The following is a 57,452-nucleotide window of genomic DNA, read 5'->3' as shown; positions in this document are numbered from 1 at the left end:
CGTGTCCGCCGCCTACGCCTACTGCTTGGCCGCCCTGAAGGGGGACGATCTGACCAAAGCCAGGGAGGATCTGGCGGCCAGCCGCCCCACGGCGGTCAACCTGTTCTGGGCCCTGGACCGCATGGCGCGTAAGGCCTCCGACTGCGGCGGCGACCCGGCGGCCCTCCTGGCCGAGGCCGAGGTCATCCACCGGGAGGACGTGGCCATGTGCAGGGCCATGGGGGCCAACGGGGCCGCGTTGGTACCGGAGCATGCCCGCATCCTCACCCACTGCAACGCCGGGGCCCTGGCCACCGGCGGCTACGGCACTGCCCTGGGGGTCATCCGTGCCGCCCATGAGCAGGGTAAAGTGGATATGGTTTATGCCGATGAGACCCGTCCCCTGCTCCAGGGCGCCCGCCTCACTGCCTACGAGCTGGTGAGCGACCATATCCCCGCCACCCTGATTACCGACGGCATGGCCGCCAGCCTCATGGCCCAGGGGAAGATCGACCTGGTGGTGGTGGGCTGCGACCGCATGGCAGCCAACGGCGACTTCGCCAACAAGATCGGCACCTACTCCGTGGCGGTCAACGCCCACTTCCACGGGGTGCCCTTCTACACTGCCCTGCCCTGTTCCACCATCGACCTGTCCATTCCGGACGGCGCCCACATCCCCATCGAGCAGCGCGCCAAGGAGGAGGTTCGCACCCTTTCCGGCGTCCAGACCGCCCCCAAGGACGTGGACGTGTACAACCCCTCCTTCGATGTGACGCCCCACACCCTGCTCACCGGCATCATCACGGAGAGGGGCGTCCTGTATCCGCCCTTCCGGGAAAATCTCGCAAAGCTGTTTGGATAAACCGGCACACGGCCGCCGGGTCTCCCGAAAGGGCGGCCCGGGGCCGTTTTTTGCTGCGCAGAGGCACCACAAAATGTCCTGCGCGGAAAGGTTTATGCCTCTTTGGTGATGGACTTGAGATAGTCCACCAACTCCTCAAAGGCCATCCCCCGGGAGGCCTTGACCAGGATGGTGGCGTTGGGGCGCACCACGCCATCCAGTATGGCGTGGGCCTCCTCCTTTGTGGCGCAGAGGTGGCAGTCGGGCACGCCGGCCTCCCGGGCGGCATCATAGATATGCCTGGCCAACTCCCCAACGGCCACCAGGCAGTCGACCCCCGCCTTGCCTAGATACTCCCCTACGCCGGCGTGGAGCGCGGGGGCCAGGGGCCCCAGCTCGAACATGTCCCCCAGGACCGCGATCTTATACTCCCCTTTTGCGCCGGAGAGCACCTCCACCGCCGCCCGCATGGACTGGGGGTTGGCGTTGTAGGTATCGTTGAGAATGGTAATGCCGCCCTGCCGGGGCAGGATATTCATGCGCATCTTGGTGGGCGCGAAGTGGAGCACGCCGGAGGCGATCTGCTCCGCCGTCAGGCCGAAGTGCTCCCCCACCGCGGCCGCCATCAGGGTGGGGTAGATCATGTGCTCCCCCAAGGCGGGGATCTCCACCTGGAAGCTCCCCTTGGGCGTGGTCAGGCGGCAGGTCATGCCGCTCTTGCCGTCGCTCTCTAAGCCGGCGGCCCGGTAGTCCATATCCGCCCCCGCGCCGCACAGGGCCACATCCCGGTAGGGCAGGCGCCCTGCCAGCCCCCGCAGCAGGGGATCGTCCCCGTTGAGCACCACAAAGGCGTCCGGCTTTGCGTGGTGGAAAATCTCGCTCTTGGCCTCCAGAATCTTCTCCCGGGAGCCGAAAAATTCAATGTGGGAGTCGCCGATGTTGGTCATCAGCACCACGTCCGGCTCCACAAGGGCGGAGAGGTAGTCAATCTCCCCGGCGTGGTTCATTCCCAGCTCCAGCACGGCGACCTGGTGCTCCCGGTTCAGCCGCAGCAGGGTCAGGGGCACGCCGATCTCATTGTTGAGGTTGCCCTCGGTCTTGAGCACCGAATACCGCTCCCCCAGCACGGCCGCCACCATGTCCTTGGTGGTGGTTTTCCCCACCGAGCCGGTCAGGGCCACCACGGGCGCGGGGAATTTGCTCTTGTAGTATTTGGCCAAGTCCCGCAGCGCCTTCTGGGTGGAGTCCACTTTGATGTAGCACTTGCCCGGCAGATAGCTCTCCCGCTCCCGCTGGGTGAAGCAGGCGGCGGCGCCCCCCTCCAGGGCGGCGTTGATATAGGCGTGGCCGTCAAAGCGCTCCCCCACCAGCGGTACGAACAGGGAGCCGGGATGGATGGTACGGCTGTCTGTCTCCACCCGCGCGACTTCCCGGGTCAGGTTGGCAAACTCCCCCAGAATACGGCCGCCCACAGCCTGCATGATCTCCCGGATGGTCATGGGTTCCATAGCGGAAACCTCCCTTATCTTCCTTCTTTTCTGGCTTTCAGCGACTCGTTGACAATGCGCTCCACCAGCTGGTCATAGTCAATCCCCACGGCGGCCGCCTCCTGCGGGAGCAGGCTGGTGGGTGTCATGCCGGGCAGGGTGTTGATCTCCAGGAACCAGACCTCCCCATCCGGAGCTAGAATGAAGTCTGCCCGGGAGTACACGCTCAGCCCTAAGGCGCGGTACACCTCCAGGGCCGCCTGCTGGACCCGGTCCGTCTCTGCCGGGGTGAGCTCCGCCGGGCAGACCTCCAGCGCCGCGCCGGGCTGGTATTTGTTCTCATAGTCGTAGAACCCCTGCTTGGGGATGATCTCAATGGGCGGCAACGCCCGGTCCTCCAGAATGCCCACCTGAATTTCCCGGCCCGCTACGTACTGCTCCAGCACGGTGCGCCCGCCCAGGCGCACGCCGTCTGTCAGTGCCCTGCGGAGCTCCTCCTCCGTATGGGCGATGGATACGCCGATGGAGGAGCCGCTGGCCACCGGCTTGACCACCAGTGGCAGGCGTGCGGAGGCCGCCAGGCCGTCGATGTCGGCGGCGGTGTACTCCACCGTCTTCCAGCCCGGCGTGCTCACCCGCTCCGACACCAGGCGCTTGGTCAGATCCTTATCCATGGCGATGGCGCTGCCCAGGTAGCCCGCCCCTGTAAAGGGGATCCCCAGCAGGTCCAGGGCGGCCTGCACCTTGCCGTCCTCCCCGCAGGTTCCGTGGAGCGCCAGGAACACCAGGTCAGCCTGTCTGCACAGCTCCAGCACATTCTCCCCGAACATGCTACCGCTCTGATCTCGGCGGGCCGCCTTTACCTGCGCCAAATCCGGGGCCTGGGCGCTGATCTTTTTAGCCGCGTCTGAGATGGGGGCGTCAAACACCTCCTCCAGCGGGCCGCAGCTCTCCTCCAGCCCTAAAAACAGATCCACCAGGGCAGCCCGATGGCCCAGACGGCGCAGCGCCTGCGTCACCATGGTTCCCGTGGAGAGGGACACATTCCGCTCCGGCGAAAGCCCTCCCGCCAATACCACTATTTTCATAACACACCTCATATTTATGTGAGATATTCTATTGTACGCGCTAATGGGATATTATAACACATTGCGCCAGTATACTCAACCGCTTTCCCGGGAAAACCCGTTGGAATCCTGGGAGGAAAACGGAGTTGACAGGCGCTCCTCCCTGGAGTAATATTGAGATACAAACAATTTGTATCTCAATTATAAAGGGGCAGATTTTTTGGATGCCAGTTTTCATTATCTGCTGATGGCCGCCCACGCGCTGTTTCAGAAGCAGGTGTTCCTTCGCCTGTCCGGATCCGGCCTGACCTCTGGGCAGCCAAAGGTTCTGGACTATCTGGGGCTGCACGACGGCAGCCGCCAGCGGGAGATCGCCGCCGGATGCATGATGGATCCAGCCACCGTCACCGGTGTGATCGGCCGCATGGAAGAACACGGTCTGGTGGAGCGGCGTGTAAAGCCTGGGGACAGGCGCTCCAGCTATGTGTATCTGACCCCTTTGGGCCGTGAGAAATTGGCCCAGGTAAAGAACGTGTTTGTGCAGCTGGAGCACGAGCTGCTGCGTAACCTGCCCGCCGGGCAGCCGGAGGCGCTGTGCGCCGGCCTGCTCGCTCTGTGCGGAGAAATGGTGGATTGGGAGGAATTACAGTGAAGCGCACCGAGCTGGTCAGGCGGTATCTCTTTTTGCTGGTTGGACTTTTTATCAATTCCTTCGGCGTGGCCTTTATTACCAAGGCGAATTTGGGCACCTCGCCCATCTCCAGCATCCCCTACACCCTAAGCCTTGGATTTCCCCCCACGATCGGCGCCTTCACCCTGTATATGAGCCTGGTTCTGATTGCCCTGCAGCTGCTGCTCCTCCGCCGAAATTTTCCCAAACGCTACTGGCTTCAGCTGCCCGTGTCCTTCCTTTTCTCCTGGTTCATTGATGTGAGCATGGCCCTGCTCGCCCCGCTGAATCCACAGTCCTACCCACTCCAGCTGGTCTCCCTTTTGATCGGTTGTCTCATTCTGGGTATTGGTATTTATACCGAGATGGCCGCCGATGTGGTCATGCTGCCGGGCGAGGCCTTTGTCCGCGCCGTGTCGGTCACCTTTCATACAGATTTTGGCTACACAAAGGTAGCTTTTGACTGTACCGTGGCAGCGCTGGCCGCCGTCATCGGCCTTGTGCTCTACGGCAGGCTGGCCGGGGTGCGGGAGGGCACTGCAATCGCCGCAGTCCTGGTGGGCACATTTGCCCGATTCTTAAAGCGCCGGGCCGCCTTTGTGGACCGCTGGCTGGCCGGCGGGGCGGCCTCTCCCATTTCGGAGGCAAACGAATAAAATGGGCGCCGCGGCCGCGGCGCCCATCGCAATTTCCAGCTCTGTTTTACGTTTTCACCACACAGCCCAGCAGGAACCGGCTTCCCCGTTGGAGATAAGCCTCCCGGTCCAGGCCGGAGAGCGCTTTAATGTGGCCGGTCCGGCTGCTGGAGGCGCGCACAATCCCTCCCAGGGCCGCCCAAAACAGCAGCACAGTCTCCATGGGCGGCAGATCGGGCCGCACCACACCAGAGGCAGTCCCCCGCTCCAGAAAAGCGGCCAGCTCCTCGTCAATTTCCTTGCTCACCCGCAGGATCTCGGTTACGCCTTTGGCATCCTCTTCCTCCAGGCAAATGCCGCCGGTGGCCGCGTCAAAGGCGGTGGGGTTATCGTCGTAAAACCGGATAATCGCGGCACACACGGCGTCGTAGGCCGGCAGCCAGTCGGGCTGGCTCTCAATCGCCTCATGTATCTTTTTCTTCAGCAGCACCATCCCGCTGAGCAGGATGGCGTTGATGATCTCCACCTTGCTCTGGAAATACACATACAGGGTGGCCTTGCTGTATTCAGCCTCTCTGGCAATATCGTCCCTCGTCGTCCGCTCAGTACCCTTTTCCGCGAAAAGCCGCTCCGCCGCCGCCAAAATGGAACCCCGATGAAACTCCGTCAGCGCCTGCTTTTTACTCATGCCAGCCACCCTTTCCAATTGTTTTTAAACCAGGTGTTTAATAAATGATACTACATTCTAGTTTTAAATGCAATTGAATTTCTGTGTTTTTTGCAGAAAAAAGAAGGCCGCTTTCCTCTTGCCAAACGTGGAAACCTGTGCTATACTTTATCAAGTCACCACCTGCAGGTGTAGTTCAATGGCAGAATGTCAGCTTCCCAAGCTGAACACGGGGGTTCGATTCCCCTCACCTGCTCCATAAGAAAAGGACACGGTTTCCGCCGTGTCCTTTTCTTATGGGCTCCGACACATCAGAGGCCGCCGCTCTGAGGCGAGTTTTCTGCGCCCGGCATTCTTCGTAAACAGAAAGGACATCCATAAGGATGTCCTTTCTTTGGCAGAGATAAGCGGGATCAGACTGCTGCTGTTTGTATGCCCGAAAGTTTCTTTGCACCTGAGCAAAGAAACGCCCCGAAATCTTACGATTTCGAGGCTTTTGGTGGAGATAAGCGGGATCGAACCGCTGACCTCTTGAATGCCATTCAAGCGCTCTCCCAGCTGAGCTATACCCCCATTTGAACTTCATACCCGTATTAGGCGAAGATTATATTAACAAAATCACTTCCTTTTGTCAACCCTGTTTTCGAAGAAATTTTGCATGATCCCCGGCGGAGCTCCCGGTAAGGCGTTCCGCCGGGAATCAGTTTTTTCAACAGGGCATAGAATCAGCGCACAAAGGGCTTGATCCCCAAAATCTCACGGGCCTCGGCGGGCGTAGCCACATCGTTGCCAAAGTCCTTGACCGCGCGCACCGCGCGCTCCACCAGCATCACGTTGGTGGCCATGATCTTCTCGCCGTTTTCGTCCTTACCGTAAACCACATTATCCTCCAGGCCCACGCGGATATGGCCGCCCAGAGCCAAGGCAGTATACATAATGGGCATATGGCCGGCACCGATGCCGAAGGCGGACCAGAGAGAGCCCTCGGGGATGTGCTGCACCAAGTTCAGCAGGTTTTCCGGGGTGGCCTCCAGACCACCCAGCACGCCCAGCACGAACTGATAGTACACAGGGGTCTTGACCAGACCCTTTTTCACATAATAGTTCACATTGCCCAGCATGCCGCGGTCGAAGATCTCCATCTCCGGCTTCACGTCATTGCGGAGATAGCAGTCGCACAGCTTCTCCAGGAAGCGGGGGGAATTTTCAAAGACATAGGCGCAACCCCAGTTCATGGAACCGGCGTCAAAGGAACCCATCTCGATCTCGGGCAGGGTCTCAAAGTGCTGAATACGGCCCTCATCCGGCGGCATCTTCACAGCGCCAGAGGAGGTGCAGTTAATGACCACGTCACAGTCCTCATGCGCACGAATCAGGCGAACCGTTTCAGCAAACTTTTCGCGGTCCATGGTGCCCAATCCCTCATCGTCACGCATATGCAGGTGGACTACTGCTGCGCCCGCCTTCCAGCAGGCATAGGCGTCCGCAGCAATCTGCTCAGGGGTCTCAGGAATCTTGTAGCCCCTTGGGGTCAGCGCGCCGGTGAGGGCGGCAGTGATGATTGTTTTCTTTGCCATAATAAAAAGACCTCCTCATGTTATGTTGAAAAAGTGTTGATTCCGCCGAGAGGACAGCCGAAGCTGCCCTCTCGGTTTGCCATGGGATGTGGGGGCTTTGGGGGCTTTATGGGGAATCTTGCTTTAATATACGCCGAGGAAGAAGATGGAGCAGACAATCAGCGCACCGACACAAATGACCAGGGTGTACGGCAGCAGCTTTTTGAAGTCGATGTGACACAGGGTCAGGTAGGGCAGCGCCCAGAAGGGCTGGATGATGTTGGTGGTCTGGTCGCCATAGGTGTAGGCGCACAGCAGCTTGGGCACATCCACATTCAGCTTGGCGGCCACGTCCAGCAGGTAGGGCGCCTCAATGACGAACTTGGAGCCGCCGGAAGGCACGGCCATGTTCAGCACCGCAGAGTAGAGGTAGGCAACCTCGGGGAAGGTCTTGGTGGTAGAAATGGCCATGAACGCATTGGAAATCACGGCGGCCAGACCGGTGTTGGCGATAATGCCGAAGATGCCGGCGTACAGGGGGAACTGAATGATAACGCCCCAGACAGAGCCGACGGAAGCGATACAGGCCTTGGAGAAGCGCTCCGGCGTGCCGCAGAGCACGATGCCCAGCATCATCATGGTGAAGTTGAAGTTATTGATGGTCAGGCCGTTAAAGCCCTGCTTGGCATAAAGCATCACGCACCAGATCAGGCCGAAGATACCGATAATCATGGAGAACACAGGGGTGTTGTTCATGAAGCCGGCAGGAGTGGAGCGGTCAGCGGGGCCTTCGTACATGGTCTGGGTGTGCTTCACGTCGTTGTACAGTTCGTCAGAGCAGCCTTCCATCTTCAGCTTGTTCTTGGGCATGATCAGGTAGCCCACGATAAAGACCATAATGAAGAGCACCAGGCACTGCAGCAGGTTCCACCAGGTCAGCACACTTTCGGACAGGGGATAAGCCTCTGCTACGTAGTTGGCGGCAATCTCAGTGGTGCACATGCTCTTCAGGAAGCCGGGAGTGGCGCCCTGGAGGGGTGCAGCCTGGGAGATGCCCACGGCGGGGATAGCTGTGCAGTAGGCGCAGGCGATCAGGGCGGGCGCATGGATGGAATAACCCTTGTCGCGGGCGGCAACCAGGGTGTTGCGCAGCAGCGCGATACACACCATCATGCCGATGCCCCAGTGGATGTACATCAGGATCCAAGAGATGACAAGGACCATGGCATAGGCCTGGAACCAGTTGTTGGGCATCATGGCCAGCTTGCGGATAAGCTTCTGAACCGGGGGAGAGATAGCAATCACGTTGCCGGTAATCATGATCAAGCTCATCTGCATGCCGAAGGTCAGCAGGCTCCAGAAGCCGGCTACCCAGCTGTTCATCAGGCTCATCTGCCCCTCTGCAGAATCCATGATGATGGGACAGCCGGTAAAGATAATCGCAAGGATTGCAACGATAATGGTCAGAATGATGGCAAAGACCATTGCATTGGGTGTCCAACGATCAAAGAATCGAATAAAATGATCGTTAAACGTCTTTTTTGTGGTAGTTTCGTTGTTACTCACAATAATTCTCCTCTCCATTTTTACAGCTTTTCCAAACCACTGGTTAAGGAGCCCCCATTCCCCCAACCAGCGGGTGCTGCCGGATTACAGGAAGGACCAGAGCATCAGGGCGGCGCCGGCCACAAGGGCAATAGCGCCCAGAACCCGCACCGCGCGCACCGCCAGATTAGAGGGCTCCCGCTCGGTCTCCAGAATGCTGGCGTCGAATTCAACCCGATCTTTTTTGCGGCGGTGGGACTGCTCCCGTTTATGTTCCCGTTCCTGGATGTCGGGGTCGTTCTTGTGCCATTTTGCCGTCTGGTAGGGCTTTGCCACACAAAGCAGCCCCATAACCACCAGCAGAAGCCCCAGTTGGGTTGCGATCCCCACCTGCCAGGTTCCGATATTCATACCGCACATCCTTCCCGGCGGGACTATGGCACGCCCGCCTGTCTTTGTATCAGCAGGCGCTTTCCTACGCCTGGCTGCACATCTCAAAAATACCCGCCGCGCCCTGGCCGCCGCCAATACACATGGTGACCATAAAATAGCGGCCGCCGCATCGCTTCATGTGGGAAATGGCCTTGCACAGCAGCATCACTCCGGAGGCGCCCAGCGGATGGCCCAGGGCCATGGCGCCGCCCTCTGGATTGAGCTTCTGCGTATCCAGGCCCAAGGTCCGGATACAGGCCAGCGCCTGGGACGCAAAGGCCTCATTGAGCTCGATATCATCCATATCCCCCAGCGTCAGGCCGGTCAGCCTGAGCACTTTCGGAATCGCCTGAATGGGGCCGATCCCCATGACCCGGGCGGGCACGCCGTCCACGGCAAAGCCCACGAACCTGGCCAGAGGCTTGAGTCCCAGCTCCCGCAGCTTCTCCCCGGACATCAGCACCACAAAGCCGGCGCCATCGGTCATCTGGGAGGAGGTGGCTGCGGTCACCACACCATCCGGCTTGAAGCAGGGCTTCAGACCGGCTAGGCTCTCCATCGTGGTACCGGGACGGATTCCCTCGTCCCGGGTAAGCACCACTGGATTTCCATCGGCGTCCAGTCCGTCCACCGGGACGATCTGGTCCTCAAACCAGCCGGCGGCCTGGGCCGCCGCCGCCTTGGCATGGCTCTCGCAGGCCATCTTTTCCATGTCCTCACGGGAGATGTTGTAATCGGCCGCCACGTTTTCCGCGGTCATTCCCATGCTGATGTAGTTGTCCACCGCGTGCTTGGCCAGGTAGGGCTCCATGATGCTGGGATCGGTCGCCATGGAGACCATGGACATGGTCTCCACACCGCCAGCCACAAGGACCTCCGCTTGTCCGCACATAATGGCGTTTGCGGCAGTCGCCACCGTCTGCAGGCCGGAAGAGCAGAAGCGGTTGATGGTCATGCCGGTCACCTTGTCCGGCAGGCCGGCCCGCTGGGCCACCAGACGGGCCAGGTTAAAGTCCTGGACGCCCTTCGGCATGGCACAGCCCACAATCACGTCGTCGATCTCCATGGGGTCCAGCTGGGGAACGCGCTTGAGTACACCCGCCAGTGTCTGGCCCCCATACTGCACCGGATGGACCTTGGACAGCCCGCCCTTAAACGCTTTACAGTAGGGGCTGCGGCCAAAGGCCACGATATACGCGTCTCTCACTTCCATCTGTCTCTTCCTTTCTTACCGCACGCAGCAGTCCTTTGTGATCAATAGAGATACATTCCGCCGTTGACCGCCAGGGTTTGTCCGTTGACAAAGGAGGCGTCCTCCGAGGCCAGGAACAGGATGGCCGAGGCGATCTCTCTGGGCTCAGCCCCCCGCTTCATGGGGATCTTCTTTACCATCTGCTCAATGATCGGCTCCGGGATGGCCCTAGTCATCTCCGAAAATGTGAATCCCGGGGCCACCGCGTTGACCCGGATGCCCTTGCCCGCGTACTCCAGGCAGAGATTTCGGGTCAACGCCTGGACGCCGGCCTTGGAGGCAGCATAGTTGCTCTGCCCCACATTGCCCATCTGCCCGGTAATGGAAGCCACGTTGACTATGGCCCCCTTTCCCTTGGGCAGCATCTGCTTCAGCGCCGCCTGAATGGTGAAGAACATCGACTTCAGGTTCACATTCATCACCAGGTCCCACTGCTCCTCCGTCATCTTGTGGAACAGTGCGTCCCGGGTAATACCCGCGTTGTTGACCAGCACGTCGATGCCGCCGAAGGCGGACACGGCCTCTTCAAACATGCGCTCCACATCGCCCTGGTCCGATACGCTTCCCTGCACGGCAATGACCTGCGCAAATCCCTCAGCCAGGAGCTTGTCCCGCGCCTGGACACAGTCAGCGCTCACATCGGCGAGCACGACCCTGGCCCCCTCCGCTGCAAATCTGCGGGCCGTTGCAAATCCAATTCCCCGGGCGGCGCCGGTCACCAGTACCACCTGATCGGCAAATCTCATCCGCTTATCTCACTCACTTTCCGAAAAATATCGCGATGCTGATAAATTAAGCAAAAAACGTGCCAAAATCAAGAAAGCCCCCAACCCCTCTCCAGCGCTGCATTTCGTTTTTTTATGTCCCACCAGATAAGTCTTTTTTGACTTATTTTCTTTTTTAGCAAGTCTAAATTGACTTATTTTTTGGTTTTATCGTCACTCTTGACAAAATACTTGTGCTTTTCTCCGCCGTATGTTAGTATAATTATTATAAGGATCGCTGTGTCAGATGATTGATAAACAGAGGCGGAGGTCGTAATCTTGGACAAAGCTTACAGACAGGTGAAATTTCTGGAAACCATTCTGGACAACATGCAGGAGCCCATTTATGTGCTGGACAAGCACGGGAAATTCATCTACGTTAATCGAGCCCTGATTGATCTGTCTGGTTCCACCAAGGAAGTCCTGCTGACCTACACCATGTACCGCATGGCGGAGGAAGGTATTATTGAGCGCGCTGTCTCCGAAGATGTGCTCAAGTACAAGCGCGCTTTTTCCTTTTTTCAGGATGTGGTCAATTTCCGCGGTCAGCGGCACAGGCAGCTGAACATGACCAGCCCCATTTTTGACAGCAACGGCAATGTGGAGTTTATCGTAGCGGTGCTCCTCCCCCTGAACCTGCTCACCCAGCAGATACACTCGGCCAATTCCGGCTCCAGGCACAACACGCTGGACCCCAGCCGTATGCGGGTAGACAACCGGGAGGTCATCGCCGAGAGTCCCGCCATGAGGCAGGTGCTGGAGCTGGCCCGGGCGTTGTCCGATGTGGACACCGCCGTCCTGGTCACGGGCGAGACGGGCTGCGGCAAGGATGTGGTGGCCCATCTCATCCATAGTTTGGGCCACAGGAGCAAGGGTCGTTTTGTCTCCATCAACTGCGCCTCCCTGCCGGAAACGTTGCTGGAGGCAGAGCTCTTCGGGTATGCTAAAGGTGCTTTTACCGGCGCCTCCAGCGCCGGTAAAAGGGGCCTCTTCGAAGAGGCCGACGGCGGTACCCTATTCTTGGATGAGATCAACTCCATGCCGCTGGCGCTTCAGGGCAAGCTTCTCCAGGCCATTGAGACCAAGCGCTTTACCAAAGTAGGGTCGGTGAAAAGCACCACAGTGGACTTCCGTGTGCTGGCCGCCAGCAATCAGGACCTAGCCGCCTGTGTCCAAAACGGCAGCTTCCGCCAGGATTTGTACTACCGCCTCAACGTTATGCCGGTCTACATTCCGCCTTTGCGGGAACGCCAGGAGGACATTGAGCCGTTGGCCAACTATTTTCTCCGCCACTACGGAGACAAATATGGCCGTCCCCGCTATCTGTCCGCCAAGGCCATGCTTCAGCTCAAATCCCACAGCTGGCCCGGCAACGTGCGGGAACTAAAAAACCTCATTGAGCGCATGATCATCACCAGCTCCGGCGAGGTGATTGAGATCTCCGAAATTCCGGGCAGCTCGTTGAATCCCAGCCTGCCGGAGGAGAGCCACCCGGCACAGGCCAGCTATTTTCTTCCTCCCTCTCTCCTGCTGGACGACGTACCGGAGGACTTTTCCCTGAATTTCTATATGGAACAATGTGAGCGCGCTTTGCTGCAGCAGGTCCTGAAGCGCTGCGGAAGCACCTATAAAGCCGCCCAATATCTCAAAACCAGCCAGTCCGCCATCGCCCGGCGCAAGGCAAAATATAACCTGTGAGGAAAGTCCCCCATGGTTAAGTCAATTTTGATTTAGCCATGGGGGCTTCTCACTGGCCTGCCCCCTCCATTCCGTCTTGCCGGGGCCTGTTTTTCTGGGTCTGCGACCAGATCCCCCCAATCCCCCGCTTAAAAACCTGGCATCAAACTTGCATGTTATCTGTCCAGGTCAGTGGAAACACAACAAGCAGGAGGTAACATCATGTATCAACAGGAATACCAACGCAAGCGCATCTCTATGGACCAGCTGCTGGAGCTGTTCCAATCCGATCTTTTCATAGTATTGGGCTCCGGTCCCCAATCTCCGGTTGGATTGCTCAGCCGCCTGCATGAGCTGCAGGGTCGGGCTTCCCATATCCGGCTCAGCACCGCTCTGCCCCTCAAGCCCTATCCGGTCATGACCGATCCCCAATACAGGGGAATCCTGGAGCAGGAGAGCTTCTTTTACAGCCCGGTCCAGCGCATTTCCGACCGGTTGGGCGAGTGTACCCATCTCCCCTCTCATCTGCGCGCCGCACCTTCCGTGGTGCTGCGCGGCCGTGCAGACCCGGATCTGCTGGTCACCTCCGTCTCCCCCATGGATGAGCACGGCTATTTTTCCATCTGCGCCGGCTGTCTGGTGGAGCCCGAGGTGCTTAAGCGCGCCAAGCGCGTGGTGGTGGAGGTGTGCGCCAAGGCCCCTCGCACCTTCGGGGACACCACGCTGCACATCAGCCGGGTGGATCACATCGTAGAGTGCGACCGTGGCTTGGTGGAAATGCCGCCCGCCCCCATCGGCGAGGCCGACCTGGCCATCGGCCGGTATGTGGCCGACCTGGTGGAGGACGGCTCCACCATCCAGCTGGGCATCGGCTCCATCCCCAACGCGGTGGCCCAGTCGCTGATGCACAAAAGAGATCTGGGCATGCATACTGAGATGCTGGTGGACAGCACGGTGGATTTGGTGGAGGCCGGCGTGCTCACCGGCCGGTGCAAGACCCTTCACCCCAACCAGATTGTGACGGTCTTTACCATGGGCACCCAGCGGCTGTATGACTTTATCGACAACAACCCGGGCGTACTTCACCGGGCCGCCCCCTACACCAACGACCCCTATGTCATCGCCCAGAACTACAAGATGACCTCCATCAACACCACGCTGCAGGTAGACCTGTTCGGCCAGTGCGCCTCCGAGTCGGTGGCTGGCTCCCAGATCAGCGGAATCGGCGGCCAGGCGGAGACCTGCATGGGCGCCCAGATGTCTCCCGGTGGAAAATCGATCATGACCCTGCACTCCACCGGCACGGTACGCCAAAAGGACGGCAGCACCAAACTGGCGTCGAAAATTGTGCCCGGCCTGACACCCGGCACCGTGGTGTCCACCGCCCGCTCCGATGTGGAATACGTGGTCACCGAGTTCGGCGTGGCGGAGCTCAAGGGAAAGACCGTGCGGGATCGGGCCAAGGCTCTGATTTCCATCGCCCACCCCGATTTTCAGGCCGAGCTCACTGAGGCTGCCGAGCGCTTCCACATTCTCTGAGCAGGAGGAAGCCCTTATTTCTTCAATACACAAAAGGACCCGCCGCGCCCAAAGGCGCGGCGGGTCCTTTTTACATTCTGTATGACGCCTCATCCGCCCAGCCAACATAGCCTTGTCAGCCGCGGCAGTTCATAGTATACTATTCCGCGTGTGCATTGGTTCATTGGGAGGAGATTATATGGAAAAAAAGCAAAATCGCGGCAGTTTTACCGGCTCTTTGGGATTTGTTTTATCCGCTGCCGGCAGTGCCGTAGGACTGGGAAATATATGGCGTTTTCCCTATTTAGCCGCAAAGGACGGCGGCGGCGTGTTTCTGCTGGTTTACCTGATTTTAGCGCTTACCTTTGGCTTTACCCTGCTGACCACGGAAATCGCCATCGGCCGCCGGACAGGCCAGAGCCCCTTGACCGCCTACCGCGTGCTTTACCCCAAAATGGGCTGGCTGGGCCTTCTGGCCTGCGTGATCCCCATGCTGATCCTGCCCTATTACAGCGCCATCGGCGGCTGGGTGCTGAAGTATCTGGCCGCCTACTTGACCGGCGGCGCACAGGCCGCTGTGGACAGCCAGTACTTTACCAGCTTCATTACCTCTACCTGGAGCCCTATCCTCTGGTTCCTGCTTTTTCTGGGCGCGACCGTGTTTGTTGTGTACAGCGGCGTCGACTCCGGGATCGAGCGGATGTCAAAGATTCTGATGCCGGTCCTGCTGGTGCTTATGCTGTGTATCGCCTGCTTCTCTCTGACGCTGTCCCATACGGACGAAGAGGGCGTCACCCGCACCGGGCTGCAGGGTCTGCTTGTATACGTGGTGCCGAACTTTGAGGGAATGACCCTGCGCAAATTCCTTATGGTGCTGACCGACGCCATGGGACAGCTCTTCTATTCCATCAGCGTGGCCATGGGCATCATGATCACTTACGGCTCTTATGTGAAAAAGGAGACCAACCTAGTGAAATCCGTCAACCAGATTGAGCTGTTTGACACTGTTGTGGCCTTCCTAGCCGGTATGATGATTATCCCCGCCGTCTTCGTCTTTTCAGGCGCGCAGGGCATGTCAGACGGACCCACCCTGATGTTCCGCTCCCTCCCCAAGGTATTCGGCGCCATGGGCGGCGTGGGGGTTGTGGTCGGCGTCGTATTCTTTCTGGCCGTGGCCTTTGCCGCCCTCACCTCCTCCGTCTCCATTATGGAGGCCATCGTATCCAGCGCTATGGACCAATTCCATATCAGCCGCAAAAAGGCCTGTATTGCGGTGGCGCTGATCGCTTTGGCTGGCGGTCTGGTAGTCTGTCTGGGCTACAATCTATTCTACTTTGAATGGATCCTGCCCAATACCCCTGCCGGCAAAAATGCGCAAATCCTGGACATCCTGGACTATATCAGCAACTATGTGATGATGCCTGTGCTCTCCATCGGCACCTGCATTCTGATTGGATGGATTGTGAAGCCCAAGACGATTATTGAGGAAGTTACGCTTGGGGGCCGCAGGTTTCGCCGGGAAAAGCTCTATGTCATCATGGTGAAGGTGGTAACTCCCCTGCTGCTGTTCTTCCTGCTGCTGCAGTCTCTGGGGATCATTCGTTTTTAAAGAGAAAAACGGCAGAGCGCCTGTGTCCAGGCCGCGCTGCCGTTTTCTTTTATGTCCGAACAAAGAAAAAAATCCCGAAACCGTAAGATTTTGGGATTTTTGGCGGAGAGAAGCGGAACCGAACCGCTGTTGTTTGTGTGCCTGAAGGCCTCTTTGCATCCGAACAAAGAAGAACCCGAAATCTTAAGATTTCGGGTTCTTGGTGGAGATAAGCGGGATCGAACCGCTGACCTCTTGAATGCCATTCAAGCGCTCTCCCAGCTGAGCTATACCCCCATTGAGCTTGTCCGAACTGACGGAACGAATGTTATTTTAGCAGGTCATTTCCCTTTTGTCAACCAATTTTTTCGGATTTTATCCGTGCTGTCAAAGGAAACTCCTCTTTGCCTCCGTTCAGCGTCCGTGCTATAATCACTGCAAAGCAGCTGCTGTACAATACCCGAGGGGGAAATTGGGAGGAAATTAAGCTTGGATATTGTCATTTTGGACGGCCACACCACAAATCCCGGTGATCTGAATTGGGATCCCATCGCCAGCCAAGGAGCGCTGACGGTCTATGACCGCACCGCGCCGGAGCAGATCATCCCCCGCATCGGAAAGGCCCAGGCGATCTTTACCAACAAAACACCTCTGGACCGCTCGGTATTCGATGCCTGCCCGGACATTCAGTTTGTCGGCGTACTGGCCACCGGCTACAATATCGTGGATCTGGACGCGGCCCGTGACCGCCGCGTCACCGTGTGCAATGTACCGGGCTACAGCACGCCCTCTGTGGCTCAGATGACCTTTGCGCTTTTGCTGGAGCTCTGCCACCGGGCCGGCCGCCACAGCGACACGGTGCACAGCGGGCGCTGGAGGACCTGCCCGGACTTTACCTATTGGGACTTTCCCCTGGTGGAACTGGCGGGCAAGACCATGGGGATCGTAGGCTACGGCGACATCGGGCAGCAGGTCGCCAGGTTGGCCCGCGCCTTCGGCATGGAGGTGCTCGCCTGCGGCGGGCGCCGTCCGGTGGTCTCCGACGGCGTCGTCGCCGGTACCGGGCTGGAGGAGGTGTTCACACGCTCGGACGTGATCTCCCTCCACTGTCCTCTCACGGAAGCCAGCCGCGGCATGATCAACCGGGACAGCATCGCCCGGATGAAGGACGGGGTGCTGCTGCTCAATACCGCTCGGGGGCCCCTGATCGTGGAGTCCGACCTGCGGGCCGCGCTGGATAGTGGAAAGGTGGGCGGCGCGGGGCTGGACGTGCTTTGCCAGGAGCCGCCCCGGGATGGCTCCCCCCTTCTGGGCGCCACCAACTGCATCCTTACCCCGCATATCGCCTGGGCTCCCCGGGAGGCCCGGCAGCGACTAGTGGACACGGCTGCCGAAAATCTGGCGGCCTGGAGGGCCGGCAGGCCAATTCATGTGGTGACCTGAAGCAAATCGGGTCCGGACGTCAAACCGTCCGGACCCGATTTCTTATGCATTCAGAATCCTTCCGTCTACCGAGATGGTGACCACCTGCCAGGGGATGAATTTCCCGCTGTTTTTCAGGGCAGTGACCGCCGCCCGCTCGATCCCGCCGCAGCAGGGCACTTCCATGCGCACCACTGTGAGGGCCTTGATCTCATTGCCGCGGATAATTTCTGTGAGCTTTTCCGTATAGTCCCCCTCGTCCAGCTTGGGACAGCCCACCAGCGTGACCTTTCCTCTCATAAAATCCTGGTGGAAGCTGCCGTAGGCATAGGCAGTGCAGTCCGCGGCCACCAGGAGATGGGCCCCGTCAAAGTAGGGCGCGTTCACCGGCACCAGCTTGATCTGCACCGGCCACTGGCGCAGCTGGGAGGCCGCGGGCGCCGTGCAGGCCGCCTGCGCTTCCTCCTCCGGATGCTGGATCCGCCGGGACTGGCTGCCCGGACAGCCGCAGGGCAGGGGCGCGTCCTGTCCGCTGCGCTTGGCCTGCTGATTGGCCATCACTGCGGCGTGGTCATAGGCCGCCGCCTCCCGCTCCACAAAGGTGATGGCCCCGGTGGGACAGGCGGGCAGACAATCCCCCAGGCCGTCGCAGTAGTCGTCGCGCAGCAGCTGAGCCCTGCCGTCCACCATACCGATGGCCCCCTCGTGGCAGGCCTGAACGCAAAGCCCGCAGCCATTACATTTGTCCCGGTCGATCTGGATAATTTTACGGATCATAAAAGATCCCTCCGTTCTTGACTTATTGTCCTCAGTATATTAGAATTGGTACAACGAGTCTGTTGTTTTTCCAACGAATTGAGGATTTTTATGGACTTTCTGTTTCTCACCAACACACCGCTTTTCCGGGGAACCACTCCGGAGGAGGCAGCCAAGATGGTGACCTGCCTGAGCGCGGAGGAGCGCTTTTTTCCAAAGGACGCCTTCCTCTACCGCACCGGGGACACAGTGCGCGCCATGGGCCTGGTGCTCTCCGGACGGGTGCGCATTGAAAGCGATGATATCTGGGGCAACCGGACCATTCTGGACCAGTTGGAGCCGGGCCAGGTCTTTGCCGAGACCTACGCCTGTGTGCCCGACGAACCGCTGATGGTCAATGTGGTGGCGGGCACAGACGTGCGGGTGCTTTTCCTGGACGCGGCCCGGGCGCTGCGGACCTGCCCGGACGCCTGCGCCCACCACGCCAAACTAGTGCGCAATCTGCTGGCCGTCTCCGCACAGAAGAACCTCACCCTCTCCCGGCGGATGTTTCACATCTCCGCCAAGACCATCCGGGGCCGCCTACTCTCCTATCTGTCCTATCAGGCCAGGCGCCAGGGCAGCTACGCCTTCTCCATCCCCTTTGACCGGCAGCAGCTGGCCGACTACCTGGGCGTGGACCGCAGCGCCCTGTCCGCCGAGCTGGGTAAGATGCGCCGGGAGGGGCTGCTCACCTTTGAGCGCAGCCGCTTTGAACTGATCCGCGCTCATTCTTATTTCGAATAAAATACTTTACCGCCCTATGATTTTACCGGTTGTAAAAAAGGTCGATTTGTAATATTATATAGGGTACGATTAAAAAAGGATTTAAGGTGAATCTATGAGCCTTCGCATCGGAATCGACATCGGCTCCACCACCGTCAAGGTCGTGGTGCTGGACGAGCAGAACAAGCTTCTCTTCCGCTCTTACGAGCGGCACTATTCCAAAGCCCGGGAGCGGGCGGCCGAAACCCTGCGCTCCATCAGCGATCTTCTCGCCGGCAGGCAGGTACGCATGGTCATCACCGGCTCGGCCGGTCTGGGCGTGGCCAAGGCCGCGGGGATCGACTTCGTGCAGGAGGTATACGCCACCGCCGCCGCGGTCAACCAGTACATACCGGACACCGACGCGGTGATCGAGCTGGGCGGCGAGGATGCCAAGATCATTTTCTTCGGCGGCGCGCTGGAGGAGCGGATGAACGGCTCCTGTGCCGGCGGCACCGGGGCCTTTATCGACCAGATGGCTACCCTGATGAACGTCAGCGTCACCGAGCTGGACGAGCTGAGCCTGAAGCACGAAAAGATCTACCCCATCGCCTCCCGCTGCGGCGTGTTCGCCAAGAGCGACATTCAGCCCATCCTCAACCAGGGCGGGCGCAAGGAGGATGTGGCCGCCTCCATTTTCCAGGCCGTGGTGGACCAGACGGTGGCCGGGCTCACCCAGGGCCGGGAGCTGAAGGGGAAGATCGTCTTTCTGGGCGGGCCGCTGCACTTCCTCATGGGTCTGCGGCAGCGCTTTGTGGAGACCCTGAAGCTGGACGGGGAGCACGCCGTTTTCCCGGAGGACGGGGACTGCTTCGCGGGCATCGGCGCGGCCCTGTGCGCCTGCGACTATGCCGAGCACCCCTTTGATGAACTGCTGAAGAAGTTGGAGGAGAGCGTGGGCGACGTGGGCCTGGTGGACACCATGCCCCCCCTGTTCACCAGCCAGGAGGAGTACGACGGCTTCACCGCCCGGCACAACGCCATGCACCCCCCGGAGGTGGACGCAGGCACCTACACCGGCCCCGCCTGGTTGGGCATCGACGCCGGCTCCACCACCACCAAGATGGCCCTCATTACCGCCGACGGCGGGCTGCTCTACACCTATTACCACTCCAACCTGGGCAATCCGGTGGCCATTGTGCTGGAGCAGCTGAAGGAGATCTACCGGCTGTGCGGGGACCGGATCACCATCCAGGGGGCTGCCGTCACCGGCTACGGCGAGGACCTGATTAAAAACGCCTTCTCCTGCGATGCGGGTCTGGTGGAGACCGTGGCCCACTACAACGCTGCCCGCCACTTCAACCCGGATGTGGACTTCATCATTGACATCGGCGGCCAGGACATGAAGTGCTTTAAGATCCGCAACGGGGCCGTGGACTCCATCCTGCTCAACGAGGCCTGCTCCTCCGGCTGCGGCTCCTTTATCGAGACCTTCGCCAAAGCCCTGGGGTACAGCATCGCCGACTTTGCCAGGCTGGGCCTGCTGGCCCCCCACCCGGTGAACCTGGGCTCCCGCTGCACGGTGTTTATGAACTCCAGCGTAAAGCAGGCTCAGAAAGACGGTGCCAGCGTGGAGGACATCTCCGCCGGCCTGTCCATCTCCATTGTGAAAAACGCGGTATACAAGGTCATCCGGGCCGCCAACGCCGACGATCTGGGCCGGCACATCGTGGTCCAGGGAGGCACCTTCCTCAATGACGCGGTGCTGCGCGCCTTCGAGCAGGAGCTGGGCCGGGACGTGACCCGCCCCACCATCGCCGGGCTGATGGGCGCGTTCGGCGCGGCCCTGGCCGCCCGGGACCTGCACCTGGACCGGAGCGCCCTGCTGACCAGGGCGGCGCTGGAGACCTTCTTCCACACCGCCAAGCCCGCCACCTGCGGTCTTTGCACCAACCACTGCTCTCTCACAGTCAACACCTTTGACGGAGGCCGGAAATTCATCTCGGGCAATCGCTGTTCCCGCCCCTTGGGCAAGGAGAAGGCGGAAAATCCCGACCTGATGGTCTACAAATACCGCAAGCTCCGCGCCCTGAAGGGCAAGGGAGCCGGCACCGGCGTGCGGGGGACCATGGGCATCCCCTTCGGCCTGAATATGTATGAGAACCTGCCCTTCTGGTTTGAATTCTTCACCCGCCTCAATTTTGAGGTAGTCCTCTCCCCCGAGTCCTCCCGCAAGCTGTACCTGAAGGGCCAGCACACCATCCCCTCGGATACGGTGTGCTACCCCGCCAAGCTGCTCCACGGCCATGTGGAGGCCCTGGTGGAGGCGGGGGTGGACGCCATTTGGTACCCCTGCATGTCTTACAACAACAACGAGGGCATCGGGGACAACCACTACAACTGCCCGGTGGTGGCCTACTATCCGGAGCTTCTGGCTGCCAACGTGCCAGCCCTGAAGCAGACCAAATACTTGGACCCCTATGTGGGCCTGTGGCGGCACAAGGATTTTGAAAAGCGCATCGCTCAGCTGATGTACGACCAGTTCGACGTGCCCAAAAAGGAGACCGCGGCCGCGGTAAAGGCGGCCTACGCCGCCTATGAGGCCTATGTCCACGACGTGCGGGAGACCGGGAAGCAGTACATCCAGTACGCCCGGGAGCGCCACATGCCCATTCTGGTGGCCTGCGGGCGGCCCTACCATATCGACCCGGAGATCAATCACGGCATCAACGACCTGATCACCGGCTTCGGCTTCGTGCTGGTGACCGAGGACGCCCTGAGCTATCTGGAGGGCTACGCCCCCCGCAAGGTGCTCAATCAGTGGACCTTCCAGTCCCGCATGTACAACGCCGCCCGCTATGTGTGCACCCAGCCGGACATGCAGGTGGTGCAGCTGGTCTCCTTCGGCTGCGGCACGGACGCCATCACCACCGACGAGCTGCGCGCCATCCTGGAGGAGGGCGGCAAGCTGTACACCCAGCTGAAAATTGACGACATCAGCAACCTGGGGGCGGTGAAGATCCGCGTGCGCTCCCTGATGGCGGCCATGGACGCGCGGGCGGAGTAAGCTTCCGTCCGCTCTGCCGGGGCCGCACGGGGCCCCCATTTTTCCGATTGAAAGGAACCAAAAGCTTATGGCAGAATTGATCTACGACAAGACCGGGCGGCTTCTGTTTACCGAGGAGATGAAAAAGGAGTACACCATTCTCTTCCCCACCATGCTGCCGGTCCACTTCGGCCTGATGGCCCGCATTCTGGAAAATGACGGCTTCCATGTGGAGATGCTCACCACCAACCACCGCAATATTGTGGACGAGGGGCTCAAGTACGTTCACAACGACACCTGCTACCCCGCTCTGCTGGTCATCGGCCAGCTGATCGACGCGGTGAAGAGCGGCAAATACGACATGCATAAGGTGGCCCTGCTCATCACCCAGACCGGCGGCGGCTGCCGGGCCTCCAACTACATCCACCTGCTGCGCAAGGCCCTGGAAAAGGCTGGGCTGAGCTACATCCCCGTGGTGTCCCTGAACCTGTCCGGGCTGGAGCCCAATCCCGGCTTCAAGCTAGGCCTGGGCATGCTGCGCAAGGCGGTATTCGCCATGATGTACGGGGACATCATTGTCCAGTGCGCCAACCAGGTGCGCCCCTACGAGGTGAACGCCGGGGAGACCGACCGGGTCATCGGCGAGGTGGAGAATTGGCTGCTGGACGGCATGAACCAGGGCAAGGGGCTGTCCTTCAAGAGCATGACGGCCAACTTCGACCGCATCACCGCCGCCTTCAAGGCTGTCCCTACAGCCGGGGAGCCCAAGGTACGCGTGGGCGTGGTGGGCGAGATCTACATCAAATACTCTCCCTTGGGCAACAACAATCTGGAGCAGTTCCTGCTCTCCGAGGGGGCCGAGCCGGTGGTGCCCGGCCTGACCGACTTCATCATCTTCAAGATCTACAACCGCGAGGTGGACGTCAATATCTACGGCGGAAAGTGGATCAAGAAAAAAGCCTGCCAGGTACTCAAAGGCTATGTGGAGAAATGCCAGCGGGCCATGATTGCAGCCATGGAGCGGGGCGGCTTCCGCGCCCCGGGCACCTTCGAGGATCTGCGGCGGCTGATCCAGGGCTACCTAGGCGAGGGCAACAAGATGGGCGAGGGCTGGCTGCTCACCGCCGAGATGCTGGAGCTTATCCACTCCGGCACCAGTAACATCGTGTGCACCCAGCCCTTCGGCTGCCTACCCAACCACATTGTGGGCAAAGGCATGATCCGCAAGCTCAAGGACGACTACCCCTATTCCAACATTGTGGCCATCGACTACGACCCCGGCGCCACCAAGATCAACCAGGAAAACCGCATCAAACTGATGCTGGCCAACGCCCGGGCCCTGGCCAATCAGGAGCACGGCCAGGCGTGCGGGTCGGCGCAGGCGCCGGAGACGGCTGGAGTGGTCTGAGGGCACAGTGGGCCGCTGCTTTGCTGTGCACACACATCCATCAAACTGAGCAGCGGGCTCCCCCACCGGGAGCCCGTTGTTTGACCGGAGGGACCCTTTTGAACGAGAATCCGAATATCATGGCCGCGCTTCCGGTGCGGCCGCTGCTGATCCGCATGTCCTGGCCTATGATGCTCTCCATGCTCATTCAGGCTCTGTACAATCTGGTAGACAGCCTGTTTGTAGCCCGCCTGGGCGGACAGGCCTTTGAAGCGCTCTCCCTGGTCTACCCCATTCAGATGCTGATGGTCTCCGTCTGTGTGGGCACCGGCGTTGGGGTCAACTCTATGCTCTCCCGGCGTCTGGGCGAGGGCCGGACCGACCGCGCCAACGCAGTTGCAGCCAACGGATATTTCCTTTATTTTCTCACCTGGGCGGCCTTTGCCCTGGTAAGTCTCTTTGGCTTGCGGGGTTATATGTGGGCCTTTACGGACGATCCGGTCACTGCCATCTATGGGCTGGACTACCTGACCATCGTCACTGTGGGCTCCCTGGGCATGTGCTTTCAATTTGCCGGGGAACGGGTGCTCCAGGCCTCGGGCAATGCCGTCGGCCACCTGGTGATCCAGGGCGTGGGGGCTGTTGCAAACCTGATTTTGGACCCGCTGTTCATCTTCGGCATCGGGCCCTTTCCGGAACTGAAGGTGGCCGGGGCCGCCCTGGCTACCATCATCGGCCAGTTTATCGGCATGGCCGTTGGCCTCTGGCTGGTAAGCAGGAGCAAAACCATCCTCGTCCAGTTCAGGGGATTTCGCCCTGACCGTCAGGCCATTGGGGAGATCTACCGCATCGCTCTTCCCGCCATTGTCATGCAGTCCCTGAGCACGGTCATGACCATGGGCATGAACAAAATTCTGGGCCTGCTCACCGACACCGGGGTATTCATTCTGGGTGCCTATTTTAAGCTGCAGTCCTTTATCTTTATGCCGGTCTATGGCCTGAGCAACGGTCTGGTTCCTCCGGTAAGCTTTAATTACGGCGCCAAAAGCCGCAGCCGGGTGGAGGGGCTGATTTACTTCGCCATGGCCATCGCGGTTGGCATTATGGCGGCGGGAACCCTGCTGCTTCTGCTGGCCCCGGGGCCGCTGCTCCGCCTCTTTGACGCGGACACCGCCGTGCTCTCCGATGGAATACCCGCCCTGCGTGTGATCGCCCTTTCCTTTGTCTTTGCCGGCGTCTCCATTATCCTCTGCTCCGCTTTCCAGGCTATGAGTTCCCCCACCCTGAGCCTGATCGTATCCCTGCTGCGGCAGGTGGTGCTCCTCCTCCCCGCCGCGCTGGTGCTGGGGCACATGCGGCCCTCTCTGATCTGGCTTTGCTTCCCGCTGGCGGAAGTGGCCTCGTGTCTGATCTGCCTGATCTTTTATTGGCGGGTACGCCGGCTGAACCTGCTTTCCCTGGAGGGATGACGTTATGAAAAAGCTGCTTGCGCCCCTGCTGGCACTGGGACTGCTTCTCTCCTCCTGCTCCCATGGGCAGGCCCCCTCCACACCGCTTCCCTCCTCCACTCCCACCCCTGTTCCTGTGGCCTCCCCCTCTTCCGCGCCCCTTTGGTGGGAGCGCCCCGACCTATCTCTGCTGCCCCAGTCACTGGAGGAATCTGCCCTCCTCGGCGGCGTGCCCTGCTGGCTGATGGGTACGGCGGAGGATGTGCAGCTCTACTGCGGCGTAGATGTGAACGAGGGCGGCTGGCTGCTGCGTCGGGGGGATGCGGTACAGTATTTTCCCGCGCCCATGGCCCGGCGCCCTGAGACGGCGCCCAAACTGCAGTGGGGCGACTTTGACGCGGACGGGCAGGAGGAGCTTCTGATTCTCTATTACACAACCCCCCAGTCTGCGGACCTGCACATCTACGAGTGGGCGGAGGGCTGGACCGACCGCCATTTTGGGCCGGAGGTCTACAACCCGCTTCTGCTGGACGCCATCGAATACCATTACGAGCCCCGTACGGCCACTGTTGCCTGCGGCGGGAACACAGTCTCCTACACTTTGGGACCGGAAGAGGCCGGCCGTGTGGGGCTCTGGGATTCCTTCGGCGACCTGCTCTTTTACCGGGTAGAGGACACTTCTCTTACCGCTGTATTCGGCATCGGCCTGAACATTAACGGCCAGGCGCGCTACTTCGCCAATGTCACCGCGCAGCTCTGCTACGATGGGGCGTCTTTTTCCCTTTTAAATTTTCAACTGCTGGAAACCGGCGGTGTATAAGGAAACAATACCGGAGGCTAAACCCTCCGGTATTGTTATATTAGGTCGAAAATTTGTGCGTTTTCTCTTGACACTCCTCCGCTATGACCTATAATAATAGATGAGCTATTGTATTAAGGGGGTATTTAAGTGCCAAAAACGGCAAAAAGCATTGTCAAAGCCGCCGCTAAGACGTCTACCCGCATGTCCAAGAAGAACCCTCTCTCCGCAGACCTGCTGCGCCGGATCGACGCCTACTGGCGGGCGGCCAACTACCTGGCCGCGGCCCAGATCTATCTGCTGGACAATCCCCTGCTGCGGGAGCCACTGCGGCAGGAGCATCTGAAGAAAAAATTTGTGGGTCACTGGGGGACCGTCCCCGGCCAGACCTTCATCTATACCCACCTCAACCGTGTCATTACCAAATACGACCTGAACATCATCTATCTCTCCGGCCCCGGCCACGGGGGCAACGCATTGGTGGCCCAGACCTATCTGGAGGGCTCCTTTAGCGAAATTTATCCCAATGCCAGCCAGGATGAGGAGGGCATGAAGCACCTGTTCCACCAGTTCTCCTTCCCCGGCGGCATTCCCATCCACTGTGGTCCCCAGACCCCTGGCTCCATCAGCGAAGGGGGCGAGTTAGGCTACTCCCTGGCCCACGCCTTCGGCGCGGTGATGGACAATCCCGCCCTCATCGCCGCCTGTGTGGTGGGCGACGGAGAGGCGGAGTCCGGCCCCCTGGCGGCGGCCTGGCACTCCAATAAGTTTATCAACCCGGTTACCGACGGCGCGGTGCTCCCTATTCTCCACCTGAACGGCGCCAAAAACGCCAACCCCAGCATCTTCTCCCGCATCTCCCACGACGAGGTGGAGGACTTTTTCAAAGGCTGCGGCTGGACTCCCCGCTTTGTGGAGGGGGATGATCCCATGCAGATGCACCAGACCATGGCCGCCGCTCTGGACTGGGCCACCCGGGAGATTGAGCGCATTCAGGTCAGCGCCCGGGAGGGGGGTGACACCACCCGTCCCCGCTGGCCCATGATCGTGTTCCGCTCCCCCAAGGGCTGGACCGGCCCCAAGGAGATCGACGGCATGCCGGTGGAGGGCACCTTCCGGGCCCATCAGGTGCCCCTAATCCTGGACGGATCCCGGCCGGACCACCTGAAGATTCTTGAGGACTGGCTGCGCAGCTACCACCCGGAGGAACTCTTCGACGAAAACGGCGCCCTGATCCCCTCACTGCGGGAGCTCTCCCCCCAGGGCACCCGGCGCATGGGGGCCAATCCCCACGCCAATGGCGGCCAGCTGCTGCGGGACCTGCGCATCCCCGATTTCCGCAAATACGCCGTGGAGGTCCCCCAGCCCGGAGAGATCCAGGCCCGGGATATGCAGGCCCTCGGCGGCTATATTCGGGATGTGATCAAACTCAATCGGGAGGCCCGGAACTTCCGGCTGTTTGCCCCGGACGAGACTCTGTCCAACCGGCTGGAGGCGGTGTTTGAGGCCACCGGCCGGCGCTGGATGGCCGAGCGCACGGATGCCGACCAGTATTTGGACCAGGACGGCCGGGTGATGGACGCCATGCTCTCCGAGCACATGTGTCAGGGCTGGCTGGAGGGTTACCTGCTCACCGGCCGGCACGGGGTATTCAACAGCTACGAGGCCTTTGTGCGCATTGTGGATTCCATGTTCTCCCAGTACGCCAAATGGCTGAAGGTGTGCAATCAGCTCCCCTGGCGTCAGGACATCGCCTCGTTGAACTATCTGCTCACTGCCAACGTGTGGCAGCAGGAGCACAATGGCTTTACCCACCAGGACCCCGGCTTCCTGGACCATGTGGCCAACAAGAAGGCGGACGTGGTGCGCCTCTATCTGCCGCCGGACGCCAACTGCCTGCTCTCCTGCTTTGACCACTGCATCAAGAGCCGGAATTATGTCAATGTAATGGTCACTTCCAAGCAGCCCATGCCCCAGTGGCTGACCATGGATCAGGCGGTCAAGCACTGCACCCAGGGCATCAGCATCTGGCGCTGGGCCTCCAATGACGAGGGGGCTGACCCCGATGTAATCATGGCCTGTTGTGGCGAGACCCCCACGCTGGAGACCTTGGCGGCGGTGACCATTCTCCGCAGGGAGCTGCCGGAATTAAAAGTGCGGGTCATCAATGTGGTGGACCTGATGAAGCTCCAGCCCCATACAGAGCATCCCCACGGCCTCACCGACGAGGACTATGACGCCCTCTTCACCCGGGACAAGCCCATCATCTTCGCCTTTCATGGCTACCCCTCCCTGGTGCATGAGCTCACCTACCGCCGGCACAACAAACTGCTCCATGTGCGCGGTTACAAGGAGGAGGGAGCCATTACCACCCCCTTCGACATGCGGGTACAAAACGATATCGACCGCTTCCATCTGGTGCAGGACGTGGTCAAGCGCCTGCCCCAGCTGGGCAATCGGGGCGCTTTCCTCATCCAGCTGATGCGGGATAAGCTGGTGGAGCATCACCAGTACATCATCACCGAGGGCCAGGACATGCCGGAGATCCGAAACTGGACCTGGAACAACGGCAAAGGGATTGAATGACCGACACCCAAGGCCCACCCGCTTCTCTCATCACAAAGAGGGACCGGAGTAAACTCCGGTCCCTCTTGTTCTTTTGTTATTTCAGGCTTGCGGGGTTCTCGCAGCAGCGCATCAGCAGGACGGCAACCTCCGCCCGGGTGGCGCTGCCGCCCTGGTGTTCAGCTGGCAGAAGATCAGCACAGTGTTGAAGATCAGATTGGTGACATGCAGGCTCATACTTTCCTTCCCCTTATCGTCATCGCATGCTTGACAAAAAATCGGTAGTATTCGTCGGCCATAGCCTTGCGGTCCCGTATGCGGATGGGCACCACGCACCCATCCAGACGTGCGGCCAGATTCCCCAGCTTTCCGCTGCTCCCGACGACCTCACCGCCGCTCAGATAAATGCGAATACTAAAGATATCGAAAAACAACAGGGAGAAATCCCGATGCCCCTCCCCCATGTCTTCCAACAGAGCCTCTCCAGAAGAATACCCAGTAATGCACAGATCCTCTTCATAGTCGCGCAGCAGCTTCTCCAGGGGGCCATCCAAGGTCATTTTACGTTATTTTTACGTGATTATAAGCAAATGTGACAAACAGCGTCAATTTCCGCGGCAGGAGGATCGTCTGTACATCTGCAGGTAAAAAACTGCCGCAGGAATCATCCTGCGGCAGTTCTTTGCTTTCCAATCGTTTTGTATGGTCCCTATAGGACTCCGCCGTTTCCGGCAGATTTTTTCATTCTTTGCGCGAAAAGACAAAATCCATCAGGCTCTTAAGAAATTTGTCCTCCTGGTCTACATGACAGGCATGTCCGCTGTGCTCCAGCAGAATCTCCTGATAGCTTCCGCCCTTTGCGGCGTATTGGTCCAGCACATATCTGGTCTGAGCGACCATGGGCTGCGGCGGGAAAAGCTCCGGTCCAGGCCAGCCGGGCACGGCCCCCATCTCACCCAGCGCCCCAAAATCGCAGGGGCTGTGATCCCCCACCACCAGGTCACTGTCGCCGCGCAGCCACAGGACCGGACACTTGCGGGGAATATCCGTCAGGGCGGACAAATTACAGTACACCGGAGACATGGTATTGCACACGCCTCTGGAACCGGAGGCCACCCCCGGCCACTGGGTTACCGAAACCGAATCGCCGGGATACATCCCGTCTCCTACCCTTGTGGACGCAATGGCATCTACAAACTGCTCCTCCCACTTCGGCTCCACGCGGAAGCCGGGGTAGAGATACACGTTGTTGAGCATGGTGCGCATAAATTCCCGGTTGCCCGCCTGGAGCGCCTGTACCAGCTGCGCATTGGCGCAGCCTCCACCGCTGGCCAAACCGGCCGGTGTGAGCATCCTGCCATCCGGGGTACAGGTGCCCCCAAAGCCAAAGGGAGAGAGCGGCGCCTCCAGAATCAGGCCCAGCAGCTGCTCACTGTGGTCAATGGCATACTGCATCGCCACGCCGCCGCCCATAGACCAGCCCAACAGATAAAATCGGTCCCAGCCCATCGTCTGGGTCAGGGCATAGATATCGTCGCTGAAATCCCGCAGTCCACGTGCGGCGTTCACTGGCATCGGCTGGCTGTCCCCAAAGCAGCGCAGGTCCGGGGCTGCCAATTCAAAGCGCCCCTCCAACCGTTCCATCAAAGGAAGGTAAAACTTGGAAGACGAGGCATTGCCGTGCAACAGAAGCAGTTTGGGTGCACCGGCGGTCCCACCCTGGTAACAGGCAATCTCCAGCCGCTGTGTCTTCCACATCCGCTGTTCTATCATAATCATTCCCTCTTTTATGCTCCGTCCTCTTCCTCACCCTCGTCATCGTCCACCTCGATCTCGAAGCGAAAGCGGGACTTCGGCGGAACACTGTGTTCTGCCTGTTCCTTGTACCTGAGCTGCTGATCCGGCTCCGGCTTAAACACATTTCCCTCAAGAATTTTCATAAATTCGTCCACCACATGGTCGATGGCAGAGGGATCCCGTTTAAACAGGCACCAGTTCAGGCCCAGGAAGTTCGTGATACCCATCAGGGTATAGGCCAGTACCTCTGTGTCGATATCCCCCAGTTCACCGGCGGCCTTGCTCTTCTCCAGGCCCCGCTTGTAGGCGGCACAGAAGGTCTCATAGTACTGCACAAACAGACTATAGTCGATATACATGGACTCCCAGATGATGTGGTACATGTACTGGTTTTCCATAATGAACTCCAGCCATGCCTTCAGACCCACACGCTCCACCTCCAGCCGCGTCTTGCAGCCGCTGGTGGCCTGGCTCAAAAACTTCCGGATCTTATGGCTGCACTGGAACAGCAGGTATTTATAAAGGTTATACTTGCTGTCAAAGTAGACATAAAAGGTTCCTGAGGCTACGCCTGCCAAACTGGTAATGTCATTGATGGAAGCGGAATGATAGCCCTTCTCATAAAATACCTGTATTGCAGCGCTCAAGATGTTGTTTAGGGTCATGCGCCCCCGCTTTGTGCGGGGAATATTGATCAAATCATCCTGCATTTCTTGTACCTTCTCTTGGGAGCAATTCATCTCCTCTTATTTTAAAAATGATTATAGCGAAAAACAGATTAAAATTCAACACCATTTTGTGCTGCAAATATTTCTCACTGCAAACTATCTATTATACAATATCAAATTTCACTTTGGTATTGTTGAAAAAGCCCAGCGTCAAGGCAGTAAACAGCACAGGCATTTCATACATGGACGCATGTCCGCACTTGGGAATAACCACATAGTGGCTGTTGGGAATCCGCGAGGCAATCAGCTGCTGCTCCTCCATGGGTGTGAGATAGTCCTCCTGGCAGGAGACCACCAGCGTGGGCGCCTGAATGGTGTGAATCTGGTCGGTCACATCGTAGTCCGCCGCGCTGTTGGTGAGGCGGATCATGGAGTTGACAAAGTCGGGATTGCCGAACACCGGGCGCAGAACCTCTCTGCGGTGCTCCATCCAGGCATTGTTCTCCCGGTAGAAGCCGGGCGAGTAGATGATCGGAATCGTGCTCAGATAGTAAGACTCGGCGTCATCGGCAGCCAGATTCCAGCCGTCTCCGATATCCTTGAGCCAGGGGCCGGTGCGGGAGGTGGTGTTGAAGAGCACCAACCGCTCAACCCGGTCTCCGTACTTTACCGCGAAGCGCTGCGCCACCTCTCCGCCGTAGGAGATGCCCAGCAGATTCACCTTATCCAACTGCAGGTAGTCCAGCAGGGCCAGGACCACCTCGGCCTGGAGCGCCTGGGAAAAGGGGCCGTCCATCTTGTCACTCTTGCCCTGATCCAGCATATCCAGCAGGATCAGACGGTTATGGGCGGAAAAGGGCTCCACAAACTCGGCCCAACTGCCGCAGGACATCATAATGCCGTTGAGCACGACAATGGGTTTCCCCTGGCCATATTCTTCATAGTGAATGCACTTGTCCTGAAAAATAAACCGTGCCATGCCGCTTACCTCCGACCCAGGATGCCGACTTCCACGGCCTGATCCCACAGCTCTTCGCGGAACTTGGGATGGGCAATCTCAATCAGGCGGGCCACACGGTCCCGGATGCTGGTGCCTCGCAGCTCGGCCACACCGTACTCGGTGACCACCCGGTCCACATCGTTGCGGGACAGGGACACCGCAGCGCCGGCCATCAGCTGGGGCACGATCTTGGACACTTCCCTCTTCTCACCGGTGGCGGGGTCCTTCACCATAGCGGTGGAGTAGAGGGCGATGATGGACTTACCGTTCTTGGACATCTGGGCGCCGATGGCGGTGTCCGCCTGGCCGCCGGTGCCGGAGAACTGGCGGGAGCCCAGGGACTCAGAGGCACACTGTCCGGTGAGGTCTACCTCCAGGGAGGTATTGATGGAGACCTGGTTGTCGTTCTGGGCAATGGTGTAGGGGTCGTTGGTCCAGGCACCGTCCATAATTGCGATACCGGGGTTGTAGTCCATGAACTCATAAAGCTCGGGAATGCCCATGGCGAAGGTGGTGACGATCTTGCCTTTGTTGATCTGCTTGCGCTTGCCGTTGATGACCCCCATCTTGGCCAGGCGCATCATACCGCTGGTGAGCATCTCCGTATGCACGCCCAGATCGTTCTTGGACTCCAGGGCGGCGGCCACAGCGTTGGGGATGCCGCCGATGCCCAGCTGGATGCAGGAGCCGTCGGGCACCATGTCCGCAATGAGCTTGCCGATAGCAGCGTCCTTTTCCGTGAAGGGCAGGTCGGGAGTGACCGGGGGCATATAGTCGGCACGGATCAGGTAGTCCACATCAGACACGGGCACCTGCACGTCGCCGAAGGTGTAGGGCATATTGGGGTTAACCTCCAGGATGACCAGGTCGGCCGCCTCGATCATGCGCTTCTCATAGGTGTTGGACAGGGACAGGGAGACATAGCCGTGCTTATCCGGCAGGGTGGCGGCGCCCACGTAGATGTTGGGCTTCACAAACTGCAGGCGCTTGGTGGCGGCCAGGTGCAGGTGGTTGGGGATGTAGGCCATGTTGCCGTTGGCGTGGGCCTTGCGCATCTGGGGGGCGAAGAACCAGCCGTCCACCTCAAAGGACTCCACATACTCCGGCTTATAGATCTCAGAGGGATGACTGGGCAGGCAGTTGGTCACCTTCACATGCTTGACCCGGTCGGCAATGGTGTGCAGCTGTCCCATGAACAGCCCCGCCTCAGCGGCGCCCAGGCCGGTAACGATCACATCGCCGGACTTGACCATGCTCAGGGCTTTTTCGACCGAAATATACTTTTCTTCAAAACTCATAACAGTTCTCTCCTTAACCTTCATAAGGGGCACAGTGTTTCATCACAAAACCAAAAATTGCGCTTTCCAGTTCACGGGGCTTTTCAAAAATCGCCACATGTCCGCAGCCGGGCAGCGTCATATACTCCGCATTTGGGATTCGCTCCGCCATGATTTTCGAAAATTTTGGCGGTTTGAGGATGTCCTCTTCCCCGCAGAGGATGAGTGCCGGACAGCGGATTTCTCCCAGCGCATCTGTCATAGTCACGTCCTGGGCAAAGGTGTCATAGAGGATTTTCTGACCCTCCAGATAGCCGTCAGGATTCCCCTTGATGGCTTTGGCCCGGCCGGAGAGCATCTCCCAGTTCTTTTGAATAAACTCCGGGCCGTAGATGCTGGGGGCCATCCCCCAGAAAAACTGTTCTCCGTCTCCGGTGTCGCAGAGAATCTTCCAGCCAACCACAAAGCCCTCACACACCGGATCCAGCTCGCTCACCGAGTCGATTACAGAGATCGAACGCACCATCTCGGGATAGAGAATCGCAAATTTCATTGCCACTTCGCCGCCATAGGAGGTCCCGACCAGATGAACCTTTTCCACACCCAGATGCTCAAAAAGGGCCTTGGTCTCAGCACAGTGCTCAGCGAACGAATAGGGTCCCTCCGGCTTGGAGGACTTCAGCTGTCCCTTGAAATCGTGGACAATCACACGAAATCCGGCCCGTTCAAACACCGGCCAGAGCATGGACCAGCTGGATACGGAGGCCATAACGCCGTTTAAGAAAGCGATGGTCTCTTTTCCATTTGGATCTCCATGCACCTCATAATACAGCTTGACATCTTCATTCAATGTAAAATAAGCCAAATCGTTACCTCCTCAAGCATTTTTTGCATTTCTCTCTGGAATATAAGAAGGAGGGCCCCGGAAAACCGGGGCCCTCCTTCTCAGCTTAATAGGCATTATCTACATCGAGTCCGGGAGGAAGGGTAGCTCCCTGACCCGAAGGAGATACAGATTGCTAAGGGGAGATCAGCCAGCGCTGGCCAGCAGGGTATCCATGCTCTGCAGGCCGTCCACCAGCTCCCAGCCGCCCTCGACGTCGGGGTTGATCTTGGACAGGTTCATCTCCTGAGTACCGGCACGGTTGCCGTCGGCGTAGTCAATCTTGCCGCCGAAGGGGTTCTGGATGGGACCGCCGGTCTCCAGAGCGTTCATGTAGTTCTCCCAGGTGATGTCCTGGCCCTCGATGCGGCGCAGGCCCTCGCAGAAGAAGTGAGCGGCAATCCAGCCGGTCTGAGCATAGGCGTTCATGTTGTAGCTCTCGTCGATCTTGCTGACCCACTCCTGATACAGAGCCAGAGCGTCCTGGTCGTCATAGGCCACCCAGCCGTTGCCGTACACGTCGAACTTGCCGGCGATATCAGCAGAAACCAGGGGAGGAATGGCGGAGGACACGTTCACGTAGGTGGTGATCACGGGAGCGGTGCTGCCCTGGGCGGCCAGCTCCTTGACGATGGTGGGCATGGTGGCCTGGATAGCGGCGCAGATGATGGCGTCAGCACCGCTGTTCTTGATGGAGGTGACGGCAGCGGACACGTCGGAAGAACCGGCGGCTACCTGCTCAGCCACGTACTCAATCCCCAGCTCCTTGCACTTGGCCTCGGCGCCGGTCAGCATATCCTTACCGGCGTCGTCGTTGGTGTAGATGATGCCGATCTTAGTGGCCTCAAAGGTACCCACGCAGCGGGCGACCATGATCTGGCCCTCAGTGGTGTAGATGGGCTGTACGGGGAAGATGTTGTAGCCGTCGGCGTTGGTCTTAGCGCCCTCAGCATACAGCTGGCCGATGCCGGTGGCGAAGTACACGGCGGGGATGCCGTAGTTCTTCAGGTCCTCAATGGTGGCGCCCACAACGGGGGTGCCGAAGTGGCCTACAATGGCGAAGACCTTCTCGTCCTCGACAAAGTTCTGCAGGGCAGCCTTGCCCTTAACGGGATCGAACTCGTCGTCCGTGTGCAGGAACTCGATCTTGCGGCCGTCAATGCCGCCCTCGGCGTTCACCATGTCCAGGTAAGCCTGGATGCCGGCGTTAAAGGGCACGCCCACAGGGGCATAAGAGCCGGAGGTGGCGGCGGAGTTGGCGATCTTGATGGTGGTGTCGTCAGCACCCTGAGAGTACTTGATCTCAGTGCTGCCGGAGTTGCTGGGGGCGGGGCTGTTGCCGGAGCCGGAAGGAGCGGGGCTATTGCTCTGGCCGCCGTTTCCGCAGGCCGCGAGGGACAGCGTCAAAGCCGCCGCCAGGAGCAGGGACATGAGTTTCTTCATTTCGGTTCCTCCTATAAAATATATTTTTTGTGGACGCTCCACAGGGGTCACAATTCGATTCGACGGCTTATTTGCCGCCCAGGTAGGCTTCGACCAGCTTGGGATCCCGGATCAGCACGCTGGCCTCGCCGGACATATTGATCTCGCCAACCTCCAGTACATAGCCGAAGTCCGCGATCTTCAGGGTCTGCAGGGCGTTCTGCTCCACGATGACCACCGTAGTTCCCTCCGCCTTGATCTCCTTGATGATTTCAAAAATATCCCGCACAACCAGAGGCGCCAAGCCCAGAGAGGGCTCATCCAACAGCAGAATCTTCGGGTCAGACATGAGGGCCCGGGCGATGGCCAGCATCTGCAGCTCGCCGCCGGAGAGCGTATATGCCATCTGACGCTTACGCTCGGCCAAGCGTGGAAAGTAACGGTAGCAACGCTCAAAGCCCCTCTGGATGATCTTTCGGTCTTTGACCGTGAATGCGCCCACCTTCAGGTTCTCCTCCACCGTCAGATCACCGAAGATCTGACGGCCCTCGGGGGACTGGGCAATGCCCAGCCGGGCGATCTTCTCCGTGTCCATGTTGGTAATGTCTTTGCCGTAGAACTCAATCTTGCCTTCCGCTGCATTGGTCAGGCCGGATATCGTGCGCAGCGTGGAAGTTTTGCCGGCGCCGTTGGCGCCCAACAGAGCCACAACGCTGCCCTCATATACCTCGATATCGATCCCTTTGACGGCTTCGATGGCGCCGTAGCGTACCTTGAGGCCTTTGATGGAAAGGGCGGTCTTTTTCATTCGGGGTCCTCCTCTCCAAGGTAGGCTTCCTGCACCTGCTTGTTGGCCTGGATCTCACTGGGCGTACCGCAGGCCAGGAACTGGCCGAAGGAGATGGCACAGATCCGGTCGCAGATATTCATCACCAGACGCATATCGTGCTCTACCAGCAGAATCGTGCAGTTGTAAGTATCGCGGATCCGGCGGATGGTCTCGGCCAGGTCAGCGGTCTCGGAGTCGTTGAGGCCGGCGGCCGGCTCGTCCAGGATGATGAGCTTGGGCTCAGCCATCAGGGTACGGGCCATCTCCACCTTTTTCAGCACGCCGTAGGGCTGACCGCCGGCGGGCGCGTCCTTCAGGTCGGCGATCCCCATAAACTCCAAAGCCTTCTCCGCCTTGACGCGCATCTCGCGCTCCTCCCGGCGGGCCCGGGGCAGCCGCAGGGCCTGCTCAAAGATGGTGGACTTAAAGTCAGTATGTGCGCCAATGAGCACGTTGTCGATCAGGGAAAGCTCCTTGATGACCTCTACGTTCTGGAAGGTACGCACCAGCCCCAAGCGGATAATGGAGTGGACCGGACGTCCCACCAGATTGACCACCTTATTGTCCCGGGTACGGAAAAGCACCTCGCCCCGGTCGGGATGGTAGAACTGGGTAATACAGTTGAAGGCCGTGGTCTTGCCGGCGCCGTTAGGGCCGATCAGGCCGAAGATCTCCTTCTCCTTTACATAGAAAGACAGACCCTCCACGGCTTTCAGACCACCGAACTGAATGGACAGGTCGGTGATATTGAGCACCTGATCCTCCGCCAGGGTGCCGGTGACATGGTTGGAATCAGACATGGTCGGCGCCCTCCTTTTTCTCGTTCTTGGTCTTGCCGCGGCCAAACAGCCGCTTGATGTCGCGGCCGATGCCGACCACGCCGTTGGGGTAGAACATAATCACCAGAATAATCAGCACGCCGGTGAAGATGTAGGCGATACCGTCGATCTTGCCGATCACAGGGATGCGCTTGAGGATCAGATCGGGCACCGCGAATACGATGAGCGCGCCGATGACCGTGCCGTAGATGGAGCGCAGGCCACCGATGACCACCACAGCCAGAATGTTCAGGGAGAGCATCATGATCCAGGTGGACGGATAGGAGAACTTGATGAAGTGCATGTACAGCGCTCCGCCCAGTGCCGCATAAGCGGTGGCAATGGCGAAAACGGTCAGGCGGTACTTCAGCAGATTGATGCCCATGGCCTGGGCGGCCACCTCACTGCCGCGCATGGCGTGCAGGGCGCGGCCCATCTGACCGTTGACCAGGTTGTGGGTGAGCATCATGATGAGAACCAGGATCACGGTCAGCAGGATAAAGGTTGCCTCACGGCTGAGGGTATGGCCGAAGAAGCTGGGATAGCTGGCTGTCAGGCCGGAAAACCCGTTCGTAAACTGGTCCAGCTCTTCGAAGGTTTTACGCAGGATCTCCGACACACACAGGGTTGCAATGGCCAGGTAGATGCCGGCCACGCGCAGGGAGACGAACCCGACCAGGATGCCGATGACTGCGGCCACGATAATCGCGATAAACAGCGCCAGCAGGAAGGGCAGCTCCACACTCTCGGTCAGATAGCCGGAGATATAGGCACCCATGCCCATAAAGCCAGCCGTACCCAGGGAGATCAGTCCGGAATAGCCCAGCAGCAGGTTCAGGCCCAGGGCCACCACAGAGTAGATGATCACACCGCCCAGATTGACCAGGAAGGAGCTGGGCATAATGCCGCTCTTGGCCAACAGGGGCAGCAGGCAGATCACTACACCGAAGATAATATAGCGGAGATAGGGGTTGCGGAGAATGCCCGCCTTGGAATTCCCAGAGGAAGCGGAGGCCGCATTATTGAGTGTATTTTTTCCCATGGCTCTCCCCTCCTTTACACTTTCTTAATCAACTTCTTGCCCACCAGGCCCTGAGGACGGAACACGATGAACAGAAGAACCAGCAGGTACATCAGCTGTCCGCCCCAAACGGAGGAGACATACAGGGTCAGCAGGTTGGTGCCCACGGCAATGATGTAGGCGCCCAAAATAGGACCATAGAAGGTCTGGAAGCCGCCCAGCACGCAGGCAATCAGAGCGTTGACCTGGACCGAGTCCATCACATTGGGGGTGACAGAGGTGGTGGGTGCGATCATTACGCCGGCCAGACAGCCCAAGCAGGCGGCCAGAGCCCAGGCAAAGAGGGTCACGTTGCGGGTGGGCACGCCCATCAGGCGGGCCACAGGCTCATTGGAGGCGGTGGTGCGGATGGCAATGCCCATCTTGGTCTTCTGCAGGACATAGAAGAGGATCAGCATCAGCACAATGCCCAGCACAATGTTGAACAGACCGTTATAAGTAAGGTGAGCGCCGGCGATGTTCAGCACGCCGCTCTCAATAAAGCGGGGCAGCTTCAGCGGGTCCACGCCGAAGAGCATGGGCGCCAGTCCCACAAAGACCATGATCAAGCCCAGTGTAATGATCTGCTTGGCCACCGGGGAGACCTTTTTCGTCCTGCGGATAATAACGAAGTCCACCAAACAGCCCAGGACAATGGCGGTGCAGATACCGCAGATTGTGGCCAGCCACAAGGGCATCTCCATGCTCGTCACCAGGGTCGCCACCACAAAGGTGTTGAACATACCCATGGAGCCCTGAGCGAAATGGGTGATATTACTGGTACGGAAGATAATAATGATACCCAGAGCCGCCAGTGCATAGACGCCGCCTGTCTCCAAACTGCGAAGAACGACTTGGAGGAAGGTGCTCATGTATCACTCACCCCCACTGAATTACGTTGGCCGCCCAAGTATAGCCAATGCCGGCGGCAATCATAACGGCGACATCGCCGTCCTTTACCTTACCCTGCTCCAGAGCCAGCTTCAGGGAAAGAATCTGGTCGATCTGTCCCACGTGGCCGTAGTTCTCCAGGTAGATGGTCTGGTCCTCGCTCAGGCCCAGATCCTTCAGCATGCCCAGATGGCCGGAGCGCTTGATGTGCAGAATATCCAGATAGTCGATATCGGCGCGGGTCTTGCCGGACTTGCGCAGCGCCTCGTCAATGCAGTGGTACCAGTTGGGTGTGGACTTCTCGTTGAGCAAAGCCTTCATCTTAGGCGCGTCCATCAGACGCAGCTTGAAGTTCTCTCCCACATTCTCGGGGGTGAGCGGATTGGCGATGCCGCCCACGGCGCCGCCGGCAGTCCAGACGATGGAGCCGTCGCTCATCAGATGGGTGCCCAGCAACAGGTTCTTGCCGTAGTTCTTCTTCAGCAGGATGGCGCCGCCGCCGGCCGCCAGGTTGAACATGAAAGAGACGTTGTTGTCGGTGAAGTCGATCAGGTCGCAGTTGCGGTAGCCGCCGCACACCAGAACGGTGTTGCACTCGTCGTCGGCAATCAGCAGATCCTTGGCCATCTTCATGGCGGACACACAAGTGCAGCAGCGATTCTGCACGTCGATCCCCCAGGCGTTCCAGGCGCCGATGCGATCCTGCACGTAACAGGCGGAGGTGGTCAGGGGGTATTCCTTCCACTCCTCGGTGATACAGAGGATGGCGTCAATCTCCAAGGGATCCACGCCGGTGTTCTTCAGGCAGTCCAGCGCGGCCAGAGCGCCCATCTCCTGAGTCCCGTCACAGGGCTGGTCGGAAGGTACACGCTTCTCCACAATGCCCAGCTTGTTGATGACCGCTTCCTCAGACCAGTTGCCGCCGGTGGCCTCGGAAATCTCCTTTGCAGTCATCCGCTTCTCAGGCAGGTAGACACCCAGCCCGACGATTCCTACATTTACTTTACTATCCATAGCTCGAAGTCCTCCACTCTTCATCTCTGGCAGGCACGGCGCCCCATGCCTTTGTGTCCGATTTTTACAATTTGTTTCGAACGTCAAAACATGAAAGATGATTCATTCCGCAAACAAATAATAACCATACTTGTCGAATTTGTCAATATATATTTTCGTTTTTTTCGAAATGTTTTTGTGAACAATGCCAAGTCCCATTTCTTTTATAAGATACAGAACTCTTTTTGGTCAAATTTCTAAATAGATAAGCCAGTTCCTCCCCCAATATTTTTGTGAACTATGTCAACTTCCCTCTTGACATAGTTGATCTGATATACTATACTCAAATCTGAAAGATGATTCACAATTTTAGACTTAAAAGCTTTTTGTGCTGCGATTGATTGACCAGAATTTTATAGAAATGAGGTATTTTACTATGAGCAAAGGACTGACTATGCAGGAAATCAAGATGGGTGACAGCGCCAGCTTCACCAAGACCATCACCGAGGCCGACATCACCCTGTTTGCCGGCTACAGCGGAGATTTCAACCCTGCCCACATCAATGCCGTTGAGGCTGACAAGAGCATGTTCCACGGCCGGATTGCCCACGGCATGCTCTCCGCCGGCTTTATCTCCGCCGTCCTGGGGATGCAGCTGCCCGGCCCCGGCACCATCTACATGGGTCAGGAGCTGCGCTTTGTCAAGCCTGTCCACATTGGCGACACCGTGACCGCTACCGCCACCGTGGTGGAGCGCAACGAGGAGAAGAATCGCCTGAAGCTGGAGACTGTGGTCACCAATCAGAATGGTGACGCGGTCATTACCGGCTTTGCTACCGTAATGCCTCCCAAGGCCTAATCTCCAGCACAATTGAAGGCCTGTACAGGCCCTCTCCCCCGGTCCGCAAGAGGCAGTTCTCCCTCAGCCGGTATCCGGCGAGGGACAATGCGCCTATGCATCCGAGGAAAGCCCGGGAACCCACATACATAGCCGATGTACGACCGACGGCTGCGGCGGCTGGCTTTCTGCCGCCCACACAGCTGCTGTCCTTGGTTCCCCCTGTATCAGTGCCTTCACATAAGACAAGAAGACCGTTTTGCAGCCCAGGCTGCAAAACGGTCTTCTTGTCTTTCTCCAGCAAATCCAGGAGGCGGCTTTACCCACTTCTGTGGGCCAGCTGTCCCGCCGGTCTGAACTGGGAGATGGCCAGCCCGGCCAGCGTGAGCCCCATTCCGCCTAATGACAGCGGGGTAATCTGCTCCCGAAGGAAAAAAGCTGAGGCCGCCATGGTGACCACGGGAACCAGATAAATATACACACTGGTCTTGACCGCACCCAGCCGTCCCATGGCAATCCCCCAGGTGACGAAGCACAGCGCCGAGGCGCCCAGCCCCAAGTAGAGCAGATTGAGCAGATATACTGGCTGAGCCAACCGTTCCAGCCCAAGCCGGGCATGGGAGAGCGGCAGGGCGGGCAGCATAAAGAGCAGGCCGTAGAAGAAAATCCGCCGGGTACTCTGAATGGTGCCATAGCCAAAGGCAGCCATCCGCCGGGTTAAAATGGAGTAAAAGGACCACGCCAGCGCTGCCAGCAGCGCCAGCAGATCGCCCAGCGGGTTGAGCTTCAGCACCGCCGCGCCGTTATAGGCCAGGAGGATCACCCCAGCCATGGCGGCCGCCAGGCCCGCGAAAAAGGTCGGACGCAGACGCTCCCCATCCAGAAACCGTTGGGCCAGCAGGGCCATACCGATGGGCGACACCGCCACCAGAACCCCCACGTTGGAGGCCTGGGTATAGGTCAGGGCAATGTTTTCCAACAAAAAATACAGCGTCACACCGCACAGGCCAGCGGCGGCAAAGTACAGTTCCTGCCGCCTCCGGGTCAGCTTCAGCCGGCGGGGACAGGCCGCCCACAGGGCCAGATAGCCCAAAACAAACCTGAAAAAGAGCAGCTCTACCGGCTGAAATTCTGCGAGCAGCACCTTGGTAGAGATAAAAGTAGTCCCCCAAATGAGGACCGTCAGTATGGCCGCGGCATGGCCATACACAGAACCGCTTGTCATGGTAACGCCTCCTGTTGAAAAACCGCACGATACTGGCTGGGCGTCAGACCGATATGGCTTTTGAATACATTCGTAAAGTGACTCTGGTCAGAAAATCCGGACTCCAAGGCGGCCTCCAAGGGAAAGCACCCCTGTTCCAGCAGCGTTTTGGCCCGGTCCACCCGTATGTTCTGCAGATACTGGAATGGGGTAATCCCCTTCTGGCGCGCAAAACAGCGCAGCAGGTGGTATTTGGACAGCCCTGTCAGACCCGAGAGCTCTTCCAGGGCAATCGGCCGGGCATAATTCGCCTCCAGATAAACGCACACCGTCGCCACCTCCGGCCGCTCTGCCTCCACTGTTGGCACGGCACAGCCGGCGCATGCCTCCAGAAGCTGTCCAATGAGCAGCAGGAACATCTCCCCCCGGTGCAGGCGGCTGGCATTTGCCTCGATCCGGCGGCAGAGTTCCCGTACCAGAGCCGCCAGTTTGCTGTCCGGAAGCACTGTTTTCACAAACCGGGGTAAAAGGGCTCGCCCGGTAACCTCCTGCGCGGCGGAGGCCATCACCTGCGGGTTTATATTCAGACTCCGCCAGTTCAGCGGGCGCTCATCCACCTGCTGACAGGCGTGGACGGCGTTGGGATTGAACACAATCAAATCTCCCGGCCGCGTGCGTATTTTCTCCCCGCCGATGACCGTCCAGCGCTCACCGCGCTCTATTGTACCAATGACGTAGTGGCTGTGGAAATGCGCAGGAAAGGCCTGGACCAGTCCGCCCAAACAGCAGGTCTCTATCCCCAATTCCGGGTCATAGCGCATCCTGCGCAGCTTCTTTCCCAACGATTCCATCTTCTGTCCGCTATCAGGCGGGCCGCACGTGCGGCCCGCCTGATCATGGTAACATGTTTTTCTGAAAAATCTCTTGCAGGATATTGCGCTTTTCCCGTTTGCAGAGCGCACCCGGCGCACATACTAGGACCCGAAAGGAGACGACTTTTATGAACGACAGCTTCCATCCCCTGTCCGACCTGCCCATGGGCTTCGGCATGGCACTTGCGCAGAATCCACAGGCCATGGCCTGGTTCTCCAGCCTGGCCCCGGAGCGGCAGAAAGAAATTGTGGCACACACCCACGCCATTCGCTCCAAGGCGGAAATGCAGGCTTTCGTCCGCCATCTGCCCGACGGGCAGAAATCCTTCTAGTTTCCTGTCGGGCTGGCCGGCAGGGCGTCCAGCTCCGCCCGGGCTCGGGCCAAATCGTCCGGAATTGGCAGCTTCTGAGGGCACAGGGACAGGCATTTGCCGCAGCGGACACAGTGGTCGGCCTTGGCGCTTTCATCAATCACCATGTTCCAGGGGCGCCAGGCCGCCCGCCCATCGTCCGTCTTGGCCATCAGATTCCAAATCTCAAAGTTTTTGGGGATATTGACCCCTGCCGGGCAGGGCATGCAGTAGGCGCAGCCGGTACAGCCGTTTTTGACCTTGGCACGCAGCATCTCCGCAGCCCGCTCTACCAGAGCCTCCTCTTCCCCGTCCAGGGGACGGAAGGGCTGAAACTGATTCAGATTATCCTCCAGCTGCTCCTGCGTACCCATGCCGCTGAGCACGGTGAGCACATTGGGGCGGCTGGCGGCCCAGCGAATTGCCCACGAGGCCAGAGAGGCCTTCGGCGCGGCTGAACGCAGGGGGGCCGCCACATCCTCCGGCGGATTGGCCAGGGCGCCGCCCTTCACCGGCTCCATCACCACAATGGGGATGCCCAGCCGTTCGGCCAGGTGATAGCCCTTCAGTCCCGCCTGGAACCGGGTGTCCAGATAGTTAAACTGGATCTGACAAAAATCCCACGAGTGGGCTGTTAAAATATCCTCAAAGACCTCATATTTATCATGGAAGGAAAAGCCTAGGCGCCGGATGCTCCCCTCCCGCTTTTTTTCCATGGCCCAGTCCACCAGGCCCAGCGTCTTCATCTCCGTCCAGCGCTCTTTGTTGAGTGCGTGGAAGAGGTAAAAATCAAAATAATCAGTCTGCAGGCGCCGGCGCTGCTCATCAAACAGGCGGTCTGCGTCCTCCCAGCTGTGGGCCAGCCACACGGGCAGCTTGGTGGCCAGGTAGTAGCGCTCCCGGGCCACACCCGCCAGGGCGCGCCCCACAAACTCCTCGCTCTTTCCGCTTAAATAACCATAGGCGGTGTCAAAATAGTTGACTCCTGCCTCCAGGGCGCGGAGCAGCAGGCTCTTGGCCTCCTCCTCCTGGATGATGCCTTCCGGATCGGCAGGCAGACGCATACAGCCATAGCCCAGCAGCGACACCTGGGCTGCCAGTTTTTCGTTGGTGCGATATTCCATAGCCTTTCCCTCCAAACAGTTCAGTTTTTTATTTTATCACGCTTTTTTTCATCTGTCTACGGCACCCCCATCCTTCCGCTCACATAGGATGGGCACGGGGGGTGGTAATGTGAGTTCAGCGGCTGGTCCTTCCGGAGAAGCACTGACTTTATTGGGCGCGCTGGCGGCGATTCAGCTCTCCCGGGGACGCAGCACCGACCAATTGGCCCTGCTAGCCGCCTTCTTTACCGTGCTGGGTGACAATCTGGCGCTGATCGCAACTGCCCGCCCCTCTGAAAACAGCGTATGATTTTTTGGTAAAGATCCTGTAATGCTTCTTGTCCCCACAGGAGGGCCGGTATAGAATAAGTCGAAGATGCAAGAAAAAGGGGGGATTTTCCACTTTGAAATGTGGTATTGTGGATGTGGGCTCCAACACTATCCGCCTGTCCATTTATCAATATGAGGGGAAGCAATTCAAACGCCTGCTCAACAAGAAGGAGATGGCCGGCCTGGCTGAGTATATCCGCGGCGGCACGCTCTCTGACAGCGGCATTTTGGTGGCCTGCCGGGTGCTGGCCGGCTTCAAGGCCCTGCTGGATAATTTCCAAATTTCTGACCTGTATGTGTTCGGCACCGCTTCCGTACGAAATATCGTGAATACAGAAGACGTGCTGGAGACCATACGGGAAGTGACGGGGATTTCTGTGGAGGTGCTCACAGGCGCGGAAGAGGCAGAACTCTCCTTCCGGGGCGCCATGCTGGAGAGTTCCGTCCCCTCCGGCCTGCTGGCCGATATCGGCGGGGGCTCTACCGAGCTGGTCGCCTACCATGAGGAAGCCATTACCTCCGGGTGCAGCCTTCCCATGGGCTCTCTGTCCCTGTTCTCAAAATTTTCAGACGGGCTCTTCCCCGCCAAGGGGGAGCGCCGCGCCATGCGGAATTATGTGGAGCGCGAATTGGAGCGCGCCAAAACGCTGGGCGTGCGGTGCAGGCACCTGGTGGGCGTAGGCGGCACAATCCGGGCCGCGGCCGCCCTGTGCAACGACCTGGCCGGCGCCGATCCGGACAACCGGCTGATCCCCGCCGAAGAGATTCACAGCTTATACCATTCCTTGAAAAAGGGGGATCGGGACACCCTGCGTCAGATGCTGCGCTCCGCGCCTGACCGGGTGCACACCATCCTGCCCGGCCTGATTATCCTCACCACGGTGCTTAAGGCCTATGGGGTGGAGACCGTCTCGGTGAGCTCCTCCGGTGTGCGGGAGGGTTATCTGCTCAGCCGGGTCATAAAGGAGGGGTAAGGCAATGTCCTCTCAAGTCGATACCCGCTACACCCAGGAGCGGGAACTGTCCTGGCTGCGCTTTGACGAGCGGGTCATGGATGAGGCCTGGGACGAGTCCGTCCCCCTGTTCGAGCGGCTGAAATTCGCCGCCATCTTTACCAGCAATCTGGACGAATTCTTTATGATCCGGGTGGGCTCCATCTCGGATATGGCCCTTATCAAACACTCCCATGTGGACAGTAAAAGCGGTCTCACTCCCGACGAGCAGCTCAAGCTTATTTTTAAGGCTGTCCCTCCCCTGTACAAACAGCGGGACAAGCTGTTCACCCATCTGGAGACCCGGCTGCGCTCCTGCAACATCTGCAATCTGGGCGTGGGGGAGCTGGACCTGAAGGAGCGCAAGCAGACGGAGCGCTACTTCAGAGACTATATCATGCCCGTGCTCTCCCCGCAGGTGGTGGATGCCCACCACCCCTTTCCGCACCTGCCCACCAAATCCCTGAATATCGCCCTGGCGCTGCGCCGAAATGGCGAGATCTGCTTCGGTGTGGTGCCCATACCCAAGTCTCTGCCCCCCTTCCTGCAGCTGGAGGAGAGGGGCCTGCGCTATGTGCTTACCGAACAGCTGGTGCTGGCTTACGCGGATGAACTGTTTGACAGCTATCAGGTAGAGGCCAAATGCGTCATCTCCGTCACCCGCAACGCGGACATCAGCCCCGAGGACGAGGACTACGACGTCAATGACGATTTCCGCCAGCACATGAAAAAGGTCCTCAAAAAGCGCGCCCGTCTGGCCCCTGTGCGGCTGGAAATCCAGGGTGAGGCGGGGCAGGCCCTCATGGACTATCTATGCAGGCGGTTGGAACTGACGGGCGAGCAGGTATTCCTCACAAAAGCGCCCATCTCTCTGGGGTATGTGTTCGCGCTGGAGAGCAAGCTGCCCCCCGAGAGCGCCGCCGCCCTGTGCAACGCGCCCTACACGCCCCAGTGGCCTGCAGGGCTTGTAAAGGGTGAGCCCTTGATCCCCCAAGTGCTGCGCCGGGATGCGCTGCTCTATTACCCCTACCACTCCATGGAGCCTTTTTTGAAGCTGGTAAAGGAGGCGGCCGCAGACCCGGCGGTGCTCTCCATCAAGATCACCATTTACCGGCTGGCCTCCACCGCCAAGCTGGTGGAGTACCTGTCCGCCGCCGCGGAAAACGGCAAGGATGTGACGGTGCTCATGGAGCTGCGCGCCCGCTTTGACGAGCAGAACAACATCGCCTGGGCTGAGCGTCTGGAGGAGGCCGGGTGCACCGTCATCTACGGCTTCGAGGGCTTCAAGGTCCACTCGAAGATCTGCCTGATCACCCGGCGGGAGCGCTCCCACATCCAGTACATCACCCAGATCGGCACCGGAAACTACAATGAAAAAACCGCGCGGATGTACACCGATTTCTGCCTGATGACCGCAAACTCTGCCATCGGCGCGGACGCGGCAGCCTTTTTCCAGAACATGTCCACCGCCAATCTGGACGGGGAGTACCGCCATCTGCTGGTCGCCCCCCACGGCCTCAAGCCCAGGCTGCTGGAGCGGATGGACGAGGAGATCGCCAAGGCCTGCCAGGGAAAGGATGCCCGCATATTTATCAAGGTCAACTCGGTCACCGACCGGGAGTTGATTGACAAGCTGGCTCAGGCCAGCCAGGCCGGGGTGGAGGTGGTGATGAATGTGCGGGGCATCTCCTGTCTGCGGCCCGGCGTGCCCGGCCTTACCGAGCATGTCCGCATTTTCTCCATTGTGGGCCGCTTTCTGGAGCACCCTCGGATCTTCGCCTTCGGCTCCGGCCCGGAGGAGCGCCTGTATATCGGCTCAGCGGATTTTATGACCCGCAATACCGAGCGCCGGGTAGAGATCGCCTGCCCCATTCTGGACCCCGACATCCGCAGGCAGCTGCGCCACTATATTGATCTGCTCTGTCAGGATAATGTAAAGGCCCGTGTCATGGGTCCGGACGGGGTGTATGCTCCCCTCCCTCGACGAGGCGAGGCGGCGTTCTGCGCCCAGGATGCCATGATGGAGGAGGCCCAGCGCCAGGCCCGCGAGAACGCCGCCCATCCGCCCCAAAGCGTCAAGCCCCTCCAGCAAGGCCTTCTGAAGCGTCTGCTGCATAGACTGCAGGGCACGGAATAAAAGGAAAACGGTCCAGCCAGACTTGGCCGGACCGTTTTCCTTATTCTCGTTCCCAGAAGCCGCGCACCTGCTCCAGCCGCGCCAGCCCGGCATCATATCCATCCTGCCAGAGCGCCTTGATTTTGGCTGTATCCCGCTCTGTACGCGAGAAGCCGCTGGTACTCCGCGGGGCGAAGAGAAGCACTCTGCCCTCCTGTTCCAGCTGGAAAAGCCGGTCCCGGGCCGCGTTATAGCTCTCTGCCCGGCGGCACATAGTCTCGCAGAATTTGGGATACTTTTTTCCATAGACCCGGTCAATGAGCGTTTGAAGCCTCTCCGGCTCCCTTCGGTATTCCCGCTCACGGGTGAGCACCACCACCACCCGGTCACAGCCCATGGCAAACGCCCGCTCGTAGGGGATGGCATCCGCCGCCCCGCCGTCCAAATACGGCGTCCCGCGGATGCGAAACACCGGGAAGAGGAAGGGCAGCGCACAGGTCGCCTGGAGTACCCTTTCCTCGTCCCGCCCCGGCGGCACCGGCAGATATTCCGCTTTCCCCGTGTCCAGGTTGGTCACCACCGCCTCCACCTGTCCCGGAAATGCCCCATAGGCATCGTAATCAAAGGGAAGCAGCTGATCCGGAATCTCCCGATAAATAAAATCCAGCCCAAAGTAGGACCGGTTTTCCCGCCGCAGGAAATTGCCCAGTCCCATATACCGCCTGTCGTTGCCGAAGCGGGTGAGAATCTCCAGGTTCCGACCCGGCTGTCTGGACACATAGCTGACCCCGTAGGCAATCCCCGCCGATACCCCAATCACATAGTCCGGCAACAGTCCGGCGGTGAGCAGCGCGTCGCACACGCCGCTGGAATAGATGGTCCGAAATGCGCCGCCCTCCAGCACAATGCCCGTTTTCATAGTCTTCACATCCTTTTCTTCTGCCTTATTATTATACGATACATGCGGGGCAATTGCAAAGGTGCTTGACATTTGGCCGGTATCTGCTAAAATAGTCCGTATTCGAATTGTTTCATTTTAAACCTTTTGTGGAGGGATGTGCTATGCCCAAGGCATCCGAACTGCTTGCGCTCTTTCAGCATTTCAAACGGGGCTATGCCGCCGCGCTTCACCCGGTGGAGCAGTCCTACCAGCTCACCCGCAACGAGCTTGATGTGCTGCTTTTCCTCTCCAACAACCCTGGGTTTGACACAGCCCGTGATATGGTGGAGATGCGCGGGCTGACCAAGTCCCACGTGTGCAAGTCTGTAGACGCTCTGACCCGCCGCAGCTTTCTCGCCGCCCGCCGGGACCCGCAGGACCGCCGTGTACTCCGGCTCAGCCTTCTTCCGGCATCAACTCAGGCTGTGAGTGCGGCGCAGGAGGCCCAGCGAGCCTTTTTCCAGCGTGTTTTTCAGGGCGTCACAGAGGAGGAACGCGGGGTCATGGACCGGCTGACGCGGCATCTGCTGGCACAGCTCAGGGAGGGAATGCCATTATGATACCCAAAGCCATTGTCTGCATCATCGCCGGGCTGGGAGCCGGAATCGGCACCGGGCTGGCCGGGCTCTCCGCAGCGGCGGTCATCTCCCCTATGCTCATCACCTTTCTCGGTTTTCCCGCCTATGAGGCGGTTGGGATCTCTCTTGCCTCCGATGTACTGGCCTCCGCGGTATCGGCCTATACTTACGGCAAGCACAAGAACCTGGACATCAAAAACGGCCTGGTCATGCTGGCCGCCGTACTGCTCTTCACTGTGGTGGGCAGCTTTGTGGCCAAGCTGGTGCCAAACACCACCATGGGCGGCTTTTCAGTCTTTATGACCCTGCTGCTGGGTATCAAATTTATTGTCCGCCCAGTCATGACCACAAAAGAGCGCTTGGAGCACAAAACCATCCGTCAGAAAGTGGTGCAATCCATCCTCTGCGGCATAGTGGTCGGCTTTATCTGCGGCTTTGTAGGCGCGGGCGGCGGTATGATGATGCTGCTGGTGCTCACCAGTGTGCTGGGCTATGAGCTGAAAACCGCTGTGGGCACCAGCGTATTTATCATGACCTTTACCGCCTTTACCGGCGCCGCCACTCACATGGCCATCGGCGGCATGCCGGATCTGTTTGCCTTAGCGATATGCATCCTCGCTACCCTAGCGGGGGCCCGCGGGTCCGCGCTGTTTGCCAACAAGGCGGACGCCAGGACTCTCAACCGTATCACCGGCGTGGTGCTGGCCGCTTTGGGCGCGGCCATGCTGATGGTCAAACTTGTCACCTGACCCCGGATAGGCTTTCGCGGTCTCCGCCCCGGCTCAGCAGACAGAAAAACAGCGCGTACCGCAAAATTGCAGTACGCGCTGTTTTTTATTGACAACAATGGCTCCTTCGGCTTCCGGGGAAAGTGCGCCCGGCCTCCCCGCTTTCAAATGCGGGCCACACCGGTCCTGCGGGCGGCCGCCGCCACAGCAGCCGCCACCGCCTTGCCCACGCGGGGGTCAAAGGCGGCGGGAATGATGTAATCGGCGGAGAGCTCCTCGGGCGTGATAAGCTCAGCCAGCGCGGCCGCCGCCGCCATCTTCATCTCGTCATTGATATCACTGGCACGCACGTCGAACGCGCCCCGGAAAATGCCGGGGAAGGCCAGCACATTGTTGATTTGGTTGGGGAAATCGCTGCGGCCAGTGGCCACCACCGCCGCGCCGCCCGCCTTGGCCTCATCGGGAAAAATCTCAGGCGTGGGGTTGGCACAGGCAAAGATAATGGCGTCCTGGTTCATAGTCCTGACCATCTCTGTGGTCACCGAGCCGGGGGCGGATACGCCGATAAACACATCCGCACCCGCCAGCACATCGGCAAGGCCGCCCTGCTGCTTTGTCCGGTTGGTCATCTTGGCAATCTGCTCCTTCACCGGATTCATGCCCTTCTCCCGCCCCTCGTAAATGGCGCCGGTGCGGTCGCACAGGGTGATGTCCTCCACACCGGCGGAGAGCAGCAGCTTGCAGATGGCAATAGCCGCCGCGCCCGCGCCGTTCATAACCACCTTTACCTGGTCCATCCGCTTGCCCACCACCTTGAGGGCGTTGGTCAGGCCGGCCAGAGTAATGACCGCGGTGCCGTGCTGGTCGTCATGGAAAATAGGGATATCACAGCAGGCCTTCAGCTTCTCCTCAATCTCAAAGCAGCGGGGGGCGGCGATATCCTCCAGATTCACGCCGCCAAAGGAGCCGGAGATCAGCTGAATGGTGCGCACGATCTCGTCCACGTCGTGACTCTTGATGCACAAGGGGAACGCGTCCACGCCGCCGAACTCTTTGAACAGCACGCACTTTCCCTCCATAACAGGCATGCCGGCCTCCGGGCCGATATCGCCCAGACCCAGCACCGCGCTGCCGTCGGTCACCACCAGGCACAGATTCCAGCGACGGGTCAGCTCGTAGGATTTGTTCACATCCTTCTGGATCTCCAGGCAGGGCTGGGCCACGCCTGGGGTGTAGGCCACGGACAGGTCATGCTTGTCCTTGACGGGGACCGTGGTGCACACCTCAATTTTGCCCTTCTTCGCATAGTGAAATTTCAGGCTCTCCTCTGCAATGGGGGTCATGGCGACTCCTCCTCCATGTTTTTGTCGTTTTTATTATAAGGCTTTCCACCAAAAACCGCAAGGCCGGAGTACGCCCCTCTTTGGAAAAATCCCCATTTTAAATATACATCTGTATATTATCTTGACAGTTGTAGAATACAGTGCTATACTTCCCCCACTGAGAAAGGAGGCTTCCATATGAAACAGGCTAAATTAGTCTCCGGTCAACCGGATCTGCGTCAGCGAAGGACACGGAAATTCCTTTCGGAAGCGCTGCTCTCCCTGCTGGAGGAGCGACCGATCTCCCAGATTTCCGTAGTGGACATCTGTCAAAGGGCCATGGTACACCGGACCACATTTTACTCCCATTTTGACGACAAGCAGGGCCTTCTGCGATGGACTGTGGCGGATCTGATGCAGGAGGAGTTTGCAAAATCCACCCCCACCCTGTCCCAGGCAGCCGATATCAAGGAATACTTTCTGGCCGTGTTTCACAATGCCCTGGCCTTTATGCAGGAGCACAGAGGCCTCTATCAGGTGGGTATCCCCAGCGGCGAGACAGAGCTGCTGCTTTTGGAGGACACCGTTGCCGACGAGCTGCGCCGCAAGCTGTCTGACCCTGCCGTCATCTGTCCCGCCCCGGACTTTGATCCGGAGCTGACCGCCCACTTCTATGCGGGGGCCATTCTCGCCCTTACCCGCTGGTGGCTGGAGACGGACACCAGCGTACCGGAACCGGTCCTCCTCCGCCACCTGGAGCGTTTCATCCCCCTGCCGGACCATCCGGCGCAGAAAGGCTGATCCTATGTCAGAGCAAAAGCACACCGAAAGTCCCATGGAAAAGCTGGCCCGCTTTATTGTCGACAAGCGCAAGGCCTTCTTTCTGGTGTTCGCCGCGGCGGTGCTCTTTTCCGCCACCTCCATCTCCAAGGTGGAGATCAACAACGATATTACCTCCTATCTCCCCGCCGATACGGAGACACGGCAGGGCCTGTCCCTAATGGAGGAGGAATTCACCACCTACGCCAGTGCCCAGGTTATGGTCTCCAACCTTACTTACGATCAGGCCGAACAGCTCTCCCAGCAGCTCTCGGAGATCCGCGGCGTCTCCGGAGTGACGTTTGATGACAGTCAGGAGCACTACCGGGACTCCTCCGCGCTTTTCTCCGTCTCCTTTGACGGGGAGAGCGGCGAGGCAGAGACTGACGCGGCGCTTCAGGCCGTACGGGATTTAACCGCGCCCTATGACAGCTATGTGGTGGACGGGGGCACCGGCTATGACTCCAGCAGTCTTATGCGGGAAATGAGCGTCATTCTGGTGATCGCCGCCGCGGTCATTGTGGCGGTATTGCTCTTCACCTCCAAGAGCTATATGGAGGTGCTCGTCTTTCTCATTGTCTTTGTGGTCTCCGCCATCCTGAACATGGGCACCAATTTTATTTTCGGCTCCATTTCGTTCATTACCAACGCCATCGCCGTGGTCCTCCAGCTGGCGCTGGCCATCGACTACGCCATCATTTTCTGCCACCGCTATATGGAAGAGCGGGAATTTCTGGACGCCAGGGAGGCCGACATCTCTTCCCTGGCCAAGGCCATTGTAGAGATCTCCTCCTCCTCCCTGACCACCATTTCCGGCCTGGTGGCCCTGATGCTCATGCAGTTTCGCATCGGCTTTGACATGGGCATCGTGCTCTCCAAGGGCATCGTGTGCTCCATGCTCACGGTGTTCTTCCTGATGCCCGGTCTGCTTATGCTCTTTAATAAGGAAATCGAAAAGACCCGACACAAAAATTTTGTGCCCCGCATCAGCTTCTGGGGCAAGGCGGTCATGAAACTGCGCTTTGTCCTGCCCGTCCTTTTCGCAGTGGTCATGGTGGCCTCCATATTCTTTTCCAGCTGGTGTGACTATGTATTCTCCACCAACTCCACCAATTCCGGCAATAAACCCGCTTCCCGCATCGCGCTGGACAAAGTAAATGACACCTTCGGCTATCACAACACCATCGCCGTGCTGGTGCCCAGGGGCGACTACGCCAGCGAGCGCTCCATCCTGCGCCGTGTGGAGGCCTTAGATGGGATTACCGAGGCCACGGGCCTTGCCAATATCGAGGTGGAGGACGGCCGCTACCTCACCGATAAGACCAATCCCAGGCAGTTTGCCGAGCTGGCCGGGGTGGATATTGAGCTCTCCCGCCTGCTCTACCAGGCATACGGCCTTTCCGTGGAGGAATATGGGGCCGTGTTTCAGGACCCGGACGACTATAGCGTTCCCCTGCTGGATATTTTCCAGTTTCTCCTAGAGCAGAAAGACAAGGGTGTGGTCAATCTTACCGGCGACCAGGCCCAGCGGGTAGAGGAGCTACAGGACACCCTGGACATGGGCCTGAAGCAGCTTCAGGGGGAGCACTGGACCCGGCTGGTATTTACCGCTGATCTGCCGGAGGAGGGCGAGGAGACCTATGCCCTACTGGACAGCATCCGCGCCATTGCCGCCGACTACTTTGGAGATGATGTGGTACTGGTGGGCAACTCCACCAATGCCAGGGACCTGTCGGACTCCTTCTCCGGTGACAATCTGAAGATCAGCGTGCTCACCGTGCTCTTCGTCATGGTCATTTTGCTCTTTACCTTCCAATCCGCCGGTCTGCCCGTGCTGTTGGTGCTTACCATCCAGGGCTCCATCTGGATCAACTTCTCCTTCCCCTACCTGACGGGCACCAACCTGTTCTTTATGAGCTATCTCATTATCTCTGCCATCCAGATGGGTGCCACCATTGACTACGCCATTGTCATCACCAACCGCTATATGGATCTGAAGCGGGGCATGAAGCCCCAGGCGGCAGCTATCGAGGCGTTGAACCAGGCATTCCCCACCGTGCTCACCTCGGGCACCATCATGACCGTGGCGGGCTTCCTCATCGGTGAGATCTCCACCGACACCATTATTTCCTCCATCGGCGCCACATTGGGCCGGGGCACGCTTACCTCCATTATCCTGGTTATGACCGTGCTGCCCCAGCTTCTGGTGCTGGGCGACACGATTATCGAGCACACCGCCCTTACCCTCAGCCGGGACCGCAAACAGCGCTTTCACAACGGCGTCATGCGGCTGGACGGCCATGTGCGGGGCCATGTGTCCGGCTTTGTAGACGGCGAATTCAAAGGCGTCATGCGGGGCAGCGTGGATGCGCTGATCGAGAGCAAGTATCAGGAACTGGAGCTGGAGGATGAGGAAGGAGACAACCCATGAAACTGCAATATAAACGCTCTTTCGCTCTGCTGCTGGCTTTGCTGTTGGCGTTCTCCCCCCTCTCTCCCGCCCTGGCGGAGGAGAACATCGTCTCCATCGGCAGCGCGGCGCAGCTGCGGGACCTTGCCGCCTCCTGCGTCTCGGATACCTGGAGCCGCGGAGTAAGAGTGGTCCTAACCGCTGACATTGACCTGACGGGCATAGATTTCTCCCCGATTCCGGTTTTTCAGGGCACCTTTGACGGCGGCGGGCATACCATCCGTGGCCTGAGCTGGGCGGGCAGGGGCTCGGATATGGGGCTGTTCCGCTATCTCCAGGCGGAGGCCGTGGTCAAGAATCTAAATCTGGAGGGCTGGATGGCCCCCGGCGGCTCCAAATGCGGCGTCGGTCTGCTGGCCGGCCGGAACGAGGGGCTGATTGAATCGGTCGCCGTCTCCGGCACCGTGGAGGGTCAGGAAGATGTGGGTGGCCTGGTGGGCGTCAATACAGAGACCGGGGTGATCCGCTCCTGTGTCAGCAGCGCCCAGGTCACCGGAGTCACCCGTACCGGCGGTATTGCCGGCAGCAACCACGGGCTGATCGACCGCTGCACCAACCGTGGGACGGTCAACGACAGCGACGAGCCGGACGCAGAGCATACCGGCGGCATTGCCGGAGTCAATCCCGGCTCTATCGAGGGCTGTCTCAACTATGGCCAGGTGGGCTATCCGCACGCCGGCTACAACGTGGGCGGCATCGCCGGGCTGCAGGACGGCAGCATTGCGGGCTGCGAGAACTACGGCAGTATCCGGGGGCGCAAGGACGTGGGCGGCATTGTAGGCCAGCTGGAGCCCTACACGGTCCTCTCCTATGGCGAGGCCCCCATGCAGCGGCTGGACGACGAGCTGTCCGTTCTCTCCGGACTGATGACCCGTCTGGCCAATCAGGTAAGCGATTCCGCCGGAAGTTCGGCAGACGATCTGTCCGCGATCAATGGCACGCTGGGCGACCTTCGGGACACGGCTCACGGAGCCGGCACCGACTTCAACACAGACACCAAGGCCTCCGCCGACCAAATTTATGGGGCGGCACAGAGTATCAATACCGCCCTGGGCTCCCTGCTGGACGAACTGGAGGATTTTCGCACCAAGGCGGGCAGCGACACAGACGTCATTCTGGAACAGCTTACCCAGCTCCGAAAGGGATTTGGAAGCATGGGGGACGCCCTGTCCTGGGGTGCAGACGCGGCCTGTGAGGCGTTGGACAGCGCCAAAGAGCGGATCACCGAGGACAGGAAAACCATCACAACTCATCTGGACGGCATTTCCGACGATCTGAGCCGGTTGGAGCACTTTTTAAACGAGGCGCTGAGCGCTCTGAGCAGTGGGGACCTGAACGGCGTTCGGGACGCCTACGATAAATGGGACATCGGTTCCATCGACCCCGGCGCCCATCTCTCCGCCATCTCCGACGCGCTGCGGGATATGGGAACCTGCCTGAACGCCCTCTGGGAACAGCTGGATCTTATCCTCACCTCCGCCTCAGACGACGCACAGGCGGCCCGCACACAGGTAAACCGGGCCGCCGGGAAGCTGGAGACGGCCATGAAACAGCTCCAGCTTCATACCGACGCCTTTGCCAACACGGCCAACACATCTCTCAAAACCATCCATACCCAGACGGATCTGATTGAGGACGTACTCAAGGCCTACGGCGACACGCTCAGTGGAAAGGGCCAGGACCGGCTGGATAAACTGGACGGACACCTGACCGATCTGGGCGAGCAGATCGACCGTCTTACCCAGGGCGCGGCGGACGCCAACCGTGACCTGCACTCCACCGCACTGGATATCATCGGTCAGCTCGATCGTGTGCGCAGCGCGCTGACCGGCTTGATGGACACACCGGAAAAGACAGTAGAGGATCTCTCTGGAGAAGAGGATTACCCCATGGGCCGCGTGGTCTCCTCCCGCAACAAGGGCGCTGTCGCCGCAGATGCCAATGTGGGCGGGATCGCGGGGACGCTCTCTCCCGAGCTGTCTCTGGACCCGGAGCAGGATCTGGAGCTGGACGGCGAAAAGCTGCTGGTGGACACCACCGCCGCGCTTCACGCCACCCTGCGCGGCTGCGTCAACCGGGGCGGGGTCACCGCCAAAACCGGCTACGCCGGTGGGATCCTGGGCCGGGGGGAGGTGGGCGCGGTGTTAGACTGCGTGAGCATCGCCGCCGTGGAGGCCACGGACGGCGGACAGTGCGGCGGCATCGCCGGGGCCTCCCGGACTCTGATCCGCCGCTGTGCCGCCCAGAGCGATCTGACGGGCACGGATTTCCTGGGCGGAATCGCGGGCCAGGGACACGACATAGAGGACTGTGTGTCCATGGCCCGCTCGGACAGCGCCGGGGAGGGCCTTGGCGCCATCGCCGGCAGCGCCAACGGCTCCGTGTGCAACAACTACTTTCTGGATGAGGGACTCTCCGGCGTCGACTCCGTCAACTATGAGGGAAAGGCGATGCCCCTGGACCTGAACGCCTTCTCCGCCCTGGAGCTGGTTCCGGAGGAATTTCTGCATCTGACGGTTACCTTCCGGGTGGACGGCCAGGAGGTTGCTGTCCGTCAGGTTCCCTATGCGGGCGCCCTGCACGAGGACCAGATTCCGCCGCTTCCGGAGCGGGAGGGTCAGTTCGGCGCCTGGTCGGAGTTTGACGCTTCCCGCATTACCCGCAGTCTGGTCGTCGATGGGGTGTACGCCAGCCCGGTGCGCACCATCTCCTCGGGCGGTTCACAGCCCATGCTGTTGGCCGAGGGCGCCTTCTCCCCTGACGCGGTTCTGACGGCCGCCGATCATATGGGCGATCTTCCGGGCACGGACCTGGGCGCGGAAGGCGGCGCCTGGGATTATCAGATCACGGACCAGGACCTTCCGGAGACGGTCACCCTCCGCATACGGGCCGAGGACCCCCACCAGAGCGTGGCCCTGCTGCAATCCGGAGCACTGGTACCGACAGAGGCGGTCCGGGACGGCAGCTACCTGGTTTTCACCGCCGGCGCCAGCGGCACGGTGGTGCTTGTCAACCATCCGGGCGCTTCTCCTATTGTGATCGCGCTCCCTTGCGCTGCCGCTCTGGCGGCGCTGCTGACAGTGCTTGTTTTGCGCCGCAGGCGCAAAACCGCCGTCCCATCCGCATAAAATGCAGAGGACCCCTGACGCCCAAACGTCAGGGGTCCTCTGTCTTACTTATTCCGCCCCGCCGCAGGCCCAGCCGCGGCTGCACTCCACCGCCCGGTGCCAGCGCCCCAGCAGCTGTACCCGGCGCTCCGGCGCCAGATCGGGCCGGAAGCAGGTCCCTGGCTGCCGCAGCCGCTTGA

General features: G+C 59.4%; 50 protein-coding genes and 3 tRNA genes (2 of these 53 cut by a window edge). 24 read left to right on the top strand and 29 right to left on the bottom strand.

From position 1 onward, the window contains the following. On the top strand, positions 1-841 hold the 3' portion of the coding sequence (mtnA, locus tag H9Q75_RS01055; protein ID WP_186564314.1) for an S-methyl-5-thioribose-1-phosphate isomerase. 149 nt of this gene lie to the left of the window's left edge; only the last 841 of its 990 coding nucleotides appear in the window; its start codon lies beyond the left edge, outside the window; it ends in the stop codon at positions 839-841. Between the two features lie 92 nt (positions 842-933). On the opposite strand, the gene H9Q75_RS01050 is transcribed toward mtnA, so the two are convergent. Next, complete coding sequence (locus tag H9Q75_RS01050; protein ID WP_186564313.1) at positions 934-2,328, bottom strand: UDP-N-acetylmuramoyl-tripeptide--D-alanyl-D-alanine ligase; 1,395 nt, start codon at positions 2,326-2,328, stop codon at positions 934-936. 14 nt (positions 2,329-2,342) lie between these two features. Next, a complete protein-coding gene (locus H9Q75_RS01045) occupies positions 2,343-3,395 on the bottom strand; it encodes a D-alanine--D-alanine ligase family protein (protein ID WP_186564312.1) in 1,053 nt (350 codons plus the stop codon). Positions 3,396-3,594: 199 nt separating this feature from the next. Between H9Q75_RS01045 and H9Q75_RS01040 the strand changes: the two genes are divergently transcribed. Together H9Q75_RS01040 and H9Q75_RS01035 are read left to right on the top strand one after the other, a co-directional pair. Further along, on the top strand, positions 3,595-4,026 hold the full coding sequence (locus H9Q75_RS01040) for a MarR family winged helix-turn-helix transcriptional regulator (protein WP_186564311.1): 432 nt from the start codon (positions 3,595-3,597) through the stop codon (positions 4,024-4,026). Next, the gene (locus tag H9Q75_RS01035; RefSeq protein ID WP_186564310.1) at positions 4,023-4,700 is read left to right on the top strand and encodes a DUF6198 family protein; all 678 of its coding nucleotides are present in this window, start codon (positions 4,023-4,025) and stop codon (positions 4,698-4,700) included. The genes H9Q75_RS01040 and H9Q75_RS01035 overlap by 4 nt, the downstream gene beginning before the upstream one ends. A gap of 46 nt (positions 4,701-4,746) precedes the next feature. On the opposite strand, the gene H9Q75_RS01030 is transcribed toward H9Q75_RS01035, so the two are convergent. Further along, entirely contained in the window at positions 4,747-5,367 is a 621-nt protein-coding gene (locus H9Q75_RS01030; protein ID WP_186564309.1) for a TetR/AcrR family transcriptional regulator, read from the bottom strand. A gap of 164 nt (positions 5,368-5,531) precedes the next feature. Between H9Q75_RS01030 and H9Q75_RS01025 the strand changes: the two genes are divergently transcribed. Further along, a tRNA-Gly gene (locus tag H9Q75_RS01025) sits at positions 5,532-5,605 on the top strand. A 238-nt stretch (positions 5,606-5,843) separates the two neighbouring features. Here the strand turns inward: H9Q75_RS01025 and H9Q75_RS01020 are convergent. From H9Q75_RS01020 to fabG, 6 genes are all read right to left on the bottom strand, one after another. Continuing rightward, positions 5,844-5,919, bottom strand: a tRNA-Ala gene (locus tag H9Q75_RS01020). Positions 5,920-6,071: 152 nt separating this feature from the next. Beyond that, positions 6,072-6,923 (bottom strand): beta-keto acid cleavage family enzyme, encoded by an 852-nt coding sequence (locus H9Q75_RS01015; protein WP_186564308.1) that lies wholly within the window; start codon positions 6,921-6,923, stop codon positions 6,072-6,074. Between the two features lie 123 nt (positions 6,924-7,046). Then, positions 7,047-8,468, bottom strand: a complete 1,422-nt coding sequence (locus tag H9Q75_RS01010) for a TIGR00366 family protein (protein ID WP_186564307.1) — start codon at positions 8,466-8,468, stop codon at positions 7,047-7,049. Positions 8,469-8,552: 84 nt separating this feature from the next. Then, complete coding sequence (locus H9Q75_RS01005; protein ID WP_186564306.1) at positions 8,553-8,858, bottom strand: DUF6199 family natural product biosynthesis protein; 306 nt, start codon at positions 8,856-8,858, stop codon at positions 8,553-8,555. Positions 8,859-8,922: 64 nt separating this feature from the next. Then, entirely contained in the window at positions 8,923-10,086 is a 1,164-nt protein-coding gene (locus H9Q75_RS01000) for a thiolase family protein (protein WP_423788629.1), read from the bottom strand. Positions 10,087-10,133: 47 nt separating this feature from the next. Beyond that, complete coding sequence (gene fabG / locus H9Q75_RS00995; RefSeq protein ID WP_186564304.1) at positions 10,134-10,877, bottom strand: 3-oxoacyl-ACP reductase FabG; 744 nt, start codon at positions 10,875-10,877, stop codon at positions 10,134-10,136. 297 nt (positions 10,878-11,174) lie between these two features. On the opposite strand from fabG, the gene H9Q75_RS00990 reads away from it, so the two are divergent. From H9Q75_RS00990 to H9Q75_RS00980, 3 genes are all read left to right on the top strand, one after another. Further along, positions 11,175-12,593: a sigma-54 interaction domain-containing protein gene (locus tag H9Q75_RS00990; protein WP_186564303.1), complete on the top strand. Its 1,419-nt coding sequence runs from the start codon at positions 11,175-11,177 to the stop codon at positions 12,591-12,593. Between the two features lie 201 nt (positions 12,594-12,794). Next, on the top strand, positions 12,795-14,111 hold the full coding sequence (locus tag H9Q75_RS00985; protein WP_186564302.1) for an acetyl-CoA hydrolase/transferase family protein: 1,317 nt from the start codon (positions 12,795-12,797) through the stop codon (positions 14,109-14,111). Positions 14,112-14,289: 178 nt separating this feature from the next. Beyond that, entirely contained in the window at positions 14,290-15,699 is a 1,410-nt protein-coding gene (locus tag H9Q75_RS00980; RefSeq protein ID WP_186564301.1) for a sodium-dependent transporter, read from the top strand. Between the two features lie 200 nt (positions 15,700-15,899). On the opposite strand, the gene H9Q75_RS00975 is transcribed toward H9Q75_RS00980, so the two are convergent. Then, positions 15,900-15,975: transfer RNA gene (locus H9Q75_RS00975), tRNA-Ala, on the bottom strand. A 192-nt stretch (positions 15,976-16,167) separates the two neighbouring features. Here H9Q75_RS00975 and H9Q75_RS00970 point away from each other — a divergent pair. Continuing rightward, the gene (locus tag H9Q75_RS00970; protein ID WP_186564300.1) at positions 16,168-17,121 is read left to right on the top strand and encodes a D-2-hydroxyacid dehydrogenase; all 954 of its coding nucleotides are present in this window, start codon (positions 16,168-16,170) and stop codon (positions 17,119-17,121) included. Between the two features lie 42 nt (positions 17,122-17,163). Here H9Q75_RS00970 and H9Q75_RS00965 read toward each other — a convergent pair whose 3' ends face one another. After that, complete coding sequence (locus H9Q75_RS00965; protein WP_186564299.1) at positions 17,164-17,877, bottom strand: ATP-binding protein; 714 nt, start codon at positions 17,875-17,877, stop codon at positions 17,164-17,166. A gap of 90 nt (positions 17,878-17,967) precedes the next feature. Here H9Q75_RS00965 and H9Q75_RS00960 point away from each other — a divergent pair, with 90 nt between their 5' ends. From H9Q75_RS00960 to H9Q75_RS00935, 6 genes are all read left to right on the top strand, one after another. Beyond that, entirely contained in the window at positions 17,968-18,642 is a 675-nt protein-coding gene (locus tag H9Q75_RS00960; RefSeq protein WP_186564298.1) for a Crp/Fnr family transcriptional regulator, read from the top strand. A 94-nt stretch (positions 18,643-18,736) separates the two neighbouring features. Next, a complete protein-coding gene (locus H9Q75_RS00955) occupies positions 18,737-21,667 on the top strand; it encodes an acyl-CoA dehydratase activase (protein ID WP_186564297.1) in 2,931 nt (976 codons plus the stop codon). 67 nt (positions 21,668-21,734) lie between these two features. Then, positions 21,735-23,054: a 2-hydroxyacyl-CoA dehydratase gene (locus H9Q75_RS00950; protein ID WP_186564296.1), complete on the top strand. Its 1,320-nt coding sequence runs from the start codon at positions 21,735-21,737 to the stop codon at positions 23,052-23,054. Between the two features lie 98 nt (positions 23,055-23,152). Next, positions 23,153-24,502: an MATE family efflux transporter gene (locus tag H9Q75_RS00945; RefSeq protein ID WP_243200633.1), complete on the top strand. Its 1,350-nt coding sequence runs from the start codon at positions 23,153-23,155 to the stop codon at positions 24,500-24,502. Positions 24,503-24,506: 4 nt separating this feature from the next. After that, the gene (locus H9Q75_RS00940; RefSeq protein WP_186564295.1) at positions 24,507-25,301 is read left to right on the top strand and encodes a hypothetical protein; all 795 of its coding nucleotides are present in this window, start codon (positions 24,507-24,509) and stop codon (positions 25,299-25,301) included. A 183-nt stretch (positions 25,302-25,484) separates the two neighbouring features. Then, positions 25,485-27,866: a phosphoketolase family protein gene (locus H9Q75_RS00935; protein WP_186564980.1), complete on the top strand. Its 2,382-nt coding sequence runs from the start codon at positions 25,485-25,487 to the stop codon at positions 27,864-27,866. Between the two features lie 212 nt (positions 27,867-28,078). Here the strand turns inward: H9Q75_RS00935 and H9Q75_RS00930 are convergent, their stop codons facing one another. The 12 genes from H9Q75_RS00930 to H9Q75_RS00875 all read right to left on the bottom strand — a co-directional run bounded on the left by H9Q75_RS00930 (position 28,079) and on the right by H9Q75_RS00875 (position 39,504). Beyond that, a complete protein-coding gene (locus H9Q75_RS00930) occupies positions 28,079-28,405 on the bottom strand; it encodes a hypothetical protein (RefSeq protein WP_186564294.1) in 327 nt (108 codons plus the stop codon). A gap of 181 nt (positions 28,406-28,586) precedes the next feature. Next, complete coding sequence (locus tag H9Q75_RS00925; protein WP_243200632.1) at positions 28,587-29,618, bottom strand: alpha/beta fold hydrolase; 1,032 nt, start codon at positions 29,616-29,618, stop codon at positions 28,587-28,589. Positions 29,619-29,632: 14 nt separating this feature from the next. Continuing rightward, positions 29,633-30,352, bottom strand: coding sequence for a TetR/AcrR family transcriptional regulator (locus tag H9Q75_RS00920; RefSeq protein WP_186564293.1), 720 nt, complete (start codon positions 30,350-30,352; stop codon positions 29,633-29,635). A gap of 121 nt (positions 30,353-30,473) precedes the next feature. Continuing rightward, positions 30,474-31,289 carry an alpha/beta fold hydrolase gene (locus H9Q75_RS00915; protein ID WP_186564292.1) on the bottom strand — a complete coding sequence of 272 codons (816 nt, stop codon included), beginning with the start codon at positions 31,287-31,289 and terminating at the stop codon, positions 30,474-30,476. Positions 31,290-31,294: 5 nt separating this feature from the next. Then, positions 31,295-32,608, bottom strand: a complete 1,314-nt coding sequence (locus H9Q75_RS00910; RefSeq protein ID WP_186564291.1) for an acetyl-CoA hydrolase/transferase family protein — start codon at positions 32,606-32,608, stop codon at positions 31,295-31,297. A 13-nt stretch (positions 32,609-32,621) separates the two neighbouring features. After that, on the bottom strand, positions 32,622-33,452 hold the full coding sequence (locus H9Q75_RS00905; protein ID WP_186564290.1) for an alpha/beta fold hydrolase: 831 nt from the start codon (positions 33,450-33,452) through the stop codon (positions 32,622-32,624). Positions 33,453-33,617: 165 nt separating this feature from the next. Further along, entirely contained in the window at positions 33,618-34,913 is a 1,296-nt protein-coding gene (locus H9Q75_RS00900) for an ABC transporter substrate-binding protein (RefSeq protein ID WP_186564289.1), read from the bottom strand. Positions 34,914-34,980: 67 nt separating this feature from the next. Further along, positions 34,981-35,700 (bottom strand): ABC transporter ATP-binding protein, encoded by a 720-nt coding sequence (locus H9Q75_RS00895; protein WP_186564288.1) that lies wholly within the window; start codon positions 35,698-35,700, stop codon positions 34,981-34,983. After that, entirely contained in the window at positions 35,697-36,521 is an 825-nt protein-coding gene (locus H9Q75_RS00890) for an ABC transporter ATP-binding protein (protein ID WP_186564287.1), read from the bottom strand. The genes H9Q75_RS00895 and H9Q75_RS00890 overlap by 4 nt, the downstream gene beginning before the upstream one ends. Continuing rightward, positions 36,514-37,581, bottom strand: coding sequence for a branched-chain amino acid ABC transporter permease (locus H9Q75_RS00885; protein ID WP_186564286.1), 1,068 nt, complete (start codon positions 37,579-37,581; stop codon positions 36,514-36,516). Before H9Q75_RS00885 ends, H9Q75_RS00890 begins: the two co-directional genes overlap by 8 nt. Before the next feature lie 14 nt (positions 37,582-37,595). Further along, positions 37,596-38,471 (bottom strand): branched-chain amino acid ABC transporter permease, encoded by an 876-nt coding sequence (locus tag H9Q75_RS00880; protein WP_186564285.1) that lies wholly within the window; start codon positions 38,469-38,471, stop codon positions 37,596-37,598. 7 nt (positions 38,472-38,478) lie between these two features. Beyond that, on the bottom strand, positions 38,479-39,504 hold the full coding sequence (locus H9Q75_RS00875; RefSeq protein WP_186564284.1) for a 3-oxoacyl-ACP synthase: 1,026 nt from the start codon (positions 39,502-39,504) through the stop codon (positions 38,479-38,481). 415 nt (positions 39,505-39,919) lie between these two features. Between H9Q75_RS00875 and H9Q75_RS00870 the strand changes: the two genes are divergently transcribed. After that, the gene (locus tag H9Q75_RS00870; RefSeq protein ID WP_186564283.1) at positions 39,920-40,342 is read left to right on the top strand and encodes a MaoC family dehydratase; all 423 of its coding nucleotides are present in this window, start codon (positions 39,920-39,922) and stop codon (positions 40,340-40,342) included. 298 nt (positions 40,343-40,640) lie between these two features. Here H9Q75_RS00870 and H9Q75_RS00865 read toward each other — a convergent pair whose 3' ends face one another. Both H9Q75_RS00865 and H9Q75_RS00860 read right to left on the bottom strand, forming a co-directional pair. After that, positions 40,641-41,546 carry a DMT family transporter gene (locus H9Q75_RS00865; RefSeq protein WP_186564282.1) on the bottom strand — a complete coding sequence of 302 codons (906 nt, stop codon included), beginning with the start codon at positions 41,544-41,546 and terminating at the stop codon, positions 40,641-40,643. After that, a complete protein-coding gene (locus tag H9Q75_RS00860) occupies positions 41,543-42,367 on the bottom strand; it encodes an AraC family transcriptional regulator (protein ID WP_186564281.1) in 825 nt (274 codons plus the stop codon). Before H9Q75_RS00860 ends, H9Q75_RS00865 begins: the two co-directional genes overlap by 4 nt. A gap of 158 nt (positions 42,368-42,525) precedes the next feature. On the opposite strand from H9Q75_RS00860, the gene H9Q75_RS00855 reads away from it, so the two are divergent. After that, the gene (locus H9Q75_RS00855; RefSeq protein ID WP_186565041.1) at positions 42,526-42,729 is read left to right on the top strand and encodes a hypothetical protein; all 204 of its coding nucleotides are present in this window, start codon (positions 42,526-42,528) and stop codon (positions 42,727-42,729) included. Here the strand turns inward: H9Q75_RS00855 and H9Q75_RS00850 are convergent. After that, positions 42,726-43,871, bottom strand: a complete 1,146-nt coding sequence (locus H9Q75_RS00850) for an aldo/keto reductase (RefSeq protein WP_186564280.1) — start codon at positions 43,869-43,871, stop codon at positions 42,726-42,728. The genes H9Q75_RS00855 and H9Q75_RS00850 overlap by 4 nt on opposite strands. Before the next feature lie 109 nt (positions 43,872-43,980). On the opposite strand from H9Q75_RS00850, the gene H9Q75_RS00845 reads away from it, so the two are divergent. From H9Q75_RS00845 to ppk1, 3 genes are all read left to right on the top strand, one after another. Beyond that, positions 43,981-44,160, top strand: coding sequence for a DUF6774 domain-containing protein (locus H9Q75_RS00845; RefSeq protein ID WP_186564279.1), 180 nt, complete (start codon positions 43,981-43,983; stop codon positions 44,158-44,160). A 94-nt stretch (positions 44,161-44,254) separates the two neighbouring features. Then, a complete protein-coding gene (locus tag H9Q75_RS00840; RefSeq protein WP_186564278.1) occupies positions 44,255-45,154 on the top strand; it encodes a Ppx/GppA phosphatase family protein in 900 nt (299 codons plus the stop codon). Positions 45,155-45,158: 4 nt separating this feature from the next. After that, a complete protein-coding gene (gene ppk1 / locus H9Q75_RS00835; protein ID WP_186564277.1) occupies positions 45,159-47,309 on the top strand; it encodes a polyphosphate kinase 1 in 2,151 nt (716 codons plus the stop codon). Positions 47,310-47,349: 40 nt separating this feature from the next. On the opposite strand, the gene H9Q75_RS00830 is transcribed toward ppk1, so the two are convergent. After that, entirely contained in the window at positions 47,350-48,207 is an 858-nt protein-coding gene (locus H9Q75_RS00830) for a patatin-like phospholipase family protein (protein ID WP_186564276.1), read from the bottom strand. 143 nt (positions 48,208-48,350) lie between these two features. Here H9Q75_RS00830 and H9Q75_RS00825 point away from each other — a divergent pair, with 143 nt between their 5' ends. Together H9Q75_RS00825 and H9Q75_RS00820 are read left to right on the top strand one after the other, a co-directional pair. Then, positions 48,351-48,788, top strand: coding sequence for a MarR family winged helix-turn-helix transcriptional regulator (locus H9Q75_RS00825; RefSeq protein ID WP_186564275.1), 438 nt, complete (start codon positions 48,351-48,353; stop codon positions 48,786-48,788). Then, positions 48,785-49,555, top strand: coding sequence for a sulfite exporter TauE/SafE family protein (locus H9Q75_RS00820; protein WP_186564274.1), 771 nt, complete (start codon positions 48,785-48,787; stop codon positions 49,553-49,555). Before H9Q75_RS00825 ends, H9Q75_RS00820 begins: the two co-directional genes overlap by 4 nt. A 143-nt stretch (positions 49,556-49,698) precedes the next feature. On the opposite strand, the gene H9Q75_RS00815 is transcribed toward H9Q75_RS00820, so the two are convergent. After that, entirely contained in the window at positions 49,699-50,877 is a 1,179-nt protein-coding gene (locus H9Q75_RS00815; RefSeq protein ID WP_186564273.1) for an NAD(P)-dependent malic enzyme, read from the bottom strand. Between the two features lie 177 nt (positions 50,878-51,054). Here H9Q75_RS00815 and H9Q75_RS00810 point away from each other — a divergent pair, with 177 nt between their 5' ends. From H9Q75_RS00810 to H9Q75_RS00800, 3 genes are read left to right on the top strand one after another with little or no spacing between them, the layout of a single operon-like run. Further along, complete coding sequence (locus H9Q75_RS00810) at positions 51,055-51,657, top strand: TetR/AcrR family transcriptional regulator (RefSeq protein WP_186564272.1); 603 nt, start codon at positions 51,055-51,057, stop codon at positions 51,655-51,657. 4 nt (positions 51,658-51,661) lie between these two features. Continuing rightward, entirely contained in the window at positions 51,662-54,106 is a 2,445-nt protein-coding gene (locus H9Q75_RS00805) for an efflux RND transporter permease subunit (RefSeq protein ID WP_186564271.1), read from the top strand. After that, positions 54,103-57,273, top strand: a complete 3,171-nt coding sequence (locus H9Q75_RS00800; protein WP_186564270.1) for a peptidase — start codon at positions 54,103-54,105, stop codon at positions 57,271-57,273. The genes H9Q75_RS00805 and H9Q75_RS00800 overlap by 4 nt, the downstream gene beginning before the upstream one ends. Before the next feature lie 48 nt (positions 57,274-57,321). Here the strand turns inward: H9Q75_RS00800 and glpK are convergent, their stop codons facing one another. Next, positions 57,322-57,452 carry the 3' end of a glycerol kinase GlpK gene (gene glpK / locus H9Q75_RS00795; RefSeq protein ID WP_186564269.1) on the bottom strand. It continues 1,366 nt past the right edge of the window, so 131 of the gene's 1,497 nt are visible here — the last part of the coding sequence; the start codon falls outside the window, past its right edge; it ends in the stop codon at positions 57,322-57,324.

It is taken from the genome of Lawsonibacter celer (assembly GCF_014281125.1).
GTDB classification, from domain to species: Bacteria; Bacillota; Clostridia; order Oscillospirales; family Oscillospiraceae; genus Lawsonibacter_B; species Lawsonibacter_B celer.
The sequence above is the reverse complement of the archived record's forward strand: the minus strand, read 5'-3'. Positions and strand labels throughout refer to the sequence as shown.

What these genes read in the sequence shown, in the direction of transcription:
- H9Q75_RS01050 (WP_186564313.1), bottom strand. Translation starts at nt 2,328, where the DNA reads ATGGAACCCATGACCATCCGGGAGATCATGCAGGCTGTGGGCGGCCGT.
- H9Q75_RS01045 (WP_186564312.1), bottom strand. Translation starts at nt 3,395, where the DNA reads ATGAAAATAGTGGTATTGGCGGGAGGGCTTTCGCCGGAGCGGAATGTG.
- H9Q75_RS01030 (WP_186564309.1), bottom strand. Translation starts at nt 5,367, where the DNA reads ATGAGTAAAAAGCAGGCGCTGACGGAGTTTCATCGGGGTTCCATTTTG.
- H9Q75_RS01015 (WP_186564308.1), bottom strand. Translation starts at nt 6,923, where the DNA reads ATGGCAAAGAAAACAATCATCACTGCCGCCCTCACCGGCGCGCTGACC.
- H9Q75_RS01005 (WP_186564306.1), bottom strand. Translation starts at nt 8,858, where the DNA reads ATGAATATCGGAACCTGGCAGGTGGGGATCGCAACCCAACTGGGGCTT.
- fabG (WP_186564304.1), bottom strand. Translation starts at nt 10,877, where the DNA reads ATGAGATTTGCCGATCAGGTGGTACTGGTGACCGGCGCCGCCCGGGGA.
- H9Q75_RS00985 (WP_186564302.1), top strand. Translation starts at nt 12,795, where the DNA reads ATGTATCAACAGGAATACCAACGCAAGCGCATCTCTATGGACCAGCTG.
- H9Q75_RS00980 (WP_186564301.1), top strand. Translation starts at nt 14,290, where the DNA reads ATGGAAAAAAAGCAAAATCGCGGCAGTTTTACCGGCTCTTTGGGATTT.
- H9Q75_RS00965 (WP_186564299.1), bottom strand. Translation starts at nt 17,877, where the DNA reads ATGATCCGTAAAATTATCCAGATCGACCGGGACAAATGTAATGGCTGC.
- H9Q75_RS00960 (WP_186564298.1), top strand. Translation starts at nt 17,968, where the DNA reads ATGGACTTTCTGTTTCTCACCAACACACCGCTTTTCCGGGGAACCACT.
- H9Q75_RS00955 (WP_186564297.1), top strand. Translation starts at nt 18,737, where the DNA reads ATGAGCCTTCGCATCGGAATCGACATCGGCTCCACCACCGTCAAGGTC.
- H9Q75_RS00950 (WP_186564296.1), top strand. Translation starts at nt 21,735, where the DNA reads ATGGCAGAATTGATCTACGACAAGACCGGGCGGCTTCTGTTTACCGAG.
- H9Q75_RS00940 (WP_186564295.1), top strand. Translation starts at nt 24,507, where the DNA reads ATGAAAAAGCTGCTTGCGCCCCTGCTGGCACTGGGACTGCTTCTCTCC.
- H9Q75_RS00935 (WP_186564980.1), top strand. Translation starts at nt 25,485, where the DNA reads ATGTCCAAGAAGAACCCTCTCTCCGCAGACCTGCTGCGCCGGATCGAC.
- H9Q75_RS00930 (WP_186564294.1), bottom strand. Translation starts at nt 28,405, where the DNA reads ATGACCTTGGATGGCCCCCTGGAGAAGCTGCTGCGCGACTATGAAGAG.
- H9Q75_RS00925 (WP_243200632.1), bottom strand. Translation starts at nt 29,618, where the DNA reads ATGATAGAACAGCGGATGTGGAAGACACAGCGGCTGGAGATTGCCTGT.
- H9Q75_RS00920 (WP_186564293.1), bottom strand. Translation starts at nt 30,352, where the DNA reads ATGCAGGATGATTTGATCAATATTCCCCGCACAAAGCGGGGGCGCATG.
- H9Q75_RS00915 (WP_186564292.1), bottom strand. Translation starts at nt 31,289, where the DNA reads ATGGCACGGTTTATTTTTCAGGACAAGTGCATTCACTATGAAGAATAT.
- H9Q75_RS00910 (WP_186564291.1), bottom strand. Translation starts at nt 32,608, where the DNA reads ATGAGTTTTGAAGAAAAGTATATTTCGGTCGAAAAAGCCCTGAGCATG.
- H9Q75_RS00900 (WP_186564289.1), bottom strand. Translation starts at nt 34,913, where the DNA reads ATGAAGAAACTCATGTCCCTGCTCCTGGCGGCGGCTTTGACGCTGTCC.
- H9Q75_RS00895 (WP_186564288.1), bottom strand. Translation starts at nt 35,700, where the DNA reads ATGAAAAAGACCGCCCTTTCCATCAAAGGCCTCAAGGTACGCTACGGC.
- H9Q75_RS00890 (WP_186564287.1), bottom strand. Translation starts at nt 36,521, where the DNA reads ATGTCTGATTCCAACCATGTCACCGGCACCCTGGCGGAGGATCAGGTG.
- H9Q75_RS00885 (WP_186564286.1), bottom strand. Translation starts at nt 37,581, where the DNA reads ATGGGAAAAAATACACTCAATAATGCGGCCTCCGCTTCCTCTGGGAAT.
- H9Q75_RS00880 (WP_186564285.1), bottom strand. Translation starts at nt 38,471, where the DNA reads ATGAGCACCTTCCTCCAAGTCGTTCTTCGCAGTTTGGAGACAGGCGGC.
- H9Q75_RS00875 (WP_186564284.1), bottom strand. Translation starts at nt 39,504, where the DNA reads ATGGATAGTAAAGTAAATGTAGGAATCGTCGGGCTGGGTGTCTACCTG.
- H9Q75_RS00870 (WP_186564283.1), top strand. Translation starts at nt 39,920, where the DNA reads ATGAGCAAAGGACTGACTATGCAGGAAATCAAGATGGGTGACAGCGCC.
- H9Q75_RS00865 (WP_186564282.1), bottom strand. Translation starts at nt 41,546, where the DNA reads ATGACAAGCGGTTCTGTGTATGGCCATGCCGCGGCCATACTGACGGTC.
- H9Q75_RS00855 (WP_186565041.1), top strand. Translation starts at nt 42,526, where the DNA reads ATGAACGACAGCTTCCATCCCCTGTCCGACCTGCCCATGGGCTTCGGC.
- H9Q75_RS00850 (WP_186564280.1), bottom strand. Translation starts at nt 43,871, where the DNA reads ATGGAATATCGCACCAACGAAAAACTGGCAGCCCAGGTGTCGCTGCTG.
- ppk1 (WP_186564277.1), top strand. Translation starts at nt 45,159, where the DNA reads ATGTCCTCTCAAGTCGATACCCGCTACACCCAGGAGCGGGAACTGTCC.
- H9Q75_RS00830 (WP_186564276.1), bottom strand. Translation starts at nt 48,207, where the DNA reads ATGAAAACGGGCATTGTGCTGGAGGGCGGCGCATTTCGGACCATCTAT.
- H9Q75_RS00825 (WP_186564275.1), top strand. Translation starts at nt 48,351, where the DNA reads ATGCCCAAGGCATCCGAACTGCTTGCGCTCTTTCAGCATTTCAAACGG.
- H9Q75_RS00820 (WP_186564274.1), top strand. Translation starts at nt 48,785, where the DNA reads ATGATACCCAAAGCCATTGTCTGCATCATCGCCGGGCTGGGAGCCGGA.
- H9Q75_RS00815 (WP_186564273.1), bottom strand. Translation starts at nt 50,877, where the DNA reads ATGACCCCCATTGCAGAGGAGAGCCTGAAATTTCACTATGCGAAGAAG.
- H9Q75_RS00810 (WP_186564272.1), top strand. Translation starts at nt 51,055, where the DNA reads ATGAAACAGGCTAAATTAGTCTCCGGTCAACCGGATCTGCGTCAGCGA.
- H9Q75_RS00805 (WP_186564271.1), top strand. Translation starts at nt 51,662, where the DNA reads ATGTCAGAGCAAAAGCACACCGAAAGTCCCATGGAAAAGCTGGCCCGC.
- H9Q75_RS00800 (WP_186564270.1), top strand. Translation starts at nt 54,103, where the DNA reads ATGAAACTGCAATATAAACGCTCTTTCGCTCTGCTGCTGGCTTTGCTG.